We start from the raw sequence: 57,671 nt of genomic DNA on the forward strand, positions 1-57,671 counted from the left end.
CCGCGGCGGAGCGTCGTATCTTCCTGCTCCAGTTCATAAAAAGTCTTTCTCGACAACGAATATCCCTTCGGCAACGATGAAGACAGCAGGCTATCGAACACGGCACAGCCGAACGGTTGCTTGTCATAATGGCTGAACGTAGGGTTCCAGACAAACTTCTTTGGCAGACGGCACTCTATCGCAAACATCAACACCAGAAAAACAATGATACCGGCTATAAACCAATGGTTCCCCTTCATGCCACCCCTCCTTTCTCCACTTCTTTCTGCAAATCCCGCATCGTATGGAACAAAGTTTCGGTCGCTTCAAAATTTCCGTAACGTACTCGTAGAAAATGGTTGGTCATTTGGCGGAAAGCTGGCAGACGGACTTCATAGATATATTGTGTAGGCGTTTTATATAACTGCCAGTCTATACGTTTTCCATCGCTGAGCTGTTTCAGCGTCTGCAGATAGAGCAAACGCACTGCCTCCCGATAATCCGTCCGGGCAAGCGCATCGGCAATTCTTTCCGCAAAATCCACTCCATAGATGGTATCCTCCCCCACTGTATAGGGCAGGGTACTCTTGCGCGAACGCATGAACAGTTCCGGACGCTTCTTGTACACAAACCAGATGACCAATACCAGGATAAGAACGGCAATGCATATCAACACGACCTCCGAATATTCTGCCACCAACGTATTCCCGAATATCTTGTCCAGCAGCTTGCCGAACCATCTGCTGAACCACTCAAGTACATTAATTTCGGGAGCTATCAGCTCACGGCTGTAAGCAAACGCCGGGTCGGACTGCCAAACGGCAACCTGTGCAGTATCACAAACCAGTGTATCAGCCGGAGCCATATTCATAGTCCGTTATCAGAGTTTATCAAAATTGTCAATATCACTCTCCACCATCACATAATCTATCTTTTCCGAAGCATGACCGTATTGATAAGCCAGTCCCAGCAATGAGAAAATCATGGACATATAAACGCCGAATGCCTGGACCACCGCCAGCAGATAAAGCACAAAGCTATAGGCTGCCGATACAGTGGCACCGCCACCTGCATCAGTCATTGCAAAGATATATTTCACAATAGTCCCGATATACCATGGAATCATCGTCACTCCCTGCAAGATGGCGGCGATGAATCCCATAACAATGGAAATCAGTACGATACCTCCCCAGGTAGCGAAACCCAGTCGGTAGGCCTTCTTCAAGGCATCTATGATATAGATATCTTCGAACAGATAGACTGGAGTCCAAATAGCAAGTGGCACAGACACCACCACAACGAGCAGAACGAACAAGAACGCAATCGCCATGAACGGAATGACGGTGGCTATAAAACCAACAATAAGCCCTACAAACAGCACCAAAAGCACACCGACAATCATTATCAGAAATACCCTTCTGACATTACGGAACAACAAGGGCTTCAGCATCCCTAACGTCACTCCCTCCAAGCGTTCTTCCCGTTCATTGTAAGTACGGACCAATGCGTAGACCAAAGAGGTCAGCATGACAGTTCCTAGCAGATAGAGAACGGCATACAGACTGTAATAAGTCACCAGCGCCATGATGGACGCTCCGACAACAGAAGAGTCGAACGAGCCTCCAGTCATATCACCCAGAGCCATTGTACCGCTCATCAGCCCGTTCAGGCTCAGTCCCTGAAGCAGACAAAGCGGCAACATCAGATATGTGGTGAATTTCATCAACGGCTTCCAATTCTCTTTGATAAAATCAAAGGTAGCAGTTAGTTTCTCTCCAAAAGAACGTTGTACATACAGTGCGATTTTAGGTTTCTGTGCTTCCATGCTTCTTTCTGTTAGGTAAATAAATATAATAAAAAAAGATAAACGACAAAGAGAGTAGAATAAAGCCGAACCTCAAAGCATCCGGAAGTTCGGTATGGCGGGTAACGAATCCTTCTATAAATCCTGCCATGATGAATACGGGTACCGTACCCACCACTATTTTCAGTCCTTTTTTGGCTCCCCGTTTGAAAGATTCCAGCCTTGAATAGGTTCCGGGAAAGAGCCATCCGTTGCCCAGGGCAAGACCGGCGGCACCGGCTACAATAATCGCCCAGATTTCGAGTGTCCCGTGCAGCCAAATGGCAAGGAAGGACTCCCAAAGCAAGTCGTGCTGATAAAAGAAGGTTTGGAAAGCCCCTATCATGATACCATTGTTAAGGAGCATGTATCCGGTGCCAAAACTGGTCAGTAACCCCATGGCAAAGCAGTTGAAGGAGACCATGATATTGTTCTGCGTGATACTCAGAAACATGGGGAACTCGGAGGAACCGTTATATACAGCCATGGGTTCACCATTAGCGATATTGTTCAAAGTCATATCCACATAGGAGTTTCCTAAAATCAAACGCACAAAATCGGGGTCTCCGGCAGCGGATATCACTCCTATCAATGCGCTGACCACAAATATAATGAAGGAAGCCACCAGCTCACGGCGTGCATCGTGCATGGCCGAAGGCACTTCACGGGTCCAGTAGGTGATAATTCTTGACCATTTCTCGCGCTTGTTTCTATAAATGCGGTTGTGCAATGCCGAGGCAAGATTGTTCAGATAGATAGTGATGCGGGAAGCGGGGAAATGCGTTTGGGCAAAAGCCAGATCTGCCGTAAGCTCCGTATATGCGTCGGCAAGTTCATCGGGAGACAGACTTTCCACCTGCTCCACCATTGTTTCTGCTCGTTTCCATTTTTCGATGTTCCGCCGGATAAACGTCACTTCTTTCATACCCCATGACTATTTCAGAGAAGTTTTGTCTGAAATAGGTAACAAAAATAAGAGAATAATGATATATTTGCAATGAAATACTAAAAATGTTTTATCAGGAATGGCAGAATCTACAATTATCACCGGACAATTTGTCCGCATCAGTCAAACGCCTGCCAGTATCGGTGAGCGGCTCATTGCACTGGCCATAGATTATATTCTGCTCGGATTCTATGTATTTTCTACTTTGGCCTTGTTTTCACGGATTCATCTACCCTCTGATTTCACGATGCTTTTCTTTTTTGCCATTGTCTACCTGCCAGTCTTGCTTTATGCATTTCTCTGCGAAATGTTCAACCAGGGACAAAGTTTCGGCAAGCGGCTGATGAACATTCGTGTCGTAAAGGCAGACGGCTCCACGCCCGGCATAGGCTCGTACCTGCTCCGATGGCTTCTCTTCCCTATCGACGGACCGGTGACCGGTGGTCTGGGACTTCTGGTCGTCCTTTTGACCAAAAACAGCCAGCGAATGGGAGACCTTGCCGCCGGCACCATGGTAATCAAGGAAAAGAATTACCGCAAGATACACGTCAGCCTCGATGAGTTCGACTACCTGACCAAAGACTACCGACCTACCTATCCACAAGCTTCCGACTTGTCATTGGAGCAAATCAACGTCATTACCCGGACCCTGCAATCGGGTAAAAAAGACCGTACACGCCGCATTGCCTCCCTTGCGAAAAAAGTGCAGGAACTTCTCTCCATCACTCCTCATGACAGTAACCCGGAAAACTTTCTTCAGACCATTCTCCGGGATTACCAGTATTATGCCTTGGAAGAAATTTAATACGAACTTCCAACAAAACCAAAGAAGTGTTAAGTCTTACGCTTATTTAAGATTCAAGCTGCATCTTTTTGGTTTTTCATTTGTTAATCAACCAGAAGGTCTTAACTAAATAACAAAGAACAATTATGAAACGAATCATTACATTAATCACACTGGTGTTGGTAAGTGCATCGACCCTGATGTATGCACAGAGTAGCAGCGAAACACGCCAAGCAGAGCGTAAAGCCCAACGCGAAGCCCAGAAAGCACGCGAAAAAGCGGAAAATGAAAGGAACTATGCCATTGCCGTCCAGGCATTGAAAGAGGGCAAGTTTGTATTGGAAGCAGACCAGCTGGTGTTCAAGAGAGGACGGAGCGCATTTGTTTCATCGACAACAAACTTCGTTCTGATGGACGGTGAACACGCATCCGTACAAATAGCTGCCAACAATGCCCTTGCAGGCCCCAACGGAATAGGCGGCATCACAGTGGACGGCAGCAGAAAGGAAATGAAAATCACGACCGACAAAAAGGGAAACGTGAATTGCAGCTTCAGCGTACAAGGCATCGGAATATCCGCACAAGTGTATATCACACTGACCAACGGCGGCAATAATGCATCGGCAAGAATCAGCCCGAACTTCAATTCGAATACCCTGACGCTGAACGGAGTCCTGGTTCCATTGTCCCAGTCAAACGTTTACAAAGGGCGGGCTTTATAAAACACCCCTTTTGTCCGTACAAAGTATAAAGAAAAGAAGATATTCATATCGTGTTCGCAGGATACGAATATCGTGTAGACACGATATTAACAGAATGCGATACAAGGAATTAATAAACTGTTATACAGAATATTAATTCCTTGCATCGTACATAAAGGGAGCTAACAGAATGTGGACATTTATTCTTTTATCTGTTGACACGTTGGGCAATAATATACCGAACCACCCATATAAGCCTCTTTTATGATGGTACTGCCACAACGGAGACAAGGATTCTTCCATGTTTTGGCAGAAAGAATGGTTTTGTAACCTCCGGCGTTGCCATAAAGATCTGTTTGCGTATCGCGTCCACCCTCGAACGTCATATCCACCAATGTTTCTTTTAGAGCATTAAAAAGAACTTCTTTCTGATTATCCGACAGAAATAGCACTTTCTGTTTGGGATTTATCCGTGCATTGAACAGAATATCCTGCGTTACGCCGTTACCTACACCGGGAATACGCTGATTGGTTGCTAATAGAGCTTTAGCAGAGAGGGTCTTCTTTGCTTCGGCAACGAGTTTCTCAAATTCCGCTTCGGTGTATTTATCGCTCAACGGCGAAATGCTTTCCCGACTCAATTTATAGTACTTATTGTCGATATAGCTATCAGGGTAAACATTGATAAAACCATACATTGCAACCGTGAAGACAAGGAATGAATCATCATTAAACGTCAGCAACAACTGGTAATTGGCAGGAATCTCATCTCCCGCACTATAATAACGGACACTGACTCCGTCGCCTATGTTCATGATCACATTATCCGAAAGATTGAAATTGACAAACATGCCATATCCTTCGGATGAAAGGATGGTTTTGCCTACGAGCAGTTTACCATACTCCGACGGATCGCCGTTATAGAACGTAAACTTATGCGGTTTGGTGGCATTGAATACCTGCGTGATTGTTTTACCGCTCAAGGCGTTGTTCACTTGTTTGCTCAGGGTGATAACTTCGGGTAATTCCAACATATTATCTTACTTTTATTTTCGATAGGGATATATATTTCCGTTAATAACTCGTCAATAGCTAAATAATCAATATCGTTCATTATTTTAACCGGACCACTTCCCCTATAATAGGCATCAACACGTTCAAAGAGTCTTTCTCTTTCAGATTCATGGCATTCTTCAACGGTTCGTCCCAGCGGTGTCTAGCCAAAGCATATTTGGAATGATGGACAGTCAGAAGCTTTTCCGCATTCAAGTCCCTGGCCACTTGTCCCAAATATTGGGGCATGGTATGGATATATTTCCAATCTTCGTTATACTGCCCATTCTCCAATATGGCAAGGTCAATGCCGGGATATTGCTTGCCTATTTCGGCAAAATGCGTATCATATCCACTATCACCGCCCATATAAATCTTCTGCGAAGGGGTTTCGATAAGGAAAGAGGCCCATAGTGCCTGATTCGCTTTCAACGAGCGGCCCGAAAAATGCCGGGCGGGCAAGCAATGAAGCAGAAATCCCTTATCCAGTACAGTATCTTCAAACCAATCCAGCTCAACCAGGGATGATTTCTCAAATCCCCAATACTCGAAATGTTCACCTACCCCCAAAGGACAGACCACCTTATCTACCCGATTTTTCAGCTGCATCACCGTTTCATAATCCAGATGGTCCCAATGGTCATGTGATATCACCAGATAGTCAATCTCCGGCATATCGGCAGGCTTGTAGGCATTTGCCCCCTTGAACGGCTTGTTTACAAACGAAACCGGAGAAGCCCCACAAAATACGGGGTCTACCAGTATACGCTTTCCGTCTATCTGGATAAAATAGGATGAATGTCCGAACCATACCAATACATTCTCGTCCTTGCTTATCTTGCTGAGGTCCGTCTTTATAACCGGAATCTCCGTTTCAGGACGCAAATCGGTTTCTTTCTTAAATAAGAATCCCCAGAAAACTCCCAAACGTCCCTTTTGGGAAGTCATCATCACCGTACTGTGCAGATTCCGGAATTCTCCGTCTTTGTAATGAGGCGACTTCTTTATCCTCTCCAACCGTTCTCCTTGAGGAGCCCTCCCGAAACTCGGCTGATTGACAAAAACGAATCCCACTATGACCGCAACAGCCACAATACCCACTATAATGCCAACTATCATACGTACTCTTTTCGTTTTTAATGAATTCATATTCAATGAGGCTACATTTACAGCTGCAAATATAGTCGAATTGTTATTAAATCACTATCTTCGCGCCCAATTTACGGAATCAATACAATAAAGCAATAAAAAGCCAACAAAGAAATGAACACACACAGTCTATGTTGCATCGGTTATATTACCCAAGATAAAGTCGTAACCCCTAAAAATACCATATATATGCCGGGAGGCACCTCCTTCTACTTCGCACATGCCATCAAGCACTTGAATGCTAACGATTTTTTATTGGTAACAGCTTTGGCTGATACTGACATGGGCATTGTGGAAGACATTCGGAAAGAAGGTATTTCCGTCAAAGCCTTGCACAGCACACATTCCGTCTGTTTCGAGAATATTTATGGAGAAAACCAGAACGAACGTACACAACGTGTCACGGCAAAAGCAGACCCTTTCACCGTGGAAGGTTTGAAAGATACCGATGCACGGATTATCCACTTGGGCAGTCTGCTTGCCGACGACTTCTCTTTGGAGGTCATCAAGTTCTTGTCCGGCAAGGGACTCCTCTCGGTAGACGTGCAAGGATTTCTCCGCAAGGTGGAGAATGAAAAGGTGCTGGCCGTAGACTGGCCGGAAAAGAAAGAAGCATTGAAGTATATCCATATCCTGAAAGCCAACGAAGCTGAAATGGAAGTGCTGACCGGATGCAGTGAACCGCACGAAGCTGCATTGCTGATTGCAGACTGGGGCGTGAAGGAAGTGCTGCTGACCCTGGGAGATAAAGGTTCGCTGATATATGCCCAAGGAGAATTCCACGAAATACCCGCCTATCCGGCCCTTCAGATAACAGATGCAACGGGATGCGGAGACACCTATATGGTGGGGTATCTGTATATGCGCAACAAAGGCGCATCCCACCGGGAAGCGGGATGCTTTGCCGCCGCCATGTGTACCATAAAACTACAATCACACGGGCCATTCTGCGGAACGGAGGAAGCGATAAATAACGTGATAAAAGGATAGTTTCAGTACCCTTTCATCTATAACCCGAATTTCTTCAAATCATCTTCCACGCTACCGATACCTGCAATATGGAACATATCAACCAGTACCTTGACGACATTTGGAGAAAGGAAAGCGGGCAATGTAGGTCCTAAGTGAATATCCTTCACACCGAGGCTCAATAATGCCAATAATACAATAACTGCTTTCTGTTCGTACCACGCTATGTTGTAGACTATGGGAAGTTCATTAATGTCGTTCAGCTGGAATACTTCTTTCAGCTTCATGGCTATTACCGCCAGTGAATAGCTGTCATTGCACTGTCCGGCATCCAATACACGGGGAATGCCGTTGATATCTCCCAAACCAAGTTTGTTATAGCGGTATTTGGCACAACCTGCGGTCAGGATAACGGTATCTTGCGGCAAGGCCTTGGCAAATTCCGTGTAGTAGTCACGGCTCTTCATACGTCCATCACAGCCTGCCATTACGATAAAGCGGCGTATGGCCCCGGTCTTCACGGCATTTACCACCTTGTCTGCCAGTTGCAGCACCTGGTTATGAGCAAAACCGCCGATAATCTCTCCATGCTCTATCTCCACCGGGGGCTGGCATTGTTTGGCAATCTCTATGATTTCAGAAAAGTCTTTCCTACCTTCAGCATCCTTATCAATGTACTTGCAACCCGGATAGCCGGTAGAGTTGGTGGTAAACATACGTTCTTTATACACGGCATTTGCCAGAGGAGGAACGATGCAATTGGTGGTAAACAGAATCGGTCCGTTGAAGGAAGTGAATTCTTCGCGCTGTTTCCACCAGGCATTACCATAATTGCCTACAAAATGGGAATATTTCTTGAAAGCGGGGTAATAGTGGGCAGGCAGCATTTCACCATGTGTATAGACGTCTACTCCCGTGCCTTCAGTCTGTTTCAATAATTCTTCCATATCTTTCAAGTCATGGCCGCTGATCAAAATTCCCGGACGGTTCTTCACACCGATATTCACCTTTGTAATTTCAGGATTACCGTAAGTACCGGTATTGGCCGCATCCAATAGAGCCATTGTCTTTACTCCGAACTCACCGGCTTCGAGAACCAGCTTCACCCACTCCTCTGCCGATAGAGACTCAACCGCAATGGTAGCCAGTGCGCGTTGCATGAAAACATGAACCGTATCATCATTGAATCCCAGACGCATGGCATGCTCCAGATAGGCTGCCATACCTTTCAAGCCATAGACAAGCAATTCTTTCAACGAGCGGAGGTCTTCATCTTGTTCACGCAGAACACCTACTGTCTTCGCTTTTTCGGCATAGTCATCACGCGTTCCCTGCCAAGTCAGTTCATCTACTTTGGGTAGGAACACTTTGTTGTGTTCCGCTTCTTGAATCAATCCATTACGCATGATGATTCCTTTATCCACCCGCTTCAAGATGCTTTCATCGTCGAAATTTGCATTCGTAATGGTGCAGAACAGAGCATCCGTCACAAAAACATTCACTTCCTCAGAGACCGGACAATCTGCCTTACGTAATGTATCGGCAACAACAGAGATGCCCCTGACTACAAACAGTAACAAGTCCATTGCTTGAGCCGTATGGCTTTCTTTTCCACACACACCTTTCAATATACAGCCAGTTCCTTTGGCAGTCTCCTGACATTGATAACAAAACATGTTTGATTCCATATTCCTATTCATTTAAAAGTTTACATTATCTTTCCATAAAAGAAGCGGCACCTTAGCAATAAAAATAAGCAAGCTTATTTTCTATTACTTTCGGTTTGCATTATCTTTGTGCAAAGATGAGAGTTCTACAACGCGAAAACTGTCACGAATGTTACATCGAATCACAAAAAAGTAAAAAAGAAAATGGAAATCCATACATTATTGAAAATGCCTCCTTTCCAAGGCATAACAGAAGAAGAATTATTATCCCTCATTCTGGCACCCGAACATGCACGCAGGCAATACAAACCTGCTGACTTTATTGCCATACAGGGAGAAGCATACCGTTCTCTATTCATATTGTGCAGCGGCAGTGTACGTACCCAAATGGTCAGTGCAGAGGGAAAGCAACTCACCATAGAAACGCTGAAAGCCCCGCAACTACTTGCCCCGGCTTTTGTCTTTGCCTCCGAAAACCGCTTCCCGGTAAATATCGAAGCAAAAGAGAAATGTGAGATACTCATCATAAACAAGAATGTTTTCCTGGAGTTCCTGCATCGACACCCCACTGTGATGCGCAACTTTCTGCAACTGGTATCGGACAGAACTCTGTTCCTCTCCAAAAAGCTGAATGCCTTTGCCCTGCAAAGCCTGAAATCGCGCATACTGAACTATCTACGCATGCATGGCACGATACTCAACCAGCAGGAAGTGGCACAAATACTGGGAGTGGCGCGTCCCTCGCTGGCACGTGCCTTATCGGAGCTGGCAAGCGAAGGATGCATCCGGATAGAAGAGAAGGAAATGCGGATAAATGAAATCTCCGCCCAAAAGTATTTATAAAAAAACGCCCACAAAACACGCACGCCTGCGCATCTTGCGGACATCTTCATCCTTTTATAAAACTGCCTGCTTTTTCTAAGCAACTTTCTTTAATTGCATGTTCGCTTTCCTACTGCCTTTCCGCCCCAATCTGCGAATCCAAAGATAATAGCCCGTCAGCGGCAAACTTGCACCTGTCAAAGCGGCAAGGAAACTCAATATGCGAGTGGCGAGTCCTCCCCAACTGCCTACATGAACGGAGAATATCCAGCCTCGGATTTTCCCTGAAATGTCGGTATCTTTATATAAGGTAGTCCCGGTGATTTCACCGCTACGGAGATTGAACGTATAGCGGTCGGCAGCACGCTGGTTGCCCAACCGATTGAAAGATACCGTAGCAGAGCCTTTGGATACGGTTATCTGCCTATAATCAGGATTGAGTTCCTTCAGTTCTTCGTAAACCTTCTGCCAGTTTGCAAAGGGAGAGAAGGGCTTTCTTTCACGATTCTCAGTTCCCGGTCTGCCATCAGACCGACCTTGTCCCCCATCTCCTCCGTGGGCAGCAGTTTGTGCCGGAGCACCGTGTCCCCCACCTCCTTGCGCAGTTTCCACTCCGAAGACCTTGTAGAAACCGGTACGATACCAGGAGAAAGACCATGTCAGTCCCGTAAGCGCCATTGCCAGCAGAAAAATCAGCGTGTACATACCGCCTGCCACATGCAGGTCGTAGCAGAAGCGGCGCCAACCTTTATTGATAACAATCTTCAGACTGTTCTTCAAAACTTTCTTTGTACGGGGCCACCAAATGACAATGCCCGATAGCAGTACAAAGACGAACATCAGCGTGGCAGTGCCCACAATCATTTTCCCCCAGAAGATGCCTCCATCGGGCTTCATGCTGTCCAGCAACCAGCGATGCAGGCGGAACATGGTCGTGAAAAACGGCGCACGCTCATACTTGCCCTTTATCTCACCCGTATACTGGTCTACATAGACGGAAGCACGACGAGGTTTGGAAAGGTTCACCTGCCAGGCACGCTCCGGAGCAGACGAGGCTGTGACACCCGTCACAGAAACACTATCCGGCAGAGTAGCGGCCACTTTTTCGGCCACCTTGCCCATGGGAAGCGGTGCCGGCCCGACTTTCTCCACATAGTAGAGGTCGCGGTGGCAGAGCTCCATCACCTCCGTCTCGAATACCAGCATGGCTCCGGAAAAACAGATAAGGGTAATCAGTAGCCCGAAGGGGACTGAAAGCCATAAATGTATCTTACGAAAAACTTTCTTCATAGGAGCTTTATTCCAGTTTACCTACACCGTTCAGTTGGGTTGCATTGACAACCAGACCTTTGGTAGCTGTTGCATTGGCAGGGTCTACCTTATAGATGGCAGGATAGCCGGAAGAGGTAGTGACTGCCACATATGCGTTGCCATTTTCCATGTACGGGGTATTACCAAAGCCGGAGACATCGCTTGGAAGGCCGTTCACATAAGTCAAAGCTCCAGTGGAGGCATTGAAGACGGCAAGTTGGTTGGCAACCTTGTCTGATGCCGTAATTGCCTTATCATACATCAGCAGCAGGAAATAATTACCTGAAATATACCAAGTCCGCAAGAAAGAGGCGCCATTGGCTTTCTCTTCAAGATTATAGTAATAAGCGGCATCAAATTCTTCTGCTTTGGTATCGATGCGTACAACTCCAGCAGGCAATGTAGTCTGCTGACGCGAATCACTCATGGTCTTGGCATAGCTCGGAGAAAATACATATACATAGCCGTCGTCGGCAAGCCAGTTCATCTGGTAGTACTGTGAACGGTTACGTCCGGCAGCATAACTGATTTTGTCTGTAGTGATGACCTTATGAGAATTCAGTGTCTGATCACCAAAGATAGCGATATGGCATTCATTAGGATACTGGGTCCATTGCAATTCGTCCTTCTCATAGGCACCGCTACCCTGCCCGCCGGATTCTGTCTTTATTAAATCCTCATTACCGGAAAGCACCCACTTGTAGCTACCGTCTTCGTTCTTCTGCATGCAACCATACTGGCTAAGCCCCATGGGAATGGCTGCTGCATAAACCTTACTGCCCACTTGTTCTATACCGGCCAGTGTTACGTATTCACCATTTTCAAGGAAATTTTCGGCAAGAAATGGAGTATCCTTTGTTACCGAGTTCTTTGTATAAGTCTGTTTCTCGACATCCAGATAGGAAATCAAAAAAGATTGGGGAGTATATCCATTTGCATCATTCAGTTCCGTAGGGCCGTCGCCGGTAGAAGTCGTCATTATAAATTGGTCATAATAGCCGTAGGTAGTGAAACGATTGACGTTATACTCCTGGCTACGTTTTTCCAGTTCACCGTTTGTATTCATAATGAACGACTGGGTAGTGCCTGCATTTCCCTGGTGATAGTTCAAGGCATACAGATATTTGTTTCCGTAGAACACCCAGTAAGTAGCCCCATCGTTCACAAGGCCATTGCCGGCAGCAGTAATTTCACCGCTTTCCAGTGACTCGGCTGTCAGCAGGACAGGAACGGAGCTACCTGAAACTGTAGCCGTGGCAGCTATCACATAGTTACCCTTTGAACCGGAACCGGAGCCGGAACCCGGTTCGTCTGTGTCTGTACAAGAAATTAAAGCCATTCCGGTCATTGCCATTGCAAAGAGGCCGGACAAAAGATAATTCTTCTTCATTTGTTCTTCTTATTAATTACACCTATTAAAACCATTATATTTATTAATCACCAAAATGTACACGTATCTTGCCATAGAACGCACGCCCGGCTTTCTGAAGGCTGAAGTTGTCGTACAAATCCTCGTTCGTGAAGTTGCGGCATTCAAACGAGATATTGTAACGGCCATTCTTCAGACTATAGCTCAATGTCAGGTTATGGGAGAACTGGTCGGGTACCATGAAATCCTTGTTCTTGCTACCGATGGCCTGCGAATAGTAGGAGAAGCTGTGCATGTACTGGTTGTCGTAAGTCACGGACAGTATATTCCCTTTCTTCCAGAGGTCGCGCCAATAGAAGTTTACGTCAAAATCAGCAAACTGATAGGGCACATTGGGAATGCGTGCCTTGTAACCGAGATTTTCCACAGAGTTGCCGGTACTGCCGATTTGCATCTTCTCATTGTCACGCACATTCATCTGCGTGAAGTTGCCGCCCACACTCAGCCAGCGTCCGAAGCCATAGCGTGCCGATACATTGTATCCCTTCGTCAGCACCTTGCCGTAGTTGGTATAAGTGGCCCCTTCTTTTCCTCCGCTCAAGTCCTGGATATTACGCTGGATATAATCCTTCGTATTGCGGTATACCACACCGCCTTCCACGTAGACGGAATGTTTTCCAAAACTCCGGGAATAACTCAGGTTCAAGTTGATGTTGTCACTTTTCTCGGGACGGATGCCGATGTCTCCACTCTCCAGGTCTTCGTCACCAAACATCTCTTCGATAGTGGGCAGGCGGTAAGCTTTTTCATAAGAGAGCTTCGCCTGCAAGCCGGGTAGGATGAAGTAGGTTCCGGCAGCACCATATCCCCAAGAGTCTACCGTACGGCTGGTGCGTACATAATTACTACCGGTATCATCCTCGGCCATAGGTCCTGCCACATACTGGCGGTAGTATTTGCCGAATGCCGAGAAGTTCCACTTTTCGGAAGGCATCAGGCGGTATGACAAACCGGAGATATTCTTGCGGGTCTGCTTGGCAATGGCATCCGTCTGTTCTTCCACCGCCAACAGTGAAGTATTATCACGCTGGAATGCACTCAACACATGATTGAAAGTCAGCATGTGGACTCTGGCAATGCGGTAATTCAAGGTCAATGTACCGTTCCAATTGTCATTATCGGCACGGGAATACTGGCGGGACTGTTCGCCGGGACTGTTCAACGGATGTTTCTCACCAAGCCAGTTGTATTCATAGCGGGCAGTATCCACATTCGTAGTGGCATTGCGATTGTAGTTGGCTGTCAACACCATATCCAGCCCCTTGATTATCAAGTTGCGTTTGCTGTATTCCATCGAAGGCATTAGTGAATGGCCGAAGCGGTGCTTTTCTCCGAAGACTGTCTTCTGGCGTACACCGGTCTGTATGTCCTTGTACATGTGCGAATAGGTGAAACCGAACATCAGCCGGTCTGCCCAACTTTTGTCCACAATACCCGCTTTGGCCACAATGGCTTCGTTGTGGTAAGTATCATTGAAACGCTTCACGCGCACCTTCTCACTTTCGTTGAAACTGCCCGTCTCAAAATCCTTTACCGGCGCATCTACATGATAATCGTTGTCCGAGTAGTTTTGAAAGGCATTGATTTCATAGCTGAAACCGTTCTTGAAAGTCTGTCCGAAGTTAACGTATGAGCGGTGGGTATTGAACGAGCCGTAAGAATAAGAAGCATCCAGGAACCAGTTCCGGCGTTTCTTGTTGGTAACAATATTGATGACACCGCCAATGGCATCCGTACCGAAGCCCACGGGAACTACACCCTTATATACCTCTATACGGTCGGCAAAGCTCACCGGAATATTGTTCAGGCTGAAGGAGCTTCCCACACCTTCCTGCGGCACACCGTCAATGAACACCTTGACGTGCTTTCCGCTAAAACCGTCCAGCATCAACTGCATATCCGAACCTACCCCACCCGACTCACGGAGTTTCATGCCCGGAGCCTTGGTCAAGGCATCGCTCAGATTCTTCGTGGTGTTCTGGAGTTCCTTTGTATCGACTGCCACAGCATTGAATGCCGACCTCTTCACCCGGCTTACTCCGGTAGAAACGATAGTCACCTCGTCCAGCTGTTGCGTTTCGGGAGCGATGGTTATGTTCAGCTTCATCCGCTCATCATTGACCAGTTTCACCTTTTTCTCCACCTTTGTATAACCTACGGCAGACACCACCAGCGTATAGTCGCCGGCAGGCGCCTTGATGTGATAGAGGCCTTCCTGATTCGTGGTTCCTCCATAACTCGTCCCTTTCAGATAAACAGTCGCAAAATCCACCGTTTCTTTTTCCGTAGAAATGATTCTACCCGAAATCATCCCTCCTCTCCTCTGCGCATGTACAGACAGAGAAGCCAACAGAAGGAAAAACAGCAGCGAGAATTTAAGTGTATATGCTTTCAATTTTATAATAATTATAATGTTGTTAGTAAACCGGTGCAAAGGTCATTATTAACAGCCAGCTGTGCAATCGCTTATTGTAGGTAATTATATGGAGTGGATTTATCGTATATATCATATTACGCAATCACCATTGATGGGTATTATCAATAATAAATCTAAAAAAAGAGGAGCCGGGAAATGAAAAACCCCTATTTATAGGTATTGCCCAATATGCCTTTTTGTACGACCTTTGCTGCAAATTAAAACAAGACAACGGACAATAAATTATTAAAGTTTAAGTATGAAAATTGAAAAGATTGTAGCCCGTGAAATCCTTGATTCACGCGGCAATCCCACAGTAGAAGTGGACGTTATTCTGGAATGTGGTGTTATGGGACGCGCAGCAGTGCCTTCCGGTGCTTCTACCGGCGAGCACGAAGCGCTGGAACTTCGCGATGGCGACAAGCAACGCTACGGTGGTAAAGGTACACTAAAAGCAGTAGAAAACGTCAACAAGATAATCGCACCGGCACTGATTGGCTGGTCGTCACTGGAACAGCGTACCATCGACCACAAGATGCTTGAGTTGGACGGCACGCCTACCAAATCCAAGCTGGGTGCCAACGCCATTCTGGGTGTCTCACTGGCAGTAGCCAAAGCCGCTGCCAATTATCTCGATATACCTTTATACAGATATATCGGTGGAGTAAATACCTACGTAATGCCGGTCCCGATGATGAATATCATCAATGGAGGTTCACACAGCGACGCTCCTATCGCTTTCCAAGAATTTATGATTCGGCCGGTAGGCGCCTCTTCCTTCCGTGAAGGCCTGCGCATGGGAGCCGAAGTATTCCACGCCTTGAAAAAAGTGTTGCACGACCGCGGCCTCAGCACTGCCGTAGGTGACGAAGGCGGTTTTGCACCGGCACTGGCAGGAACAGAAGATGCGCTGGACTCCATCATGAGCGCCATCAAGGCTGCCGGCTACGAACCGGGCAAGGATGTGAAAATCGGTATGGACTGTGCCTCATCCGAGTTCTTTAAGAACGGTATCTATGACTACTCCATCTTTGAAGGCGAAAATGGTAAAAAACGTACTGCCGACGAACAAATAGCTTACTTGGAAGATTTGATTAATAACTACCCGATTGACTCCATCGAGGATGGCATGAGCGAAAACGACTGGGAAGGCTGGAAGAAGTTGACCGAACGCATCGGCAACCGTTGCCAGCTGGTTGGCGACGACCTGTTCGTGACTAACGTGGAATTCCTTGAAAAAGGTATTGCCATGGGCTGCGCCAATTCCATCCTTATCAAAGTCAATCAAATCGGTTCACTCAGTGAAACGCTGGATGCTATCGAAATGGCACACCGCCACGGTTATACCACAGTGACTTCTCACCGTTCCGGCGAAACCGAGGACGCCACCATTGCAGACATTGCCGTTGCCACCAACAGCGGACAAATCAAGACCGGTTCTCTGAGCCGCTCCGACCGCATGGCGAAGTACAACCAACTATTGCGCATCGAAGAAGAACTGGGTAACCTTGCTGTCTATGGCTACAAAAGAATAAAATAACCCTTTGTAGTGAATAAGTCATAAAGAGGGAATAGCGTCTTTGGGAAAAGGCGCTATTTTTATTAAAGAATCGTCTATATCTTTGCAAAAGTCATCCCCTACTATCCTCTATAGGAAAGATTCTTTCCAAGATGGTAGCAGGTTAATGTTTCATTGACTAAAGACTATTCGTCCGACAGTCGTTACATTATCGTCCGACATATGTTTAATTATCGTCCGATAGCTGTTGGACGATAATTAAACATATGTCGGACGAATAGTTTTTAGTAAGCAAGAATATAAAATATAGCGGCGCAACAATCATTTGCTCCCAAAGCCTCCCTTTATTATTTACGGAGGCCTTCAAAAACAGTCCTCATTCACGGTTCATCAAACGATGCTCTGCCATCTGCTCGAACTTCGTGCCGGGACGTCCGTAATTGGCATACGGATAAATGGAGATGCCTCCGCGCGGGGTGAAGATACCCGTCACCTCAATATACTTAGGGTTCATCAAATGAATGAGGTCTTTCATTATGATGTTCACGCAATCCTCGTGGAAAGCACCATGATTGCGGAAGCTGAACAAGTAGAGTTTCAAACTCTTGCTCTCTACCATCTTGACATCGGGGATATAGCAAATACGGATTTCCGCAAAGTCCGGTTGCCCCGTGATGGGACAGAGGCTGGTGAATTCGGGGCAGTTGAAACGCACCCAGTAGTCATTGCCGGGATGCTTGTTATCAAATGCCTCCAATACTTCGGGGGCATAGTCCTGACGGTATTCTGTCTTTCTCCCCAAAAGGGAAAGTTGGTCTTTCAATTCTGTCATAGCCATATATTTTTAGTGATACAAGTGTGCCTCATTTAGTAGAAGCCAAAAACTTTTCCAATCCTTCTCTGCGCAACGTGCATGCCGGGCAGTGTCCACAACCATCTCCCGGGATACCGTTATAACAAGTCAGCGTTTCGTGACGTATAAGTTCGAGCACTCCAAGCTCGTCTGCCAGCGCCCAGGTCTCCGCTTTGTCAATCCACATCAGTGGTGTGTGCAGTACGAATTGCTCGTCCATAGCCAGGTTCAGCGTCACGTTAAGCGACTTGATGAAAGCATCCCGGCAATCGGGATAACCGCTGAAATCGGTCTGCGACACCCCCGTCACAATATGATTAATCCCCCGCTCGCGGGCGTAGACGGCGGCTATACTCAGGAAAAACAGATTGCGTCCCGGCACAAAAGTATTCGGAAAGCTGTCTGCCGGCTTCTCCTGGTCCATCTCCATGCCGGCATCTGTCAATGAGTTATGTCCCAGCCGGCCGATAAAGGAAACATCCATTACTTCGAACTCCACACCTGCCTTACGGGCAATGGCCCTCGCCAAGTCCACTTCCTTCTGATGTTTCTGTCCATACAGAAAACTCAGCGCATACACTTTCTTAAATTCACGTTTTGCCCAAAAGAGGCAAGTGGTCGAGTCCTGCCCGCCACTGAATACCACCAAAGCAGTGTCCCTATTCATCTTGTTAAAAGCCTCTCCCCTTGCCCTCCCCCGTAGGGAGGGAAACAGAGAGGGCATTGCTAATTATTTGTTTGACATAATAACTGATTTCCCCTCACTACGGGTAAGGGGCTTTAAATATCGCCTATTTTCCATACTTTATAGGAGATGCCTTCATCATAGACATCACTACCGTCTATCCGCTTAATAGCTTTTACCACACGGATAGTCACAGGCAGTATCAATACCTCGTACATGGACTTCAGCAGAATCTGGATACACATCATCACCAGCAACTCCCGCCATGCAATGATTCCTCCGAACGCCACCGGAAAGAAAATCAACGAGTCTGCCGTCTCACCAACCACCGTCGACCAAATGGCACGTGCGGAGAAATTACGCCCGTTGCTTGCCAGTTTCATGCGGCTCATTACGTAGGCATTCAGAAAAGAGCCCACCAAGAATGCCGTCAGACTGGCTATGACAATACGGGGCGCCATTCCAAAAACAAAATTGAAATGCGCGGCACCATCCCAGAAAGGGGCGGCAGGCAACGCCACGGCTATCAGTCCCAGCATTACCACAAAAAAGTTCATGGCAAAACCGCTCCAGATAATCAGGCGGGCTTTACGAAAGCCCCAAACCTCGGCAATGCAATCGTTGATAATATAAGAAATCGGGAAGACCAGCAATCCGGCTGTTACGGTAATACCAAAAACCTGGATAACTTTAGTCTCAAGAAGATTGGCTGCAATCAGGCATACATTGAACAGAATGCCCAGCAACATAAAAGGTACAGATACTTTTTGTTTCATACTCCTGTTTTTTACGTGGTGTTCTAGAATACACGACCGCTATTCACGGCATCATACATTTTAAATCCGGTTGCAAAGGTACAACAAGTTTTGCAAATGAACAAACAACATATATTTTAACTAAAACTCAAGCAAGACAAAGCTCCTTTTTTTTATTCGAAGTAATTACAGACAGTGCATATTTAGTTAACGAGACTTAAATAAGATTTCCCAAACCAAGAATATTATTTACAATAGTTTTAAAAAACATAAACCAATAGCATAAAAATCAATATATTAACTGATTTTAGCACAAAATCAAAAACATGCAACCAAGTTTGCTCTCAAACAAGATTTCATTCACGCAAATTTCTTAAGCAAATAAAATAATGGACAACATATTTTAATACATACGATTCTATATTTTAAATAATGAAAATTAGGATTATATTTGATAACAACAATCCGGAAGCTCTGGAAAGCACATTGATATTAACCAAGAATATACCATATTATATATAGTAACCTTAGAAAAACAATGAATGCCTATGATTTACCCGAAAGCCCCAAGACACTATTAGTGTCATCTTCTATTCAACCTATTTATTTTGAGATCCATTAGCTTAAACAAAAAACATCTATTATGAATGAAAATCGTAAACGAGGAACATCGAACAACAAAATCCTCACAGCAATTGCCATCGCCTCCCTATTTATAGGAAGCAGCAAAATCATGGCAATAGAGACCTACTCGGAAAATTCATTCGGAGTGACAGAACAGATGCAGGCACAAACAGCCCGCGGTATTGTTGTCGACCAGAATGGAGAGCCTATCATCGGAGCAAGTATCTTGGAAAAAGGTACTACCAATGGAGTTACCACCGACTTATACGGTAAATTCTCGCTAAACGTAAAAAGAGGTGCCACCCTGGTCATTTCCTACATCGGTTATAAGACGCAGGAAGCCAAAGCAGATGCCAACATGAAAATCACCCTTACAGAAGATTCCGAACTACTGGATGAAGTAGTTGTTGTCGGTTACGGTGTACAGAAAAAGAAACTTGTCACCGGCGCCACTGTACAAGTGAAAGGAGAAGACATAGCCAAGCTGAACACTGTGGATGCCCTGGGCGCTTTGCAGAGCCAGTCACCGGGTGTCAACATCACGCAAAACAACGGCTTCCTGGGTTCGGGCTTTAAGGTGAATATCCGCGGTATCGGTACTACCGGAACCTTCTCCCCGCTTTATGTGGTAGATGGAGTTGCCAACGGTAGCATCGACGGGCTGAACCCGAGTGACATTGAATCTTTGGACGTCTTGAAGGATGCCGCTTCCGCCGCCATCTATGGTGCGCGTGCTGCCAACGGCGTTATCCTGATTACCACCAAACGAGGTAAAACCGGCGTTGCCGAAGTCAGTTACGATGGCTATGTCGGTGTGCAGAACCTCTACAAAATCCCTACTATCCTCAATGCCCAAGAGTACATGATGATGCAGGATGAAGGCCGTGTAATGGACGGATTGAGTCCGTACAACTGGGCGACCTATATTCCGGAAAGGGATTTGCAGGCCATACAGAACGGAACATGGAAAGGGACAAACTGGCTGAAGGAAGTGCTGAATGAAGATGCATTGGTACAGAACCACGCAGTCAACATCACCGGAGGAACAGACCGTTCCAGATATGCCATAGGTATTTCATACACCAACCAAGAAGCCACCATGGGAGTTCCCGGCGAATTTCCAGAAATGAACCGCTACAACTTCCGCGTCAACTCGGACCACGTAGTCATGAAAAAAGGCAATCTTGACTTCCTGAAAGTAGGCGAAACCATCAACTACAAATATTCGCAAACGCAAGGTTCATTCGGAACCGGCGGCATTTATTGGAACGGAGTGCACAATATGCTCATCATGAGCCCGTTGATGCACCCTTACAATTCAGACGGAGACTACTACCTCTACGCAGACCAGGAAAAGGACAACTACAAATGGGATATCTCCAACGGAGCCAATAAAAACCCGATAGCTTATCTGGACTACTATATGAACCAGAACCTAAGCAAGTCCCATTACATGCAGAGCAGCTTCTATGCAGAACTGCAACCCATCAAGAACCTGCGTATCAAGAGCCAGTTCGGTTACATCATGGGAGCCTCCAGTTATCGTTCCTATTTGCCGAGATTCGATTATCTGAGTGCGTCACTCAACAACGCAGAAGACAAGGTTACCCAATCCATGTCTATGTATAACCGTTGGTCATGGGACAATACAGCCAACTACATCTTCAATATCGATGACCATAACATCGACGTCCTGGTAGGTCAGAGTATTGAAAAATGGGGTATGGGAGAAGAAATGAGCGGTTCAGCCATAGGCTCAAACTTCTATGACTTCAAGCACGCTTATTTGTCCAATGTTCCATTGACCGCCAACAGTGTGTCCTCCTTGACTGGCAAGCCTAACGGGGAAGGTTCCATCGCCTCCTTCTTCGGACGTATCAACTACAACTATCAAGAGAAATACATGGCTTCTGTCATCATGCGTGCGGACGGTTCCTCCACTTTTGCCCGCGGACACCGCTGGGGCTACTTCCCTTCAGTATCCGCCGGATGGGTTATCAGCAACGAGTCCTTCATGTCAGGAATCAAATGGCTGGACTTCTTAAAGCTACGCGCTTCCTGGGGGCAAAACGGTAACTGTAATGTATCTACTTTCCAATATCTTTCACTGATAACTTCCAACAACGGATATGGCGGTTATACGTTCGGCGACTCCATGGACCTCATCAGTACCGGTTCATACGCCTACCGACTGACCAACCCGGACCTTACCTGGGAAACACAGGAGCAATTGAATTTCGGTATCGATGCACGCTTCTTGAACAACCGCCTGGGCTTTGAATTCGACTGGTATAACAAAAATACCAGAGACTGGCTGGTTACGGCTCCGGTACTCTCTTCCTTCGGTGCCAATGCAGTGTCCGTCAATGGCGGTAATGTAAAAAACACGGGTATTGAAGTAGGACTCCACTGGAACGACAACATCGGAAAGGATTTCCAATATGGAGCCAACCTGACCCTTGCTCACAACAAGAATGAAGTGACCAAGATTGCCAACAAAGACGGAATCATCCACGGTAGCGGCAGCGTTCTGTGGGAAGGAGCCGAAGAGTGCTTCCGTGCTGAAGTAGGCAAACCCATCGGCTACTTCTACGGCTACAAGAGTAACGGCATATTCCAGAACCAGGAACAGATAGACAACTACAAAGGTCCGAAACTGAACGGCGACAAGACACAGCCGGGTGACGTAATCTGGGCAGACACCGACAATAGCGGTACGCTCGATGCCAATGACCGTACTATGATAGGTAACCCGAATCCCGACCTGACAATGGGACTTTCCCTGAATGCCAGCTGGAAGGCCATTGACTTCTCAATCACTACTTACGGCGCATTCGGCCAGCAGATTCTGAAGTGTTATCGTGACTTCTCCTCCTCACCCTTGAATAACTATACAGCAGAGATATTCCAACGCTGGCACGGCGAAGGTACGTCCGACAAGTTCCCGAGACTGTCCAGCGCTTCCAGCTCCAACTGGAACAGAGTATCAGACATTTATATCGAAGATGGAGACTATCTCAAGATAAAGAACATCACTGTGGGGTTCGACTTCAAGAAAGCATTCAAAAAGTTACCGGTACAACAGCTGCGTCTGTATCTGACCGCACAGAACCTCTTTACCTTCACCGGCTATTCCGGTATGGACCCGGAAATCGGTTACGGCGGCGACGATTATGGTTGGGCATCAGGCATCGACCTGGGCTACTACCCCAGTGCACGTACCTATATGATAGGCTTAAATGTAAAATTCTAATTAACCGAAGAAATTATGAAAAAGATATTATTCATAGCATCAGCAATACTGATTCTTCTTTCAGGATGCGAAAACTTCCTCGATTCGGAACTTCTGACCGAAAAGACAACCGCCAACTTCCCGGAGACAGAAAAGGATGCCCAAGAGATGGTGACGGCCATATACGCCCATCTGTTGTTTGAAAGTCCTGAAACCTCTTCCCAGTATTACATTGCCCAGTTGGCAGGTGACGACTGTCTGGGAGGCAACCTCTCCTACTCCAACAACTGTGCCACCAACTTCCTTATGTACAGTGGCAATCTGAATACATTTGCCGGCATCTGGGACCGTTGCTACACCCTTATCAACCGTGCCAACAATGCCATCAACACAATGGAGAATGTGAAATCATGGTCCAGCGAGAGCGAACGTAACCGACTTTTCGGTGAGTCCTACTTCCTGCGTGCCATGGCTTATTATGAGCTGGCACAAGTTTTTGGCGGAGTTCCTTTACGCACCACACTGGAAAGTACCAACCTGCCGCGTGCATCCGTAGACGAAATCTACGCCCAGATTGCAGCCGACTTGAAAAACGCCATTGAAATGATGCCGGCAAAGATTTATCCGAAAGGCTCAGACATGACCGGACACGCTACAAAATATGCTGCCGAAGCCATGATGGCACGTGTATTCCTTTTCTATACCGGACGCTACGAAAAAAACGAGCTCCCCAACGGAACTACCAAAGAGGAAGTCATCTCTTGGATAGATGACTGTGTAAACAACTCCGGTCATAAACTGGTGTCCGACCAACGCAACATCTGGGCCTACACCAACGATGCTACCGAAGACAATACCGAAGGGTTCCGTTACCAATACGTTATCAACCATAACCTGAAATGGGAAGGAAACAGTTCCGACGAAACTTTATTCGCCAACAAGCATAACCTGAAATCCGACTGGACCTATACCTGGTTCTCCAACACATGCGCGCAATTCTATTCACCGTCTGCCGACAACTATTCCAACAAAGACAGTTATCCCTTCGGCACCGGTTGGGGAGCTGGCCCTGTATCTCCGGCTATGGTCAACGAATGGAAAGACTGGGCCGCCAAGCAGACCTATACGGACGGTTACAAGGAGGATCCCCGTCTGACCGGTTCCATATGGTCGTACAAAGCACTTGATCCGAATGTTGCCGGCAATGTACTGATGGACTGCACCATGGACGAGGGTGAACCGGAATATACCGTATCCTATCGTTACTATGAACAAACCGGCTATTTCCAGAAAAAATACATCAATATCAATTCCTACAATGAAGGCAAAATCGAACCTTTCGGCAAGCAGATGTTCCCCGGAATATCTTCGCAGACATCCCAACAGCTACTCCAAATTGCCGACTTGATTCATATCCGTTTTGCCGACGTTCTGCTCATGCAGTCCGAGCTGAAACAAGACGCTACGGGTCTGAACAAGGTACGTGCCCGCTCCCACTTGGCTCCGGTGGCCTACTCCCTGGAAGCCATCAAGCAGGAACGCCGCTGGGAACTTGCATTCGAGTCCATCCGCTGGTGGGATATCCTTCGCTGGTCGGGTCCTTCGCTTGAGGAAGCCGGTGACATACTCAACAAACAGACCGGGTTCAATATAATAAATGCCGCTACGGTGGTACCGATGGTAAAATTCGACTATAAGAAACGCCTACAAGCAACCCAAGGCTACTGGCCCATTCCGCAAGACGAAATCGACATCTCCAATGGAGTCCTTGAGCAGAATCCAGGCTGGGATGCATCTGCCCAGTTCTCGGATTGGAACAATATGTAAGAGTATTAACCTATAAATAAAGACAATATGAAAGTAACAAAAATATTGATAGCAATGCTTGCTTCAGCCTTCATCGTTACTGCATGCGATCCTATCGAAGACGAAGACTTGCGAGACAAATATGTGACTGATGCCGGTACACCCATAACCAAAGAGGCATTACAAGCCGCCATATCCATTACCCAACCCTTCCCCAACCAAGACGGAGTAGTGGAAGGCGACCAGTATATAGCCCTGAAAAACTCCCGCCCGGACATTGGCGGTTCATGGCACATAGAATGGGGGGGCGAAGGAAGTAAACAAAGTAAGACTCTGGTCACGGACAACGCTACGGTCATCATGGAGTCCAATGCGGACTATTCCATCTACTATATGGGCATTTCCGCCAATCAGATTATCAAGACAGATCCGGTTGTAGTGACTGTGACCAATGTATTCGACGATTGGTCCACTTACTTCACCGGTGCAACCGACAAGAGTGACAAATCTGCCAAGAAGACCTGGAAATTCCGTGAAGTCAGCTGGGGTTCCGTCTGCAATATGGGGGCTCATGGAGGCTGGAAATATACCAGTGCAGGCTATACTCCCGAATCAAATTTTGCCTGGTGGGCCAATGTCACTGCCGCCGAAGCGGGAGACCAGTCCATGGTATTCGAATTCGACGGAAACAAGATGAAAACCTATGATGCCAGCGGAAACCTGAAGGCAGAAGGTACTTTCTCCTTCACACACGAAAAACCGGAAGACGGAGTACTGGGTGAACTGATAACAAGTATCCCCACCATCGGAGGAAATTATGACGACAACGGACAAAGCGTAGGCAGCAACAAATTTTGGCTGCTGACACTGGATGAGAACTATATCACAATCTATCATCCCGGCAAGTATAGCGGTGGTGTGGATTGGGACGACAGCGGCTGGTATGCTTATTTCAAGACTGAAGCAGAAACCGATTCTGAATAATATGCACTCTCTATGAAAAGGAAACTGCTATTTATAATAGCTACTGTCTTTCTAGTAGCCGCATGTCACAATGACGACTACATGCCCGGACTGCCAGCTCCGGGAAATGAAGACAACGAGACCGAAATGGCCGAGCAGGTTGCAGGCCGGGTTGCATTGGGCTACGTCACTTATTATGGCACATCCATACCCGATGCCAAATACCTGACCCACATAAACTACGCTTTTGCAGAATTATATGTTAAAAACGGAATTTATGAAAAGTTTGGCCTGCAAGGTGATAAATCCCGTTTTGATAAGGTAAAGAAAATAAAGAGCCAGTATCCACATGTGAAGATATTACTCTCTTTTACCAATAGCGTTTCCAATACTGACAATTCCCAGGACGGAGGTTTCTCCGCCCTGGCGAAGAGTCCGGAAATGCGCAAGCAATTCGCACAAGACTGCAAAGCCTTTGTTTCGAGTGAGGGCATAGACGGTATTGACATTGACTGGGAATTTCCCGGTATGACCTTCGGCAGCAATGCCTATGACGAGTTGGTAGATGTGGAAAACTTCACCCTATTGATGAAAGACCTGCGTGCAGCGTTGGGGCAGTCCACCCTATTGACCTATGCAGGTTATTGCATGGACAAGCGTCCCCAAGGCGAAGGCTATAAATATATTGATGTAAAGGCCGTAGACCCGTATGTAGATTTCGTCAATATCATGGCCTATGATCTGGTTGATGCCCCCCAGCATCAATCAGCATTGAACAAGCCAAGTAATTACTGGGACTGCCAGCGTTCCGTAGACGAATACCTGAATGCAGGGGTATCTGCCGACAAATTAGTGTTGGGAATTCCGTTCTACGGAAGAGCCGATTTCAATGCCGGCGGCAGCATCAATTATCGGGATATTCTCAACCTGAGTAAGGATGACGGCTATGTCATCGAAAATTGGGATACAGAAGGCAATGTCCCCTATGTCACCAAAAACGGCAGTTTCTACTGTGGTTACGACAATCCCCGCAGTATTGCCGCAAAAGGTGAATGGATATTAAAAAATGGCATGAAAGGCATGATGTTCTGGGATTATGAAGGCGATGACACCATGGGAACTCTACGCAAAGCGCTGTGGAATGCCGTCATGAAAAAATAAGTAACTTAACACACATTCTCAGGAGGTTATTCCGGAAATTAGGGTAAGGGTAATTTTGCATACGATCTTCATTCAAGGCAAGAATACTGACGGAATAACCTCCTTTCCTCCTCCAAGACTACAAAACCTTTTTTCATTTAAGTTGTTGAAAGCACATTCATCAAAACCTAACTTAAATGAAAACAATCTTAAAAGCAATGTTTCTGTTGTGCGTAGCCGGACTTCCCTTGTCCACTATCCATGCACAAAAAAAAGAGATTATCGATGACGAAGCCCCCAACGGCATTGTCATAGTTACTATCGACAAAGCGGGCGACGAGATTATCCGCATCATGAATGAGTCACAATTGCCTTACATCCATGACCCGAAAGCTCCCCGCTTCTTATTGATGGACAAACAAGGCAAATTCGCCCTGGGTATCGGAGGGTATGTCCGTGCCATCGGCGAGTATGATTTTGGAGGTATTGTGGATGATATTGACTTTGTTCCTGCCAACATTCCAAGCAGTAGTAAAATCAAAAATCAATTTCAAATGGATGCCAGTACGGCCACTATCTTTCTGAAATTAGTCGGACACACCCGGCTATTGGGTGACTTCACAGTCTATACAGCCGGAAATTTCCGAGGAGGAGACAAAACATTCCAGCTACGGAATGCTTATATGTCATTCCGAAATATAACGGTGGGATATACTTACGGCGGTTTCATGGACTTAGGCGCCCTCCCCTCCACCATTGACTTCCAGGGGCCCAACGGTGCCACGTTCTACCGCGCTACACAATTGTCATATACTTATAAAGGGCTGAAAGACTTTCGTTTCCAAGCTTCCATCGAGGCGCCTGCCGTTGACGGCACAACAAGCAGCCAATTCGAAATTGCCCAGCAACGCATGCCGGACTTCACAGCTTCGGCACAATACAGTTGGAACAGCAGCAGTCATCTGCGTGTAGGAGGTATCATCCGCAGCATGACATATACCAGCACGGAAAGGGACAAGGCTTCCAGCGTCACCGGATACGGTGTACAAGCCTCAACGACCTTTAACCTCGGTAAAAAATGGCAGGCATTCGGACAAATCAACTATGGTAAAGGTATCGGGCAATACCTGAATGACATCAGTAATCTGAACGTCGATATTGTCCCCAATCCCGAAAAGGAAGGCAAAATGCAGGCATTGCCCATGCTGGGCTGGTATGCAGGTCTACAATATAACATTTCTCCAAAGGTATTCCTTTCAAGCACTTACAGCATGTCCCGCCTTTACTCTGAAGACGGTTATCCCAACGACCTGCCAAGTACCTACCGCTACGGACAGTATTTCGTAGCCAACGTATTCTGGAACGTAACCCCGAACATGCAGGTAGGCGCTGAATATCTGCGTGGCTGGCGCACCAACTTCGACAATTCCACCAACCATGCCAACCGTATGAACCTGCTTGTACAGTATTCTTTCTAATCCAATATAAAATAAGAAAGAAGCCGCCTCAAATCGATATTTGAGACGGCTTCTTAATATATAAAGGTAGGATTGTGAAATCAGAACTTATAGTCAACACCAAGACCAAACACTTTATTAGTACGGCTATAAACATTCTTGGTGGTTTCACTTATCTTCTTTGTATAATCATCATAGTTTGTCCAAAAATAGGCTATATTCATAGTCAAATGCTTTGTCATTTTGATGGCAGCACCAAACCCCAGTGAATAAGAGTCACATGAAAAACTTATATCACTCTGAAAATCATCAGCCAAGCCATAATCTGTACGCTGATAACCACCACTGATGGTCAGCTGTTTAGCTATATCCCATTCTGCACCAATCAAAATTTCATGTGTGCCATGCTTCAACGCTTTCTGCTTATCATTGGCCATCCCTGCCGCTTTATCAAAAAAATGGTGATATTCCAGCGTTGCACGAAGCGTAGGAAGGAATTCATAACCAACAGCTGCAGTCAATAATGCAGGGATATCACTCGGAGTATTCACACCATCCTTATAGTCAGCCAAAGGATTCCCTTCATCTCCCATAGCAGTTCCCATTGCACGCACTTCAGCTTTTTTGGTTTTATTTTCGAGATTAAGACTTGTCATAAACTCGTACTTCAACCCAATATTCCATTTGCCCAACTTCACATCAGCTCCCAAGATAGGGGTCAATCCCCAGCCGGTCTGGTCGCAGTCTAAATCGATACCAACCAATTCCATGCCACCATAAGTAGGAATATTACTGTGTGCTGTTGCAGTCAGAAATCCTTCATACCCACCGGTAAAATAATTCATACGTCCACCGGCAAACACACCTAACCAATCATTAACTTGATACGACAACCCCAATTGCACACCATAAACAAACTGGCTTCCATCCATTGCACTATTGATAGAATACATATTGGGAGTGATTTGACCACCCGAAATAGTATGGACTTGTCCCATCACCATTGAATCGAACATACCCAAACCATCATCAAACGATGCCTTACCGCCACCACCTACAACAGCAAAGCTACCGGAAATAGTCCAGTCTCCTTTTTTATATGCACCTTGAAAACTAGGAATGAAAGGAGCAGAAGCTTTTCCTTTATAATAACGTGTATTCCCATCTTCAATAAACAAGGGAAATGTCGCTTTTATGTTACGGGTCTGATAAGCACTTTGTCCATTCAAAGACAAATAGAGACCATCTTCCGGCAAAAAGGCCAAACCGGCCGGATTAGAATAGACACCGTCAATATCAATGGAAGCACCACGCGCTAACATTCTAAGAAAAGATACATGCTGATTTGTATTTGTTAGGATACCACCCGCAAAAGTTGGAATTGAAACGATTAACATCGCAATGCCAATCAACGAAAATTTTCTCATCTAAATCTTTTTTAATTGTTTTCGGGCGCAAAGGTACAATAATATTGCACATAAAAAATAGTTTTGTGCATAAAGTTATCCTAATATAATACTTTCATTGAAATACCAAATAGTTTCTGATGAAACAAATGGAAATAATTATCATTTTATGAATCCTTCCGGCCACTGAACCATATCAACTTTCCACTTGTTATCTCCCTATAATTATGTAACATTTAAAAAACAACAAATCTCATGGCATACACTATCGCATTTTTTGGCAGCAAACCTTATGATGAAGCGTCTTTCAACGAAAAAAACAAGGAATATGGTTTTGAGCTCCGCTACTATAAAGGGCATCTTAACAAGCACAACGTTATTTTAACCCAAGGAGTAGATGCAGTCTGTATTTTCGTGAACGACACGGCCGATACCGAAGTTATCCGTCTGATGGCAGACAACGGCGTGAAATTATTGGCGTTGCGCTGCGCCGGCTACAACAATGTAGATTTAAAGGCAGCTGCCGACTGTGGCATTACCGTAGTGCGTGTCCCTGCTTACTCCCCTTATGCCGTAGCAGAATATACCGTTGCCCTGATGTTATCCCTCAACCGTAAAATTCCACGTGCCACCTGGCGGACACGAGACGGAAACTTCTCGCTGCACGGACTTCTGGGCTTCGACATGTACGGAAAAACTGCAGGCATCATCGGCACGGGAAAAATAGCCAAGAAACTGATATGTATCCTGCGTGGATTCGGCATGAATATTCTTGCCTACGACCTCTATCCCGACTATAATTTCGCCCGTGAACATCAAGTGGTATATACCAGCCTGGATGAGCTATATCACAATTCGGATATCATCTCCCTGCACTGCCCGCTGACTGAACAGACCAAATATCTCATCAACGACTATTCCATCAGTAAAATGAAGGACGGAGTAATGATTATCAATACCGGACGTGGACAACTCATCCATACCAACGCCCTGATTGAAGGACTAAAAAACAAGAAAATCGGCTCTGCCGGCCTGGATGTGTACGAAGAGGAAAGCGAATACTTCTATGAAGACCAATCGGACAAAATCATTGATGACGATACCCTGGCGCGGCTACTGTCCTTCAATAATGTCATCGTCACTTCGCACCAGGCCTTTTTCACACGCGAGGCACTGGCAAACATTGCTTCGACAACCTTGCAGAACATCAAAGATTTTATGAACCATAAGCCACTGGAGAACGAGGTCAAGGCATAGTCCCCACTCATTTATAAATTCTTAGACATCGGTTTTTAAACTTTATAGCTTTCCAAAGCGTTACTAGTACATAAACCATTTTAAGAAAAGGAATAAATTATGAAAAAAGTTATAGACAAATCAGACAGCAGAGGTCATTCCCTATATGATTGGCTTGACAGCCACCACACCTTCAGTTTCGACGAGTATTACAATCCCCGCCGGATGAATTTCGGCGCCTTGCGTGTACTGAACGACGACCGTGTGGCTCCGGGAAAGGGCTTCGGCACACATCCTCATAAAAATATGGAAATCATCTCCATTCCCCTGAAAGGGAAACTGAAACATGGGGACAATCATCAGAACAGCCGCATCATCATTCCGGGAGATATACAAACCATGAGCGCCGGCACCGGCATCTACCACAGCGAAATGAACGGCAGTGACACTGAAGCGGTAGAATTCCTGCAAATCTGGGTGATGCCCGAAAAGCTGAACACACCACCCGCATACCAGGACTTCGACGTACGTCCACTCCTGCGCAAAAATGAAATGGCACTAATAGTATCCCCTGACGGCGATGCTCCTGCCAGACTGCTACAACAGACCTGGTTTTCTATCGGTGAAATAGAAGCCGGAAAGAAGATTGACTACCACATGCACCAATCGCATTCCGGTGCATACATCTTCGTAATGGAAGGTGAAGTCAAAGTGGACGGCACAATACTCTCACGTCGTGACGGAATGGGAGTATACGAAACCGGCAGTTTTGAGCTGGAAACATTGAAAGACTCTCACATTCTCTTCATAGAAGTACCGATGTAGCGTGCTTTTGCATAAAATAACAGCTTAAACCGGAAGTTTGTGTAGCGTTTTTTGTAATATTGCGCTATAATTCAATCCGTAAATGAAACTTGATTACATCTACCATAGCGGCTTCGCGATTGAAGCGGACGGAGTGACGGTCATTATCGATTACTATAAAGATTCCTCGGAAGAGGTTTTCAATAAAGGTATCGTGCACGACTATCTCTTGGAAAAGCCGGGCGTACTCTACGTACTATGCTCGCATTTCCATCCCGACCACTTCAATCGCGAAGTTCTTTCATGGAAAAAACTGCGGCCCGACATCCGCTACATATTCTCCAAAGACATCCTGAAGCACCGCCGCGCCTCAGCGGAAGATGCCACCTACATCAATAAGGGCGACACCTACGAAGACGAACATATCCGTATCCAGGCCTTCGGTTCTACCGATGTGGGTATCTCCTTCCTGATAAACCTGCAGGGCAGACGGCTGTTCCATGCCGGTGACCTGAACAACTGGCACTGGAGCGAGGAATCTACTCCGCAGGAAATACGCAAGGCCGAAGGTGACTTTCTGGCCGAAGTGAGAGAGCTGCAGCAAACTGCACCTGCCGTAGATGTAGCCATGTTTCCGGTGGACAGCCGTATCGGAAAAGATTATATGCGTGGAGCAGAACAATTCGTGGAACGAATAAAAATCACTATATTTGTACCGATGCACTTCAGCGAAGATTATCAGGGAGGCAACGCCTTCCGGCAGTTTGCCGAGAGCAAGGGATGCCGCTTTCTGAGCATTGCACACCGTGGTGAAAGTTTCGAACTCCCCAACTTGTAGCCCATAATTCGTAAATTAATAATTAAAACACATACTATTATGAAAAATTTGACACAACTTCTTTTTACACTATTTTGCCTTTGTCTGCCGGCCATGCTGCAGGCGCAGGATAGGGACGACAGTAAATATCTGGCCGGTGCTGTTCCCGAGGTGGACGGCAAAGTGGTATTCACCAAAGAATTCAGCATCCCCGGCATGTCTCAGGATGAAATCTACGAACGTCTGCTCGGCTGGATGGATGCCCGTCTGAAAGAGAATGAAAATACCAGCCGTGTAGTATTCTCAGACAAAGAGAAAGGACAAATTGTAGGTATCGGGGATGAATGGATTGTATTCAGTTCTACGGCTCTGTCATTAGACCGTACCAAAATCCTTTACCAGCTGACTGTGACCTGCCAACCCGAAAAGAGCGTGCTCGAAGTAGAGAAGATACGGTTTAACTACCGCGAAGGAAAAGAAAAATATACCGCCGAAGAGTGGATTGTAGACAAGTATGCCTTGAACAAGGCGAAGACCAAACTGGTACGCGGACTTGCCAAGTGGCGCAGAAAAACCGTAGACTTCGTTGATGACCTTTGCCTGGGAGCAGCAGAAGCATTGAGCGCCACCACTGCCAAAGCTCCGGTAGAAGAAAAGAAGGAAGAAAAGAAAGAGGTGAAAGCTGTCGTCAATTCCGGTCCGACGGTAATCACCCCGAAGAAACAAGTTACCGTGGAACCTGCCCAGGCTGCTGAAAAGGCATCCGAAGGCATCGTGAAAGATGCCCAAGTCATCGAAGTGCCCCAAGTCAAGAAACCTGCCGCACTGGTTCCTGCCCAAAAGAGCCAGCAGCAAGAATACAAGACCATAGCCCCCGAGCAATTGTCAGCCGATGCCATCCAGACCGGAGCAGGCAAATTGGTTATCGTCATCGGCCAAGAGCCTTTCAACATGACCATGATGACAGCAAACTCCGGAGGTTCTTTGGGCAAAGTCAACGGCAAACCAGTTGTATTCAGCATACTGTCGCCCGACCAGCCGTATGAACAAATGGAAAAAGCAGAAAGCTATACCATCCGTTTCTATCCTACGGGACAGACAGAGCCTACGGTCATTCTGGAATGTAAGAAACTGCCTTCACCGGCAACGATGGAAGGTATGCCACGCACGTATGTAGGCGAAATTCTGAAAGCAATGGTCAAATGACCGCACACGCAGACTGCAAATTGTAAATAATCAAATCAGAAATAAACAAATGGAAATAAAAAGTAAATTCGACCATTTTAATATCAATGTCACCAACCTGGAACGTAGCATCGCATTCTACGAAAAGGCACTGGGGCTGAAAGAACATCATAGGAAAGAGTCGTCCGACGGCTCTTTCACCCTGGTCTATCTGACCGACAGCAGTACCGGCTTCCTGCTGGAACTGACCTGCTTGAAGGAGCATCCACAAGCCTACGAATTAGGGGAGAACGAGAGTCACCTCTGCTTCCGCGTATCCGGTGATTACGACGCCATACGCCAATACCATAAGGAAAACGGATGGGTATGTTTCGAAAACACAGCAATGGGACTGTACTTTATCAATGACCCGGATGACTATTGGATTGAGGTACTGCCGGAGAAATGATATTTTACATCACTAAAACAACGAAATATATGAGTATAGAAGAAGCGATGATGGGTGGTATTGTCTTCAAAGGCAAAAAGGACAAACCTAAAGAAGAAAACAAGATAAAGACCAAAGCCAAGAAGAAAACCTACATTACCGGGCAACACGGTTCCGCCTCAGCCAAAATGAAAGCAGAAATCCGCCGCAAACGCGCTAACAGACATAAGAAATGATAAATACAGCCTTATTGCCTGCCGACAAGGACCCGATGGGCGCAGCCATAGCCGATTACTTTAAACGGCATAAAGCCGACCGCCTACGCGTGTTCTCTTCACAATTCGATGAGGACGAAATTCCCGTCGAAGAGCTATTCCGCACAGAAAAGCAAATGCCCTTGCTGGAGCGTACTGCTCTGCAAATGGCGACCGGAAAGATTCTGGATGTGGGTGCCGGTAGCGGTTGCCATAGCCTTACCCTGCAAGAAGCCGGAAAAGAGGTCCATGCCATCGACATTTCCCCGCTTTCCGTGGAAGTGATGAAGCAGCGAGGTGTGCGTAGCGTATCACAAACCAATCTGTTCAATGAACAGTTTGCCGATGAATACGACACTATCCTGATGCTGATGAACGGTTCCGGCATTATCGGAAAGTTGGAGAATCTGCCTGATTTTTTCCGGAAGATGAAGCTACTGCTCCGGCCTGGAGGCTGTGTTTTAATGGATTCCAGCAACCTGAGCTATCTGTTCGAAGAGGAAGATGGCAGTATTGTTATCAACCTTGCCGGTGATTACTACGGAGAGGTAGACTTCCAGATGCAATACAAGAATGTCAAAGGCGACTCCTTTGACTGGCTCTATATCGACTTTCAGACCCTGAGCATCTATGCTGCCGAAAATGGCTTCAAAGCAGAGCTGGTGAAAGAGGGTACACATTATGACTATCTTGCCAAACTATCCCGACAAGCATAAAAGTGAAGTGCCCCCTAAAAGTTAGACAAAAACTTTTAGGGGGCACTTCCTTTTTTATATCTTGCCTATTCCTACTATTCAGAAAGCATTCCGTCAATCTCCTTCACCAGAGAAGCAAATTCTTCAGGGTTATACAGACGTGTCAGCTTCACAATACGCCCTTCCTTATCAATCAGGACATTGCGTGTGATACCTGCCTTGCGGAGCGCATACTTCGCAAATATATCCGCTCCCGGGTCCAGACCCAAAGGATAGGTCACTCCGGTTGACTTACCAAAAGCAATCACTTTCTCCAACGGCTCGTCACGGTCGATGCCAATCAGCATAAAATCCGGATTCGACTTATGCTTCAGCCATATATCCTTCTCAATGAAAGGCATCTCCTTACGGCATACCCCACACCAACTCGCGGTAAACTGCAACATGACCACCTTCCCACGAAGTCCCGAAAGGGTAATGCTTTTCCCATCCGTCAGCTTCACTGTAAAATCTGGAGCCATCTCCCCTACCTTAACGATGTAGCCGGTACTGTCCGCCACTACATCCTGCGCCTTGCCTGCCATGCTGCACATAGCAAACAGACAGAAAATCAGAAATCCAACTTTTTTCATTTTATTCAATCTTTAATAAGTAAGCTGTAACTATTCAGCGAATGATATTTTATAGAATGGGCAAACAATTCCCTATAACAAAAAACTCCGAAACACTTTAAAAAAGCAGTTTCGGAGTTTTATTCTTCGAGGTACCTGGCAGATTCGAACTGCCGTACACGGTTTTGCAGACCGCTGACTAAGCCACTCATCCAAGGTACCGATTCTTACAAGAACTCTTTATTTCTCGTTTGCGGATGCAAAGGTAGCACTTTTTTTGAAACTACCAACTATCCGCAACAACTTTTCTTCTTTTTTTTCGTCACTCCACTGCACTCCGCACGCTTCTTATCATATAAATTCTTTAGTTCACAGCCACTTGCACAACTATCACACGGATTACCATTTTCTTTGACCCGATGAAAAAAAGAATAAATACTCATGCCAATCCGCACAGCGCAGAGCAACAACAATAAGGCTACTACCCACTCCTGCCAACTATTCATCATAAAAGCAGACCTCCTATCTGATAAATTGCAAAAGACATCAGCCAGGCCAGCGCAGTAGTATAAAGCCCCGCAAACACGGCCCACTTCCAACTGCCCGACTCCCCTTTAATGGCTGCCAACGTGGCGATGCACGGAAAATAAATCAGCACAAACACCATGTAACCGAAAGCCACCAGGGGCGTTATCGGAATGCGTTCACCCAAGCTTACGGCATCTGCCTCGGCATCGTCGGCATAAAGCACTCCGAGCGTGCTTACCACCAGTTCCTTGGCGCCCACGCCGGAAAGGATGCCGATGCCCAGCTTCCAGTCGAATCCCAACGGTTCAATGACCGGTTCCATGGCTTTACCAATCCGGCCGATGTAGGAATTCTCCTGCTGTTCCGTCACACTTTCATATTCATCGTGGTTGGGATAATATCCCAATGCCCAGATAACGATGGATGCCACCATAATGATGCCTCCCATCTTGCGGAGATACTGCGCCCCCTTCTCCCACGTATGGCGGAAGATGGCCTTGGACGTCGGCATACGATAAGGCGGCAGCTCCATGACAAACGGCGTATCGTCTCCTTTCACCAGAAAGCGGCAGAAAAGACGTGCCATGACCACTGCCAACAGAATGCCGATGGCATAGATTACTAACAGCACAAAGCTCGCATTGTTCGGGAAGAAGGCGCCTACCAGCAATAAATAGATGGGTAGACGAGCGCTGCACGACATCAGCGGATTGATGAGCATCGTCACCAGACGGCTCTTGCGGTTCTCGATGGTACGCGAAGCCATAATGGCGGGCACATTACACCCAAAGCCCATAATCAGCGGAATGAAAGACTTTCCATGCAGCCCCATTTTATGCATAATCTTATCCATAATGAAAGCGGCACGTGCCATATAGCCCGAGTCTTCCATCAAGGAAATAAAGAAATAGAGCAACAGAATATTCGGCAGGAAAACAATGACACCGCCCACACCTCCGATAATACCATCCACCAGAAGGTCCTTCAGCGGTCCTTCGGACATGTTGTTGCGTATCAGGTCGCCCAATTCGCCTACCAGCCATTCAATCCCCTGCATAGGATAGTCGCCCAGCACAAAGGTGCCTTCGAACATCAGATAAAGGAAAAGGAAGAAAATGGGATAACCCCATACACGGTGAGTAACGATTGAGTCTATGATTTGAGTAGTGCGCGACGTATCCTGATGATTGTCCACATAGGTCTCGCGCAGGGCACCGGCTATAAAACCATACTTGGCATCGGTGATGGCCTGCTCGCTCTCCTCGTTCACCACCTCGGCAATCCGTGCCTCTTCCCGGTCGCGGACAGCAAGAATCTCCTTTCCATTGGGCAACTCTTCCACAATCTTTTTCAAGTCTTCGTCGTTCTCCAGCAACTTGATGGCAAGGAAACGCGTGGAATATTTGTGGCGGATGTTCTCATTGACGCTGATGACGCGCTTCACCTCCTCAATGCTACGTTCCAGCTCGGGACCGTGATTGATATGGATATGACGGTAGAAGCCACGCGGCTGTTCTATCTCTTCTTTATGGCTGCCGAAGTCATGGTCGGGAACATACTCCTGATGCCAGCTGCGAAGGTCATTCAATATCTCGCTGCGCATCCTGCCCTTATGGTCGAGGAAGTCGCCGCCTTCGTAAATATTGATAATCACATGGAACAGCTGTTCAATGCCTTTTCCGCTACGGCTGACCGTAGGCAACATCGGAACTCCGAACAACTGGCTGAGCTTTACATAATCCAGCGTGTTTCCACTGGCTTCCAGCTCATCGTACATGTTCAGTGCAATCACCATGCGCACGTTCATGTCAATCAGCTGGGTGGTGAGATAGAGATTGCGTTCCAGGTTGGAAGAGTCCACAACATTGATAATGATATCCGGCGTTTCATTGATAATGTGCCGGCGGACATAGATTTCTTCAGGGGAGTAGGCCGAGAGGGAATAGGTTCCGGGAAGGTCGACAATACGGAAGTGGTAGCCTTGGAAATCAAAATACCCCTCCTTGGCATCTACCGTAACGCCACTGTAATTGCCCACATGCTCGTGCGAACCGGAAGCGATGTTGAAAAGAGAAGTTTTACCACAGTTGGGATTTCCCACCAAAGCTACATTTATGGTGCGGCGTTTGCCGAGGGCCAGTTGCTTCAGCTCATCTTCGCCCAGATGCATGTTTTCGCCCAACCCCTCGTGGTAATCGGGCTGCACAGCCTGCTCCTTAGCTTCCTGCTCACTGATAATCTCTATCATCTCAGCCTCCTGCCGACGAAGAGAAATCTCATATCCCATTACTTTGTATTTGATAGGGTCGCGCAGTGGGGCATTCAGCAAGACCTCCACTGTTTTACCTTTAATAAATCCCATTTCCACAATCCGTTTGCGGAAACCACCGTGTCCCAGCACTTTTACGATTACACCTTTTTCACTGGTATTCAATTCGGACAAACGCATAGTCTTTCTGCCTTTCTTTTCTATTTTGGGGGCAAAGATAATACTTATGTCCGCAAGGCACAAATAATTTAGAATGTTTTTAAATAAGAGACACTAAACAATAATGTCCAGAAGGCAGAACACTACTTCCAGAGATACTAAATCGTAATTTCACCACAGCTTTGTTCTTTTCTTACCACAGCTGTGGTAAGAAAAGAACAAAGCTGTGGTATGCATAAAACACAACTGTAGTAAGATTAACTTTTAGCAAATACGACCTTAGTCGATAGAGATTCTGAAAATAGATACTTGCAGATATGGCAATAAAAATCGTTTCACTATCTTTGCACCACTCTATAGTTGAATATGCAGAAGGTAGTACAATACATCGAGCGCCACAAGCTCTTCTCGCCGGACGACAAGATACTTGTGGCACTGAGCGGCGGGGCGGACTCCGTGGCGTTGCTGCGCCTGCTCCTCAGCCTGGGATACACATGCGAAGCCGCCCATTGCAACTTCCATCTGCGCGGAGCGGAATCCGACCGCGACGAGCACTTTGTACGCCAACTCTGCCTGGAGCACCGGGTGACGCTGCACACCGTCCACTTCAACACGGAGCAGGAAGCAAAGGAACGGCATATCTCCATCGAAATGGCTGCAAGGGAATTGCGCTACGCGTGGTTCGAAAAAACAAGGGAAGCATGCAGTGCAGCTGTCATTGCCGTCGCCCACCATCAAGATGACAGTGTAGAGACATTGCTGCTCAATCTGATTCGCGGTACCGGCATCAACGGATTGCGGGGTATACGCCCCCGAAACGGACATATAGTCCGCCCCTTGCTCTGCCTGGACAGAAAGGAAATCGTCGGTTATCTGGAAAGTATCGGGCAAGCCTACGTGACGGACAGCACCAATCTGCAGGACGAATATACCCGCAACAAAATACGCTTGAACCTGCTTCCCATGATGCAGGAGATAAACCCCTCCGTCAAGGAAAGCATCCTCAAAACGGCAGAGCATCTGGACGATGCCGCCTCTATATATAATATAGGTATAGAAGAAGCCAAACTGCGAGTCAAGACACCGGAAGGCATAAGTATCGGCGCCCTGAGGCAAGAAGCGGCACCGGAAACGGTCTTATTTGAAATTCTGCATCCGCTTGGATTCAACGCCGCACAAGTAAGGGACATCTGCCGGACATTGGACGGACAGCCCGGCAAAGTCTTTGCCACCCCCGGCTGGCGTGTCATCAAAGACCGCGGCTCGTTGTTGATAGAGCCCGTACAGGAAGCCGTAAAGCCGTTATTGGAAATGAAAGAGCATCCCTATGCACCGGATTTCATGATTCCACGCGACAAAGCTACCGCCTGCTTTGATGCCGACAAACTCCAGCATCCCCTATCACTGCGCCTTTGCAGGCAGGGAGACAGCTTCGTGCCCTTCGGCATGAAAGGCCGGAAGAAGGTAAGCGACTACCTGACCGACCGCAAGTTCTCCCTTCTGCGCAAAGAACGGCAATGGGTGCTTTGCTGCGGAGATGACATCATCTGGCTGGTGGGAGAACGGGTGGACAACCGTTTCAGAATAGACGAAAAAACCCGGAAAGTGCTGGTCGTATCAACCATCGACCAGTAGCCATCACAGAATAATTCTGTCCTCCTTCTGTTTCTTGAAGCAATCGGAAAGCAATACGGCAAACGGCGTGTCATACGTGCGCGCCTTCTGCGGACAGCCTTTCACACAAGCACAACATTTGATGCATTTCTCTGCAACCGTATTGCACTCGTCTCCTTTTATAATGGCTCCTGCAGGACAATGCTTCACGCAATATCCGCAATGCGTACAACGTTCCGCATCCACTTGCGGAGTACGGGGCATAGGCACCCCACTCTTACGCAACTTGACGACTCTGCGCAAAAAGCGGAGCAACGGGAAGAAAGGCTGGCGCGGACGCTGGATACGGGTCACATCCACCCCATACAGTTTCTCCATATCTTCGGCCGCCGCAATTTTAGCACGTATCTTTTCACCAAAAAGCTTTGCATACTCCAAGTCGTCCGCATCCGGACGTCCGGCTGCCACCGGATATTTCTCACTGCTATAAGAGTGCTCTCCTACAAACGTAGCACCTGCAATTACCTTGAAGCCCAACCTCGTGACAAAAGCATCCAATTCCACCAAAGCCTTCTCATAGGCCCGGTTGCCGTACACCACCACAACCACGGCAGGTGCACCGTCAGCATGAAGCTCCTTCATCCGCTCCAATGCCAAAGGAGCCACATGGCCGCCATATACGGGCACCGTGATGACCGCCAAAGCATGGGAAGGCACCTCCCTTTTACCCGCCGCCTCCAAGGTGAGGTCCACTTTGGAGACAGACGAAATTCCCGTTCCGTGAACAATTGCCTCTCCCACTTGTTTAGAGGTACAAGTAGGTGAAAAAGTTATCAACTGTACTTCATCTATATTCATAAACCAATCCTTCATGTTGTTGTTAATACAGCAAAGATAAAGTTTTAAATTTAAAAAAAAGATGATTTGTTTATGAAACCAAAAATATTTATTACCTTTGCACCGTTGAAACATTCTGCGACTTCTTGCTGTGGCAAGAATTGTTTATCAGATTTCCGGTTCAATAATAAATATCCCATATAAATCATATATCACAAGGTAAACTTGCCCAAGTTGCTTCCTACAACAACTGCAACTGTGCACTTATGCCTTTCAATAAAAGTAAATTTTAAACCATTCACATATATACTGTATGTATAACATCATTCAACTGAACGACAAAAATTTGTCGGAACTACAAACTATTGCCCAAGAACTGGGTATAAAAAAAACAGACTCACTCAAAAAAGAAGAACTTGTTTACAAGATACTTGACGAACAAGCTATCGCAGGCGCTACCAAGAAAGTTGCCGCCGACAAGCTGAAGGAAGAGCGTAAAGGGGAAAAGCAAAAACGCTCGCGCGTCACTGTAAAGACCGTAAAAAAGGAAGGTGCCGACAAAGTGTTCTCAGCCAATAAAAACGGAGACCTCACCAAAGCCAAAACAGAGGAAGCACCGGCTGCGAAAGAACAACCCAAAACTGTGGAAGCACCCCAAGAACCGACCATAGAAGCTGCAACGCCGGCGCCAGCCAAAGAAGCCGCCGTACCCAAACGCAAACCGGGACGCCCCCGCAAGGTAAAGGAAGAGACTGCTGCACCCCAAGCAACGGAAACCCCGAAGGTTGCCGAACCGGAATTGAACTTCGAGGCTAAAGCTCCGAAAACAGAACCTCAGGCAGAAGCCAAAGCAGAAAAGAATATCGTACCGGACGAAAGCCCTATTCTGGCCGAAACGGCAGATGACTTCATCCCCATTGAAGACCTCCCTACGGAAAAAATAGAATTGCCATCCGAACTCATCGGCAAATTCGAAGCGACCAAAGCGGAAACTCCCGCCACTCCCACTCCTGCCGCTGCCGCTGCCCCAGCCGAACCGCAACAGCCACAACGCCCGCGCCTCCGCGCCCGCGACAACAACAACCCATACAATAACAACAACAATAACAACCGCAACGGTGGCTATAACCAACAGCGCCCCGTGCAGCAGCGCCCTGCACAACCGTATAACAACGGAGAGAACTATCCCGCCGCTCCGGAACGCAAACCCGTAATAGAACGCGAGAAGACGTACGAATTCGATGACATCCTCACCGGAACCGGTGTACTGGAAATCATGCAGGATGGCTACGGCTTCCTCCGTTCCTCCGATTACAACTATTTGTCCTCACCGGACGATATTTACGTATCACAATCACAAATCAAATTGTTCGGCCTGAAAACCGGTGATGTGGTAGAAGGCGTAATCCGTCCCCCGAAAGAAGGCGAAAAGTACTTCCCGCTGGTAAAAGTATCCAAAATAAACGGACGTGACCCGGCTTTCGTACGCGACCGCGTACCGTTCGAGCACCTCACTCCCCTCTTCCCGGACGAGAAGTTCAAGCTTTGCAAAGGCGGATACTCCGACTCTATGTCGGCCCGTGTCGTAGACTTGTTTGCCCCCATCGGCAAAGGTCAGCGTGCCTTGATTGTGGCACAGCCCAAAACCGGTAAGACCATCTTGATGAAAGACATAGCCAACGCCATTGCCGCCAATCATCCGGAAGTCTACATGATTATGCTGCTCATCGACGAACGCCCGGAGGAAGTTACCGACATGGCGCGTACCGTCAATGCGGAAGTAATCGCCTCTACCTTCGACGAACCGGCAGAACGCCACGTGAAGATTGCCGGCATCGTCCTTGAAAAAGCAAAACGCATGGTGGAATGCGGACACGATGTTGTCATCTTCCTCGACTCCATCACCCGCCTGGCACGTGCCTACAACACCGTATCCCCGGCTTCCGGCAAAGTGCTTTCCGGTGGTGTGGATGCCAACGCATTGCATAAGCCCAAACGCTTCTTCGGTGCAGCACGTAACATCGAGGGCGGCGGTTCACTGACCATCCTTGCCACTGCCTTGATTGACACTGGCTCAAAGATGGACGAGGTTATCTTCGAAGAATTCAAGGGTACGGGTAATATGGAGTTGCAGCTCGACCGCAACTTGTCCAACAAGCGTATCTTCCCGGCTGTCAACATCGTTGCCTCCAGCACCCGCCGCGACGACCTGCTGCAAGACAAGCAGACACTGGACCGCATGTGGATTCTCCGCAAGTACCTTGCCGACATGAATCCGATAGAAGCCATGGACTTCGTAAAAGACCGTCTGGAGAAGACCAAAGACAACGACGAATTCCTGATGAGCATGAACAGTTAACAGCAACTGCATACAGATATTGTACAAAAGCTTCCATTTACGTTCATAAACGTAGGTGGAAGCTTTTTTTATATCCGTTTTTTCATACATTTGCCACCATACAATAACCTTGAACAAATAAAATCCAAATCTGATGAAAACGATTCACTCTTTTATGGGAATGGCATTGTGCAGCTTTCCGGTAATGGCACAGCAATCGCCCAATTTTCTTATTATCCAATGCGACCATCTGACCCAGCGGGTAGTAGGCGCATACGGTGCCGACCCCAGCTGCACTCCACCTATAGACCGAATTGCCTCCCAAGGTGTAACATTTGCCAACGCATACGTGGGATGCCCCCTCAGCCAACCGTCACGCGCTGCCTTATGGAGCGGACTGATGCCGCATCAAACCAATGTACGTTCCAACTCGGCCGAACACATCAATCCTCCGCTACCCGACAGCATTCCGACCCTGGGAAGCCTCTTCACCGCCAACGGTTATGAGGCCGTCCACTTTGGCAAAACCCATGACATGGGTTCTCTAAGGGGATTCCGCCACAAGGAACCGGTTGCCAAGCCCTTCACCGACCCCGAATTTCCCGTCAACAATGACAGCTTTCTGGATGTAGGAACCTGCGAGGATGCCGTGGCCTATCTCAGCAATCCACCGCAAGAACCTTTCATCTGCATAGCCGATTTCCAAAACCCGCACAATATCTGCGGATATGTAGGCGAAAATAAAGGGGAGCACATAGATAGCCCCATCAGTACCCCACTCCCGCTACTACCCGAAAACTTTGAAGTGGAAGACTGGGAAAAACTTCCGTTGCCCATTCAGTACATCTGCTGCAGCCACCGGAGGATGATGCAAGCCGCCCACTGGAACGAGGACAATTACCGGCACTACGTCGCCGCCTTCCAGCATTACACGCGGATAGTGGCCAGACAGATAGAGAGTGTACTGGAAGCCCTCTACTCCACTCCCGCCGGCAAAAATACAATTGTCATTGTACTGGCAGACCACGGAGACGGAATGGGGTCACACCGCATGGTAACCAAGCAGGTCAGCTTTTACGAAGAAATGACAAATGTGCCCTTCATCATAGCCGGTCCCGGCATTCATCCCCGTCAAAAACCAGTGGAAGATTTACTGACCCAACCCACTATCGACCTGCTGCCCACTCTCTGTGAACTGGCAGGCATTCCGGTGCCTTCCTCCAAGCCCGGCATCAGCCTTGCCCCTTTTCTGAAAGGCGAGAAGCAAAAGAGACAGCACCCCTATGCAGCCTCCGAATGGCACAGTGAATACGAAGTGACCGTCAGCCCGGGACGGATGATACGCAGTCCCAGATACAAATACACACACTATCTGGAAGGCAACGGGGAAGAACTGTATGATATGTTGAAGGATAAAGGAGAAAGACGAAACCTTGCCCATGACCCCAAATACTCAAAGATTCTGGCCGAGCACCGGGCACTGCTGGACGACTACATCCGCCGCACACAGGACGACTACCGAAGCCTGAAAGTTGAAGCCGACAAGAGATGGCGCAGCCACGCACCGGGATATCCCAACCACGAAGGACCCTGCGCCAGAGACATTATCAATAGAAAGTAAGCAAAAAGAACTAAAAAAACAGAATAATATAGATGATTATCAATGCCTTGACCGGCACTTCCATTCTTTTCGCCCATCCCGCTGCAAGTCTTCAATAATATTCTGCTTCAAAAGAAGGCAGTTAAAGGGATTTTTTGTACTTTTGCGCCTCAATAAGAGTAATTTGTAATTTAGTAATTGTAATTAGATACTATGTTCGATAATTTAAGCGAGAGACTTGAAAGGTCGTTTAAAATTTTGAAAGGTGAGGGCAAAATCACCGAAATCAATGTTGCGGAAACCCTGAAAGACGTACGTAAGGCACTTTTGGATGCCGACGTGAACTATAAGGTAGCCAAAAACTTCACCGATACCGTTAAGGAAAAAGCCTTGGGACAAAACGTGCTGACAGCCGTTAAGCCCAGCCAGCTGATGGTAAAAATCGTACACGATGAACTGACCCAGCTCATGGGCGGCGAGACTTCTGAAATAAACCTCGACTCCAAGCCTGCCATTATCCTAATGTCCGGTTTGCAAGGCTCCGGTAAAACAACTTTCTCCGGAAAGCTGGCCCGCATGCTGAAGAGCAAGAAGAACAAAAAGCCGTTATTGGTGGCTTGTGACGTGTACCGTCCTGCCGCTATCGAGCAGTTGCGTGTACTGGCTGAACAGATTGACGTACCGATGTACTCGGAACCGGACAGCAAAAATCCGGTAGCCATTGCCCAAAATGCCATCCAAGAAGCCAAAGCCAAAGGTTACGACCTTGTAATTGTCGATACAGCCGGTCGTCTGGCAGTGGATGAGGAGATGATGAACGAGATTGCCGCCATCAAGAAGGCCATCAATCCGGACGAGATTCTGTTCGTAGTGGATTCAATGACCGGTCAGGATGCAGTGAATACCGCTAAGGAATTCAACGAACGGCTCGACTTCAATGGTGTAGTATTGACCAAACTGGATGGTGATACCCGCGGTGGTGCCGCCCTTTCTATCCGTTCGGTGGTAAACAAGCCCATCAAGTTTGTAGGTACCGGTGAAAAGCTGGATGCCATCGACCAGTTCCATCCCTCACGTATGGCCGACCGTATTCTCGGTATGGGTGACATCGTATCTTTGGTGGAACGTGCGCAGGAACAATATGACGAGGAAGAAGCCAAACGCCTGCAAAAGAAGATTGCCAAGAACCAGTTCGACTTCAACGACTTCCTGAGCCAGATTGCACAAATCAAGAAAATGGGTAACTTGAAGGAACTTGCCTCCATGATACCGGGCGTAGGCAAAGCCATCAAGGATATAGACATTGACGACAATGCCTTCAAGAGCATTGAAGCCATCATCTACTCCATGACTCCGGAAGAACGCAGCAATCCGGCCATTCTGAACGGTTCACGCCGCCAGCGCATTGCCAAAGGTAGCGGTACGAATATTCAGGAAGTAAACCGCCTGCTGAAACAGTTTGACCAGACCCGCAAGATGATGAAGATGGTCACTGGCAGCAAGATGGGTAAGATGATGCCGAAACTTAAAAGATAAGATAACAGCCTATGACACTGATTGATGGAAAAGCAATTTCAGAGCAAGTAAAGCAAGAGATTGCAGCAGAAGTAGCCGAAATAGTGGCTCGTGGGGGTAAACGCCCGCATCTGGCCGCCATTCTTGTAGGACACGATGGAGGTAGCGAAACCTACGTTGCCGCCAAAGTAAAAGCATGCGAAGTTTGCGGATTCAAGTCCTCACTTATCCGTTACGAGGCAGACGTTACCGAAAAGGAACTGCTCGCCAAGGTACGCGAATTGAACGAGGATGCGGATGTGGACGGTTTCATCGTACAGCTTCCCTTGCCCAAGCATATCTCCGAGCAGAAAGTGATTGAAACCATCGACTACCGCAAGGATGTGGACGGCTTTCATCCCATCAACGTGGGACGGATGTCCATTGGCCTTCCCTGCTATGTATCCGCTACTCCCAACGGTATCCTCGAACTGCTGAAGCGCTATCAGATAGAGACTTCAGGCAAGAAATGCGTGGTATTGGGACGCAGTAACATTGTCGGCAAACCCATGGCTGCCCTGATGATGCAGAAGGCTTATCCCGGCGATGCCACAGTGACCGTATGCCACAGCCGCAGCAAAGACCTGGTAAAGGAATGCCAGGAAGCGGACATCATCATTGCTGCGTTGGGACAACCGAACTTTGTTAAGGCGGAAATGGTCAAGGAAGGCGCTGTCGTTATTGATGTAGGTACTACCCGTGTGCCCGATACCTCCAAGAAATCCGGATTCAAGTTGACCGGTGATGTGAAATTCGACGAAGTAGCTCCCAAATGTTCATTCATTACCCCCGTACCGGGAGGCGTAGGTCCCATGACCATCGTTTCCCTTATGAAGAATACATTGCTCGCCGGCAAGAAAGCAATCTACCAATAACAAGGCGATGAAAACGCTCGCCGTCTTCATTGTTGTCCTACTGTATAGCGTAACCCTTTCCTCGCAGGAAAGGATTACGCTATTATTTGTCGGCGACCTGATGCAGCACCAGGCACAAATAGACGCTGCACATGTATCTGAAGGAAAATATGACTACTCCTCCTGCTTCTCCCTCATAAAAGAGCAAATATCCCAGGCAGACCTCGCCATAGGAAATCTGGAAGTCACATTGGGGGGCAGGCCCTATCGGGGCTATCCTATGTTCAGCGCCCCCGATGAATATCTTCAGGCCATAAAGGACGCCGGATTCGATATTTTACTGACAGCCAACAACCACTGTCTGGACCGTGGAAAAAAGGGAATGGAGCGTACCATACAATTGCTTGACTCCTCCGGTATTCGTTACGCAGGCACCTACAAGAATCTGTCGGAGCGCAGGCAACGCTATCCCCTGTTCATCAACAGAAACGGCTTTCGCATTGCCCTACTCAACTATACTTACGGCACCAATGGTATCAAGGCTACCTCTCCCAATATCGTAAACTATATTGATAAGAATACCATCCTGCAAGATATCCAAAGTGCCAAGGCACGCCAACCGGATGCCATTATTGCCTGCATGCATTGGGGAGAGGAATATCAGTCCCTTCCCAACCGTGAGCAACGCGAACTGGCCAACTGGTTGCTCCAACAAGGCGTAACACATATTATCGGTTCACACCCTCACGTCATTCAACCGATGGAACTACGTACCAACGGTACCGAACAGCACATCATAGTCTACTCCTTGGGAAACTTCATTTCCAATATGAGCAAGGCTAACACTGACGGCGGCCTCATCTTCACTTTGCAGTTGGAGAAACATCCTCTCCCCCAACCCATCCGTCCCTCTTACACCGGTCAGAGTCAGACGCCCCTGCCAGACTCCAATCCTCTGCCTTTTCCATACTGTCGTGTTTCCTATTGTGGATATAATCTGGTCTGGACCGGCCGGCCGGAACTTACTAAAGAAAAAAATTACATTCTTTATCCTGCCAGTTTTCCTACAGAACATTTAACGCCGGAAGCTCGTAAACACCTGGAAATCTTTGTCAAAAGCTCTCGAAAGCTGCTCCAGCAGCACAATATAGGTATCTACGAGAAGAAAAAATAATGCAGAAATCTCAAAAAATTTCGTCTCATTCTTTGCAATATTAAAGATTATCCCTATCTTTGCACCGCATTTAAGAAATGCACTAACATGGTGGCTGTAGTTCAGTTGGTTAGAGCGTCAGATTGTGGTTCTGAATGTCGTGGGTTCGAGTCCCATCTGCCACCCGCAAAGAAGAGGAAATTCGAAAGAATATTCCTCTTTTTTTGTTATTGTCCAAACAATCCCCCAAAGGGAGGCAACGTGGAATCAATGTAAAAAAGGGTCAACGTAACAATCTGAGGTATTTTATATTTAAGCATATAATTTAGCAAGTCTATATAAGAAAAAAGCTCTATCTCTTACTCCTCTGAACTGTGCTCTAAATGCTTTGATTTTAGCATTGAATGACTCTGCTGCGGCATTGGTTGCCCTCCTTTCAAAAAAATTGATTATATTCAGATAATGTGTTTGTATAGAACGTGCGACCCTTCCAAAGGTGAGGAACCCTGATTTATCTACTTCATCATACCACCTTGCCAGCCTTGTCAAAGCAATATCCTTAAACTTACACTGATGATAGATTAAGCCTAACCGCATAGACAGATAATATCCTTTCTTTATATCGGGATATTCCTTGAAAAGAATTTCAGCTCGTATTCTTTGAGACTGAGTCCATAAGGATTCCTTCTTGTAAAGCAGATAAATGCTTCTCGCTAACAACTGCTTTCTTGTATCTCCATTAGCGAAAACAGGTGCATGATACATCTTTCCACAGGCCTTTGCATAAGCAATCTGAGTGGACTCTTCATCCAAAGCCTCCCAGCGAGCTTTTACACGCATCTCCTGCACCGCTTCATAAGCTAACTTCTGTACGTGAAAGCGATCGGTAACACGTTTGGCCGCAGGAAAGCAGATGCGGGCAATCTGCTCCATGTTAGGAGCCATATCCAAAGTAATCTCGCGCACTTGGTAACGGCGGAGACGGGATAGCTTAAGCAGGACAGAAGTGACCGTATGAACGTCCGTACCTTTAATGATAGCAATCATACTACCTTTACCACCGTGAGCTTCTTTATTGATCAGTACAGTATAGAGTTCTCCACGCGAGAGGGCTACCTCATCAATACAGATATAAGCACCGATATTCTTTTCGAATAGTAGCCAATCCTCTGCATGAACAAGTTGGTCCCAATGGAGATAACCACTTAGATGGTTACGGTATTGACGCTCCAATAAATCTCCGTCAACTCCATATAAAACACCTAAGAGCTTACAACTGATCGGATAGCTATCAATATAGTTCTTTTAAAAAAGACGCAAAATCTTGCGTCATACGAGTACCTTCAGCCACCATACGCCAGTTACGAGAGATATACTCATTATGCTTCTTTAAGATCCAGCGACGACGACGAATATTAAGGAAGACCTTCTTGCCACGAAGAGGAAAATCCTGAACAATAACAGGATCATAAAAGCCTTTACTCTCAGTATCCTGATCTGTATACTTCTCAGGAACGATATTTTTTTCCTCAAGGTAGATCACAACTTCATTTACGCTTTCCTTCACATCAACAAGAGCAAAGTACTCTAAAGTGCCTTCAGGAAGAAGAAGGCGATAACCGTTTAACTCCATAAGCTATGAATTTGGAGACAAAGATAATAATTTATAAATTTACCCCTCAGGTTTTTACATTGACCCGTAAAAAATTGTAGGGATACTCCTCACAGAGTATCCCTACATCATAGGAAGGAATCAATTACCTAAACCAGTCCTTGTACAAAAGAGTTTACTTTCTCAAAATGTTCAAAATAGCTGGAAACTTATTCCGATATTTTGCATTCTGTATCAATCACACTTAATAGTACTTCCTTCCTTACTTTATCAAGCCAGTGATAAGACAACCCGTTATCACCTTATAGAAATAAGAATACAAAAAGAATATTTCATCTTTCAAAAAACATTCTATACCAATAACTCTACTATTTTCGATTTCCGACATGCAAATATAACCCTTTTTGTTTATACGAAAAGCAAAATCAGTTATCTTTGCAAAGATGAAATTCAATCAAATATGAAAATTCTCTGGATAGACCTCAATAGCTCGTATGCACACTCTTCGTTGGCACTCCCTGCACTGCACGCACAAATAGCAAAAAACAATTCCGTAAAATGGGAAATCGTATCTGCCACCATCAATGAAAACGTAGGAATGATTGTCGACGAAATATACCGGCACCAACCCGACATCATTGCCGCAACAACATGGTTGTTCAACCACGAACAACTGTTGCACATAACAGCGAGATTAAAAGCATTGCTTCCCAATAGCTGCTTCATCTTGGGCGGACCTGAATTCTTAGGAAACAATGAAGACTTTCTGCATAAAAACCCTTTCATCGACTGCGTATTCAGGGGAGAGGGAGAAGAAGCATTCCCCCAATGGCTGTCTTGCTGGAACCAGCCGGAAAAATGGAACAGTATTCCGGGACTCTGCTATATGAATCCTCAAAAGCAATATATAGACAACGGCATAGCCCGTGTACTTAACTTTTCCCGGCTCGTACCACCGGAAAACAGCAGTTTCTTCAATTGGAGCAAACCATTCGTACAACTGGAGACTACCCGAGGCTGTTTCAACACATGCGCATTCTGCGTCAGCGGTGAAGAAAAACCGGTGCGCACACTGTCCATTGAAAGTATCCGTGAACGCCTTCAAATTATCCACAGTCATGGAATAAAAAACGTACGCGTCCTCGACCGGACCTTTAATTATAATCCGCGCCGTGCTAAAGAATTACTGCAACTTTTCCTGGAATTCAACCCGGACATATGCTTTCACTTAGAAATACACCCTGCACTATTATCCGAAGAGCTGAAAAATGAATTGAAAAAGCTACCTAAAGGATTGCTCCATCTCGAGGCCGGTATTCAAAGCCTGCGCGAACCGGTCCTCCAGAAAAGCCGTCGGATGGGAAGCCTGGAGGACTCACTGCAAGGTCTTCGTTTCCTATGTTCCCTACCCAATATGGAAACACACGCCGACCTCATTGCCGGCTTGCCTCTATACCGCCTATCCGAAATATTTGAAGATGTGCGTACACTTGCCGGATACAATGCCGGCGAGATACAGCTTGAATCCCTGAAGTTACTTCCCGGCACAGAAATGAGAAGAAGAGCGGAAGAACTAGGCATCCGATATTCTCCTCTCCCCCCTTATGAAGTGCTTCAAACAAATGAAATCAGTGTCAACGAGCTTCAAACAGCCCGGCAACTGTCACGTCTTCTGGATGGATTCTATAACACAACTGCTTGGCAAGCCATCACCCGCAAGCTGATTCTGGATGACAACGACTTCCTACGTCGCTTTCTGGAATTTTTAATCGATAAAAATCTTATAGACCAGCCCATGAGCCTGGAAAAGCGAGGCCTCGTACTCTATGAATTCTGCAGTATGCATTATCCGGCCTATAAAATCATGGTCACCATTGCCTGGATAGAGGCAGGCATGTCATTAAAGAAAAAACCAGCAGAGAAAGTCAAGACCAAGCGCCAGATGCCACCGGAATATTGGGAAGTCATCTATGGAAACTACAAAGAAAGCCTCCGCTTATGTTTTCTACCCATTGACGACAATACCCAAAATGGTTATTGGTTCGGCTTCGAATCGGAAATACAAAAAGCAGAACCAGTATTCAAAGCCAAAGAAATAATGGAGAGGTGTCAAAATACACAATCACCGCAGATTAACACAGATAAAAGTTCTTGATTATCAGAAATTCTATAGCAATCTGTGTAACCTGCGGTGAGTTATGCCCTCATTTCTTCTCCTATCCGCAGTGGAAATACTTCTCGACCAGTTTCAGCATCTCCTCCGGACTGTCTTGTATCTCTGCACGCAAGGTTCTATCCTCGTAAGAACGCAGTTTGGAAATAACCCCATCAACCATTGCAGGACTGAACACATGATATTGCTCAAAGACAGCACGCTGTCTTTCCAAACAATCGGCAGAAGCGGCACAACTATCAGGAAGCTGTTCCAGTTGTTTCAACTTATCTTCATTTTCTTTCTTGTGGATATTTACATTGACATATGTTTTTTCTGCAATTCCTAAAGCATCGTCTATCTCAAATCCATAACGGCAAGCTACAGCAAGTCCGGCAATCAATTGATACAAATCGGCCGAACCGTCAGGCGAACGCATTTCCACCGTCTGTTTCTGTGTAGTATCATAATGACTTGGGGTCTCCAACGGATTTGCCAACATGCACATATCCGTTTTTGCCGACCAGCCCAACGGAACGCGTACCAATACCGAACGGTTGCGGTCGCCCCAGCAAATGTTGGTCGGTGCTTCCTGATGAGGAACCAGACGAAAATAGGAAGTAGGATTTGTATTACCGAAAGCCGTAATGGAAGAAGCCAGCTTCATCATGCCCGCAATGGCCTTACGGGCTGTTTCAGAAAGTGCCCCATCTTTCAGCATCTGGTTCTGCCCGTCCTTCATGATACGCATATGTATATGTAATCCGGAACCGGCTTTTCCTGCCGTGATTTTCGGTGCAAAAGTAATGTTATATCCATACTGGCTAGCCAGATTACGAATAACCCATTTTGCTATCACCAGTTGGTCAGCAGCCTCCTCGGCACGCACCGGCAGGAACTCTATTTCATTCTGCTCATAAATCTTATCGTCCAGCGTAAAATTACCGACTTCAGAATGCCCATACTTTATCTGTCCGCCTGCCTGCGCAATATATGACATACATTCCGTACGGAAATCATTGAACTTGGCATAAGGGGCCGATTCGTGATAACCACGCTGGTCGGTAGCCGGGAACAATCCGTCATTTTCAGAAATGACATAATATTCCAATTCTCCCATAGCCTGAAATTCCATCCCCGTAACCGTAGTGAATGCCTGACATGCCTTACGCAGGGTATATTCCGGAGAACTTTCCAGCGGTTCACCATCCTTATTGAAATAAGAACAGAGCATTGACAGTGTGGGCAATTCAGAAAAAGGGTCTATAAAAGCGGTCCGGAAACGCGGCACTACATACAAATCACTGCTACCGGCCTCTATAAACGGAAACAAGCTGGAACCATCTACGCGTTCACCACATGTAAGTATGGCATCAAGGTATGCTTCATTATTGATGACAAAGTTCAGTGTCTTCAGTCGCCCGTCTGCCGCAGGATACATGAAGTTCACCATACGAATGTCATTCTCCTTTATATAGGAAACAATGTCTGCTTTCGTAAATTCGGAAGCCGGTTTTTGAAGGGCAGCCACCAATAAATTGGGGCTCATGGATAATTCCTGGTTCATAATACGCTGGTTGTTTTTAGTTTTCTATATGGTTAACAAAACACATGCAATTTTTTGTCACAATAAAAAACTGCTGTTTCGCAAAGATACTAAAAGTTGTATCAGAAAAGAAACAAACAACCTAAATCTTATCAGAGAGCCTCAACCTTTTCCGTCGTATCCCCACTTCACGTAAATAGCCCCCCAAGCAAATCCTGCTCCGAATGCTGTAAAAATCAGTTTATCCCCCTTTTTCAGCTTATCCTCGAAATCCCATACACACAATGGAAGCGTGCCGGCACTTGTATTTCCATACCGTTCTATATTGACCATTACCTTTTCGGGAGATACTCCCAAACGTTGCGAAACTGCAGTAATTATACGCATGTTTGCCTGATGGGGAATCACCCAGTCAATGTCCTCCTTCGCCAAGTGATTCCTCTCCATGACCGCCTCACAAGCATCTGCCATATTGGCCACAGCATATTTAAAGACTGTACGTCCTTCCTGATAAATATAATGCATCCGATTGTCCAGTGTATAGTAAGATGGAGCACATACGGAGCCTCCCGCTTTGATATGTAAAAAGGGCAGACCTTTCCCGTCTGTTCTCAATACGGCATCCATTACTCCCATATCCTCCCGGGTGGGTTCCAGCATGAAAGCGGCAGCACCGTCACCAAAAATCGGACAAGTGGCACGATCGGTATAATCAATCACCGACGACATTTTATCAGCCCCTACTACAATGACCTTCTTGTATTTTCCCGAACGGATAAAATTGGCTCCAGTTTCCAATGCATACAAAAAGCCACTACAAACAGCCTGCATATCAAAAGCAAAAGCATTCTTAAGCTTTACTCTCTCACATAATATGGATGCTGTTGAAGGAAAATGATAATCGGCCGTTGTAGTGGCCACAATCACCAAATCAATATCATCAGGATTAGATTTTGTACGTTGCATTAATTGTTTTACAGCTTTACGGGCCATAAACGAAGTCCCCAATCCTTCTTCGTGCAAGATACGTCTTTCCTTTATACCGATACGCCCCATTATCCACTCATCTGTCGTATCTACCATTTTGGATATTTCTTCATTGGTCAGAATATAGTCAGGAACATACCCTCCCACTCCCGTAATTACTGCATTTATTTTCTCCATTAATTCTATCTAGTTTAGTATTGGAATCGGCTCAAAGATAATATTCTTAAAACGCCGAGCGCAAATATACTGAAAAGAGGGTAAAATCCAATAAAGGAAGAACAAAAAGACACTCCCGACAAACTATCACATGGATATACAAAAAAAATCAACTGTCCTTTTTCTATCATTCTTTTGTCAATTTTGTATCAATGAGTTTGAGCAATACAGACTAAATTTGCATAATAAAATGTATCGGGTATTTAAAGAGCAAGTAACTAATCAAAAATACATACAAATAAAATTAACATAACATTTTTATATCTTATGAAACAAAACCGCTTAATTAGCATTGGGGCTTTCATTTTAGTGCTTGCACTTTCAGGCCTTATGACAGGTTGTATGGAGAAAGACGTATACGACCCGAATCGTGAAAAAGAACCTCTTCCTGACCCGGATAAATATTTCGGCTTTGAGATGCGCAGTGATGTCCGGCTTTCTGTCAACTATGACATTTACGGGTTTACTCCTTTGATAGAAATTTACGGTGAAAATCCGATGGAAACAGTGGAAGGTACGCCGATAAAGAAAGAGGGTATAGAAGCCTTGTTCAAAACCTATACCGACAACAGCGGTAAGTATGAGGGAAAAATGCAGCTTCCTACCTATCTTAATAAAGTTTATTTATATACTGCGACATGGGGATTGCCGGGATGCATAGAACTTGAAATTAAAGACAATGCTGTCATTTTTGACATGTCGGCAAAATCAAATCCTAAAACAAAGTCTGTCACTCGCGCTTCGTCTGATGTACCTTATTTAGTAAACAAATCCCAAAATCTATACTCACTGTGCTATTGGGGAGAAGGAGGTCAGCTGAACAGCCAATATATGACAAAGGAAAAAAATATTGGTAATGAAAGTATTTTGGATTTGACAGACCGGATGAAAACATTCTTCAATAAAGGAGGACAAGACAATTCAAAATTACTTGGTAATGGAAAAACTATCAATATTTCGATAAAGGAGGACAACACCGCATTGAATCTCATTTTTCTCAATCGAAGTGCAAGTTATAACAATACTTTCGGATATTATTTTTATAAAACCGGAACGTCCGTCGATGTAGACCAAGTGAGGAAATACATTATATTCCCCAATGTGTCTTTTGACTGGTATGGCGGCCAAATATTGATTTTAGAATCCGGGAATAAAGTTCGTCTGCTTTACTTCGATGAAGACGGCCAAGCCCATGATACATTCCCAGCAGGATATACAGTAGGCTGGTTTCTTTATGCCGACGGTTTTAAGAACGGTTATGGAAATAATTTAGAAGATTATCTTAAATTGCCTGATTTATATAATCCATACAATTCAAATCTTCGCACTTCCAATCCCCAAAACAACATGTCGGCCTTTGTCTCTGTTAAAGACCAAAAAAGCGGCAAGACGATTCTTGGAGCAGAAGATGGTGTAAATCAAAGCTACTGTGACCTTTTATTTTATGTAGATGCTACTCCGGGAAGTTCTATTGACGATCCTGAAAGGCCGTCTATTCCCGATGAAGGTGATAAAGAAGAACCCAAACCCGATGAAGATGAAAATGTTACCGGCACACTGGCATTCGAAGATATTTGGCCTTCCGGTGGCGATTATGACATGAATGACGTAATTGTAGAATACGAACGCAAAGTCTATTTCGACAAAAAGAATATAGTAACGAAGATCGTTGACGAATTCACTCCGGTACATGATGGCGCTACATATGTTAACGCATTTGCCTATCAGATAGATGCAGCACAAATTGGCGATAAAATCACTTTGCCGGAAGGTGCAATATTGGAAAAAGAGACTTCGTCCATTATCGTAATGTCCAATGCCAAACAGAATATAGGCAATAAATATGTAGTCACCAGAGAATTCAACGGTTCTTTCCTAAAGAATCAGCTATTGTCCTATAATCCATACATCATCGTAAAATATTCACAAGGAGAACAGAATCGCACAGAGGTTCATCTGCCCAAACACAAAGCTACAGCTTATGCCAATCAGTCATTGATTGGCAGCAATGATGATGCTTACTATATCGACCGTAAAGGAGCATATCCATTTGCTATCGATATACCGATGCTAGGGTTTACCCCGGTAACAGAAAGGAACAGAATTGACAGCCAATATCCCGGTTTTGCTACATGGGCAAAATCAATGGGAAATGACTGTAAGGATTGGTATAAAAAATAACAGAACAAAAGACAATGAATCATGTGTGGAGTGCCCCCTTATTCGGACGCTCCACCTGTTTTTTTTTGAATTATTGCATATTGACTTGGAGAAATATTATATTCTGCCATGAAACACCTGGAAAAATAAGAAGGATTGGAATAGCCTACCATATACATTACTTCCGATACAGTGAATCTGCCTTGTAATAAAAGTGTAGCGGCTCTTATCATCCTAACACGCCGAATAAGGCTTACTGGAGTAACCCCCGTCAACTGTTTAATCTTTCGATACAACAGTTTTCGATTCATTCCCAACAGTTGACAGAGCATAGCAACATTAAACTCTGTATTTTCCATATGCTCTTCCAACACTGAAACAAGCTTGTTAAGCCAAATTCGTTTCAATTCCAGTTGTCTGTTTTCCAATGGTTTGCATGAATCCATTTTCTCCAATTTTAATATTCCTTCTAAGATCTGTTTGGCTTGTAGTGAGTCCATACCAACTTGATTTTGCAAAGCCTGCAGTTCATTTTTATCTGGTAAAGACACAAT

Annotated in this window: 48 protein-coding genes and 2 tRNA genes (2 of these 50 cut by a window edge); 26 read left to right on the plus strand and 24 right to left on the minus strand. The window is 46.3% G+C overall.

Features of this window, described 5'->3' with window-relative positions; genetic code table 11:
• The 4 genes in view from DWX62_RS13545 to DWX62_RS13560 are tightly spaced (at most 9 nt apart) and all read right to left on the minus strand, a layout consistent with a single transcriptional unit that may run on beyond the window.
• Positions 1 to 239, minus strand: partial view of a DUF4350 domain-containing protein gene (locus tag DWX62_RS13545; RefSeq protein WP_117887656.1) — the start only. It extends 985 nt beyond the left edge of the window; 239 of the gene's 1,224 nt are visible here — the first part of the coding sequence; its start codon is at positions 237 to 239; its stop codon lies beyond the left edge, outside the window.
• Entirely contained in the window at positions 236 to 850 is a 615-nt protein-coding gene (locus DWX62_RS13550) for a DUF4129 domain-containing protein (protein ID WP_117887657.1), read from the minus strand. Before DWX62_RS13550 ends, DWX62_RS13545 begins: the two co-directional genes overlap by 4 nt.
• Positions 851 to 859: 9 nt before the next feature.
• Positions 860 to 1,804 carry a hypothetical protein gene (locus tag DWX62_RS13555; RefSeq protein ID WP_117588507.1) on the minus strand — a complete coding sequence of 315 codons (945 nt, stop codon included), beginning with the start codon at positions 1,802 to 1,804 and terminating at the stop codon, positions 860 to 862.
• The gene (locus DWX62_RS13560) at positions 1,785 to 2,747 is read right to left on the minus strand and encodes a stage II sporulation protein M (RefSeq protein ID WP_117887658.1); all 963 of its coding nucleotides are present in this window, start codon (positions 2,745 to 2,747) and stop codon (positions 1,785 to 1,787) included. The genes DWX62_RS13555 and DWX62_RS13560 overlap by 20 nt, the downstream gene beginning before the upstream one ends.
• Before the next feature lie 100 nt (positions 2,748 to 2,847).
• On the opposite strand from DWX62_RS13560, the gene DWX62_RS13565 reads away from it, so the two are divergent.
• Positions 2,848 to 3,573 (plus strand): RDD family protein, encoded by a 726-nt coding sequence (locus DWX62_RS13565; protein ID WP_009038196.1) that lies wholly within the window; start codon positions 2,848 to 2,850, stop codon positions 3,571 to 3,573.
• 125 nt (positions 3,574 to 3,698) lie between these two features.
• Positions 3,699 to 4,274 (plus strand): DUF4251 domain-containing protein, encoded by a 576-nt coding sequence (locus tag DWX62_RS13570; RefSeq protein WP_008664890.1) that lies wholly within the window; start codon positions 3,699 to 3,701, stop codon positions 4,272 to 4,274.
• Between the two features lie 179 nt (positions 4,275 to 4,453).
• On the opposite strand, the gene DWX62_RS13575 is transcribed toward DWX62_RS13570, so the two are convergent.
• Together DWX62_RS13575 and DWX62_RS13580 are read right to left on the minus strand one after the other, a co-directional pair.
• Positions 4,454 to 5,287 (minus strand): DNA-formamidopyrimidine glycosylase family protein, encoded by an 834-nt coding sequence (locus DWX62_RS13575; RefSeq protein ID WP_120172948.1) that lies wholly within the window; start codon positions 5,285 to 5,287, stop codon positions 4,454 to 4,456.
• 79 nt (positions 5,288 to 5,366) lie between these two features.
• Positions 5,367 to 6,455, minus strand: coding sequence for an MBL fold metallo-hydrolase (locus tag DWX62_RS13580; protein ID WP_317125005.1), 1,089 nt, complete (start codon positions 6,453 to 6,455; stop codon positions 5,367 to 5,369).
• Positions 6,456 to 6,569: 114 nt separating this feature from the next.
• On the opposite strand from DWX62_RS13580, the gene DWX62_RS13585 reads away from it, so the two are divergent.
• Positions 6,570 to 7,445, plus strand: a complete 876-nt coding sequence (locus tag DWX62_RS13585; RefSeq protein WP_008664898.1) for a PfkB family carbohydrate kinase — start codon at positions 6,570 to 6,572, stop codon at positions 7,443 to 7,445.
• Between the two features lie 17 nt (positions 7,446 to 7,462).
• Here the strand turns inward: DWX62_RS13585 and hcp are convergent, their stop codons facing one another.
• Complete coding sequence (gene hcp / locus DWX62_RS13590) at positions 7,463 to 9,112, minus strand: hydroxylamine reductase (protein ID WP_120172949.1); 1,650 nt, start codon at positions 9,110 to 9,112, stop codon at positions 7,463 to 7,465.
• Between the two features lie 183 nt (positions 9,113 to 9,295).
• Between hcp and DWX62_RS13595 the strand changes: the two genes are divergently transcribed.
• The gene (locus tag DWX62_RS13595; protein ID WP_008664904.1) at positions 9,296 to 9,934 is read left to right on the plus strand and encodes a Crp/Fnr family transcriptional regulator; all 639 of its coding nucleotides are present in this window, start codon (positions 9,296 to 9,298) and stop codon (positions 9,932 to 9,934) included.
• Positions 9,935 to 10,009: 75 nt separating this feature from the next.
• On the opposite strand, the gene DWX62_RS13600 is transcribed toward DWX62_RS13595, so the two are convergent.
• The 3 genes from DWX62_RS13600 to DWX62_RS13610 are packed head-to-tail and all read right to left on the minus strand — an operon-like array spanning position 10,010 to position 14,964.
• The gene (locus DWX62_RS13600) at positions 10,010 to 11,203 is read right to left on the minus strand and encodes a PepSY-associated TM helix domain-containing protein (RefSeq protein ID WP_120172950.1); all 1,194 of its coding nucleotides are present in this window, start codon (positions 11,201 to 11,203) and stop codon (positions 10,010 to 10,012) included.
• Between the two features lie 7 nt (positions 11,204 to 11,210).
• A complete protein-coding gene (locus DWX62_RS13605) occupies positions 11,211 to 12,614 on the minus strand; it encodes a DUF4374 domain-containing protein (RefSeq protein ID WP_005832438.1) in 1,404 nt (467 codons plus the stop codon).
• A gap of 43 nt (positions 12,615 to 12,657) precedes the next feature.
• Positions 12,658 to 14,964 (minus strand): TonB-dependent receptor, encoded by a 2,307-nt coding sequence (locus tag DWX62_RS13610; RefSeq protein ID WP_227186626.1) that lies wholly within the window; start codon positions 14,962 to 14,964, stop codon positions 12,658 to 12,660.
• A 364-nt stretch (positions 14,965 to 15,328) separates the two neighbouring features.
• On the opposite strand from DWX62_RS13610, the gene eno reads away from it, so the two are divergent.
• Positions 15,329 to 16,609, plus strand: a complete 1,281-nt coding sequence (eno, locus tag DWX62_RS13615) for a phosphopyruvate hydratase (protein WP_005831501.1) — start codon at positions 15,329 to 15,331, stop codon at positions 16,607 to 16,609.
• 355 nt (positions 16,610 to 16,964) lie between these two features.
• Here eno and queF read toward each other — a convergent pair whose 3' ends face one another.
• The 3 genes from queF to DWX62_RS13630 all read right to left on the minus strand — a co-directional run bounded on the left by queF (position 16,965) and on the right by DWX62_RS13630 (position 18,902).
• Positions 16,965 to 17,420, minus strand: a complete 456-nt coding sequence (gene queF, locus DWX62_RS13620; protein WP_008664917.1) for a preQ(1) synthase — start codon at positions 17,418 to 17,420, stop codon at positions 16,965 to 16,967.
• 31 nt (positions 17,421 to 17,451) lie between these two features.
• Complete coding sequence (gene queC / locus DWX62_RS13625; protein ID WP_005831503.1) at positions 17,452 to 18,108, minus strand: 7-cyano-7-deazaguanine synthase QueC; 657 nt, start codon at positions 18,106 to 18,108, stop codon at positions 17,452 to 17,454.
• Between the two features lie 113 nt (positions 18,109 to 18,221).
• Entirely contained in the window at positions 18,222 to 18,902 is a 681-nt protein-coding gene (locus DWX62_RS13630; protein ID WP_005831504.1) for a queuosine precursor transporter, read from the minus strand.
• A 622-nt stretch (positions 18,903 to 19,524) separates the two neighbouring features.
• Between DWX62_RS13630 and DWX62_RS13635 the strand changes: the two genes are divergently transcribed.
• From DWX62_RS13635 to DWX62_RS13655, 5 genes are all read left to right on the plus strand, one after another.
• Positions 19,525 to 22,758: a TonB-dependent receptor gene (locus tag DWX62_RS13635; protein WP_119979733.1), complete on the plus strand. Its 3,234-nt coding sequence runs from the start codon at positions 19,525 to 19,527 to the stop codon at positions 22,756 to 22,758.
• A 15-nt stretch (positions 22,759 to 22,773) separates the two neighbouring features.
• A complete protein-coding gene (locus DWX62_RS13640; RefSeq protein WP_005831509.1) occupies positions 22,774 to 24,564 on the plus strand; it encodes a RagB/SusD family nutrient uptake outer membrane protein in 1,791 nt (596 codons plus the stop codon).
• Between the two features lie 27 nt (positions 24,565 to 24,591).
• Complete coding sequence (locus tag DWX62_RS13645) at positions 24,592 to 25,527, plus strand: hypothetical protein (protein ID WP_016274291.1); 936 nt, start codon at positions 24,592 to 24,594, stop codon at positions 25,525 to 25,527.
• Positions 25,528 to 25,539: 12 nt separating this feature from the next.
• Positions 25,540 to 26,667 carry a glycosyl hydrolase family 18 protein gene (locus tag DWX62_RS13650; RefSeq protein WP_016274290.1) on the plus strand — a complete coding sequence of 376 codons (1,128 nt, stop codon included), beginning with the start codon at positions 25,540 to 25,542 and terminating at the stop codon, positions 26,665 to 26,667.
• A gap of 176 nt (positions 26,668 to 26,843) precedes the next feature.
• A complete protein-coding gene (locus DWX62_RS13655; protein WP_120172951.1) occupies positions 26,844 to 28,124 on the plus strand; it encodes a hypothetical protein in 1,281 nt (426 codons plus the stop codon).
• 80 nt (positions 28,125 to 28,204) lie between these two features.
• Here DWX62_RS13655 and DWX62_RS13660 read toward each other — a convergent pair whose 3' ends face one another.
• Positions 28,205 to 29,530, minus strand: a complete 1,326-nt coding sequence (locus DWX62_RS13660) for a hypothetical protein (RefSeq protein WP_120172952.1) — start codon at positions 29,528 to 29,530, stop codon at positions 28,205 to 28,207.
• A gap of 234 nt (positions 29,531 to 29,764) precedes the next feature.
• Here DWX62_RS13660 and DWX62_RS13665 point away from each other — a divergent pair, with 234 nt between their 5' ends.
• From DWX62_RS13665 to DWX62_RS13695, 7 genes are all read left to right on the plus strand, one after another.
• On the plus strand, positions 29,765 to 30,766 hold the full coding sequence (locus DWX62_RS13665) for a 2-hydroxyacid dehydrogenase (RefSeq protein ID WP_005832453.1): 1,002 nt from the start codon (positions 29,765 to 29,767) through the stop codon (positions 30,764 to 30,766).
• 99 nt (positions 30,767 to 30,865) lie between these two features.
• Positions 30,866 to 31,570 carry a pirin family protein gene (locus DWX62_RS13670; RefSeq protein ID WP_120129886.1) on the plus strand — a complete coding sequence of 235 codons (705 nt, stop codon included), beginning with the start codon at positions 30,866 to 30,868 and terminating at the stop codon, positions 31,568 to 31,570.
• An 82-nt stretch (positions 31,571 to 31,652) separates the two neighbouring features.
• The gene (locus DWX62_RS13675) at positions 31,653 to 32,387 is read left to right on the plus strand and encodes an MBL fold metallo-hydrolase (protein WP_061412169.1); all 735 of its coding nucleotides are present in this window, start codon (positions 31,653 to 31,655) and stop codon (positions 32,385 to 32,387) included.
• 39 nt (positions 32,388 to 32,426) lie between these two features.
• A complete protein-coding gene (locus DWX62_RS13680; protein ID WP_035448863.1) occupies positions 32,427 to 33,572 on the plus strand; it encodes a DUF4468 domain-containing protein in 1,146 nt (381 codons plus the stop codon).
• Between the two features lie 49 nt (positions 33,573 to 33,621).
• Positions 33,622 to 33,999 carry a VOC family protein gene (locus tag DWX62_RS13685; RefSeq protein WP_005831529.1) on the plus strand — a complete coding sequence of 126 codons (378 nt, stop codon included), beginning with the start codon at positions 33,622 to 33,624 and terminating at the stop codon, positions 33,997 to 33,999.
• Between the two features lie 29 nt (positions 34,000 to 34,028).
• Positions 34,029 to 34,214: a hypothetical protein gene (locus DWX62_RS13690; RefSeq protein WP_008664928.1), complete on the plus strand. Its 186-nt coding sequence runs from the start codon at positions 34,029 to 34,031 to the stop codon at positions 34,212 to 34,214.
• Positions 34,211 to 34,948, plus strand: coding sequence for a class I SAM-dependent methyltransferase (locus DWX62_RS13695; RefSeq protein ID WP_005831533.1), 738 nt, complete (start codon positions 34,211 to 34,213; stop codon positions 34,946 to 34,948). Before DWX62_RS13690 ends, DWX62_RS13695 begins: the two co-directional genes overlap by 4 nt.
• Before the next feature lie 74 nt (positions 34,949 to 35,022).
• Here the strand turns inward: DWX62_RS13695 and DWX62_RS13700 are convergent, their stop codons facing one another.
• The 4 genes from DWX62_RS13700 to feoB form a co-directional block, all read right to left on the minus strand.
• Complete coding sequence (locus DWX62_RS13700) at positions 35,023 to 35,559, minus strand: TlpA disulfide reductase family protein (RefSeq protein WP_005831535.1); 537 nt, start codon at positions 35,557 to 35,559, stop codon at positions 35,023 to 35,025.
• Positions 35,560 to 35,688: 129 nt separating this feature from the next.
• Positions 35,689 to 35,760 (minus strand) — tRNA-Cys (locus DWX62_RS13705).
• A gap of 68 nt (positions 35,761 to 35,828) precedes the next feature.
• Positions 35,829 to 36,047: a hypothetical protein gene (locus DWX62_RS22310; RefSeq protein WP_016274282.1), complete on the minus strand. Its 219-nt coding sequence runs from the start codon at positions 36,045 to 36,047 to the stop codon at positions 35,829 to 35,831.
• The gene (gene feoB, locus DWX62_RS13715; RefSeq protein ID WP_120172960.1) at positions 36,044 to 38,515 is read right to left on the minus strand and encodes a ferrous iron transport protein B; all 2,472 of its coding nucleotides are present in this window, start codon (positions 38,513 to 38,515) and stop codon (positions 36,044 to 36,046) included. Before feoB ends, DWX62_RS22310 begins: the two co-directional genes overlap by 4 nt.
• Positions 38,516 to 38,860: 345 nt before the next feature.
• On the opposite strand from feoB, the gene tilS reads away from it, so the two are divergent.
• Positions 38,861 to 40,129: a tRNA lysidine(34) synthetase TilS gene (tilS, locus tag DWX62_RS13720; RefSeq protein ID WP_120172961.1), complete on the plus strand. Its 1,269-nt coding sequence runs from the start codon at positions 38,861 to 38,863 to the stop codon at positions 40,127 to 40,129.
• A 3-nt stretch (positions 40,130 to 40,132) separates the two neighbouring features.
• Here tilS and DWX62_RS13725 read toward each other — a convergent pair whose 3' ends face one another.
• Complete coding sequence (locus DWX62_RS13725) at positions 40,133 to 40,966, minus strand: 4Fe-4S binding protein (protein WP_034526131.1); 834 nt, start codon at positions 40,964 to 40,966, stop codon at positions 40,133 to 40,135.
• Positions 40,967 to 41,258: 292 nt separating this feature from the next.
• Here DWX62_RS13725 and rho point away from each other — a divergent pair, with 292 nt between their 5' ends.
• The 6 genes from rho (at position 41,259) to DWX62_RS13755 (ending at position 48,629) form a co-directional block, all read left to right on the plus strand.
• On the plus strand, positions 41,259 to 43,304 hold the full coding sequence (gene rho / locus DWX62_RS13730) for a transcription termination factor Rho (RefSeq protein WP_120172953.1): 2,046 nt from the start codon (positions 41,259 to 41,261) through the stop codon (positions 43,302 to 43,304).
• A 133-nt stretch (positions 43,305 to 43,437) separates the two neighbouring features.
• Entirely contained in the window at positions 43,438 to 44,904 is a 1,467-nt protein-coding gene (locus DWX62_RS13735; RefSeq protein WP_005831557.1) for a sulfatase-like hydrolase/transferase, read from the plus strand.
• Positions 44,905 to 45,096: 192 nt separating this feature from the next.
• Entirely contained in the window at positions 45,097 to 46,419 is a 1,323-nt protein-coding gene (gene ffh / locus DWX62_RS13740) for a signal recognition particle protein (protein WP_005831559.1), read from the plus strand.
• 11 nt (positions 46,420 to 46,430) lie between these two features.
• Positions 46,431 to 47,312 (plus strand): bifunctional methylenetetrahydrofolate dehydrogenase/methenyltetrahydrofolate cyclohydrolase FolD, encoded by an 882-nt coding sequence (gene folD, locus DWX62_RS13745; RefSeq protein WP_005831560.1) that lies wholly within the window; start codon positions 46,431 to 46,433, stop codon positions 47,310 to 47,312.
• Positions 47,313 to 47,319: 7 nt separating this feature from the next.
• On the plus strand, positions 47,320 to 48,465 hold the full coding sequence (locus tag DWX62_RS13750; RefSeq protein ID WP_005831561.1) for a CapA family protein: 1,146 nt from the start codon (positions 47,320 to 47,322) through the stop codon (positions 48,463 to 48,465).
• A 90-nt stretch (positions 48,466 to 48,555) separates the two neighbouring features.
• Positions 48,556 to 48,629: transfer RNA gene (locus tag DWX62_RS13755), tRNA-His, on the plus strand.
• 127 nt (positions 48,630 to 48,756) lie between these two features.
• On the opposite strand, the gene DWX62_RS13760 is transcribed toward DWX62_RS13755, so the two are convergent.
• Positions 48,757 to 49,677, minus strand: coding sequence for a transposase (locus DWX62_RS13760; protein WP_005837189.1), 921 nt, complete (start codon positions 49,675 to 49,677; stop codon positions 48,757 to 48,759).
• Positions 49,678 to 49,735: 58 nt separating this feature from the next.
• Positions 49,736 to 50,077 carry a hypothetical protein gene (locus DWX62_RS13765; RefSeq protein ID WP_008666166.1) on the minus strand — a complete coding sequence of 114 codons (342 nt, stop codon included), beginning with the start codon at positions 50,075 to 50,077 and terminating at the stop codon, positions 49,736 to 49,738.
• A gap of 439 nt (positions 50,078 to 50,516) precedes the next feature.
• Between DWX62_RS13765 and DWX62_RS13770 the strand changes: the two genes are divergently transcribed.
• A complete protein-coding gene (locus DWX62_RS13770; RefSeq protein ID WP_008664938.1) occupies positions 50,517 to 52,211 on the plus strand; it encodes a B12-binding domain-containing radical SAM protein in 1,695 nt (564 codons plus the stop codon).
• Between the two features lie 61 nt (positions 52,212 to 52,272).
• Here DWX62_RS13770 and DWX62_RS13775 read toward each other — a convergent pair whose 3' ends face one another.
• Together DWX62_RS13775 and DWX62_RS13780 are read right to left on the minus strand one after the other, a co-directional pair.
• Positions 52,273 to 53,775, minus strand: coding sequence for a glutamine synthetase family protein (locus DWX62_RS13775; protein ID WP_005832480.1), 1,503 nt, complete (start codon positions 53,773 to 53,775; stop codon positions 52,273 to 52,275).
• 141 nt (positions 53,776 to 53,916) lie between these two features.
• Positions 53,917 to 54,918: a beta-ketoacyl-ACP synthase III gene (locus DWX62_RS13780; protein ID WP_008664940.1), complete on the minus strand. Its 1,002-nt coding sequence runs from the start codon at positions 54,916 to 54,918 to the stop codon at positions 53,917 to 53,919.
• Positions 54,919 to 55,224: 306 nt separating this feature from the next.
• Between DWX62_RS13780 and DWX62_RS13785 the strand changes: the two genes are divergently transcribed.
• Entirely contained in the window at positions 55,225 to 57,138 is a 1,914-nt protein-coding gene (locus tag DWX62_RS13785) for an LruC domain-containing protein (protein ID WP_005831574.1), read from the plus strand.
• A 38-nt stretch (positions 57,139 to 57,176) separates the two neighbouring features.
• Here DWX62_RS13785 and DWX62_RS13790 read toward each other — a convergent pair whose 3' ends face one another.
• A protein-coding gene (locus DWX62_RS13790; protein ID WP_005831576.1) for an AraC family transcriptional regulator crosses the window boundary here: on the minus strand, positions 57,177 to 57,671 show its 3' portion. The gene runs 138 nt beyond the window's last position; the window shows 495 of its 633 coding nt (coding positions 139-633); the start codon falls outside the window, past its right edge; the stop codon is at positions 57,177 to 57,179.

It is taken from the genome of Bacteroides sp. AF20-13LB, assembly GCF_003603065.1.
Classification (GTDB): Bacteria; Bacteroidota; Bacteroidia; order Bacteroidales; family Bacteroidaceae; genus Bacteroides; species Bacteroides uniformis.

Bases quoted from the DNA above. Each gene is read 5' to 3' on its own strand.
- DWX62_RS13550 (WP_117887657.1), bottom strand. From the start codon at position 850: ATGAATATGGCTCCGGCTGATACACTGGTTTGTGATACTGCACAGGTT.
- DWX62_RS13555 (WP_117588507.1), bottom strand. From the start codon at position 1,804: ATGGAAGCACAGAAACCTAAAATCGCACTGTATGTACAACGTTCTTTT.
- DWX62_RS13560 (WP_117887658.1), bottom strand. From the start codon at position 2,747: ATGAAAGAAGTGACGTTTATCCGGCGGAACATCGAAAAATGGAAACGA.
- DWX62_RS13565 (WP_009038196.1), top strand. From the start codon at position 2,848: ATGGCAGAATCTACAATTATCACCGGACAATTTGTCCGCATCAGTCAA.
- DWX62_RS13570 (WP_008664890.1), top strand. From the start codon at position 3,699: ATGAAACGAATCATTACATTAATCACACTGGTGTTGGTAAGTGCATCG.
- DWX62_RS13575 (WP_120172948.1), bottom strand. From the start codon at position 5,287: ATGTTGGAATTACCCGAAGTTATCACCCTGAGCAAACAAGTGAACAAC.
- DWX62_RS13580 (WP_317125005.1), bottom strand. From the start codon at position 6,455: ATGAATTCATTAAAAACGAAAAGAGTACGTATGATAGTTGGCATTATA.
- DWX62_RS13585 (WP_008664898.1), top strand. From the start codon at position 6,570: ATGAACACACACAGTCTATGTTGCATCGGTTATATTACCCAAGATAAA.
- hcp (WP_120172949.1), bottom strand. From the start codon at position 9,112: ATGGAATCAAACATGTTTTGTTATCAATGTCAGGAGACTGCCAAAGGA.
- DWX62_RS13595 (WP_008664904.1), top strand. From the start codon at position 9,296: ATGGAAATCCATACATTATTGAAAATGCCTCCTTTCCAAGGCATAACA.
- DWX62_RS13600 (WP_120172950.1), bottom strand. From the start codon at position 11,203: ATGAAGAAAGTTTTTCGTAAGATACATTTATGGCTTTCAGTCCCCTTC.
- DWX62_RS13605 (WP_005832438.1), bottom strand. From the start codon at position 12,614: ATGAAGAAGAATTATCTTTTGTCCGGCCTCTTTGCAATGGCAATGACC.
- DWX62_RS13610 (WP_227186626.1), bottom strand. From the start codon at position 14,964: ATGATTTCGGGTAGAATCATTTCTACGGAAAAAGAAACGGTGGATTTT.
- eno (WP_005831501.1), top strand. From the start codon at position 15,329: ATGAAAATTGAAAAGATTGTAGCCCGTGAAATCCTTGATTCACGCGGC.
- queF (WP_008664917.1), bottom strand. From the start codon at position 17,420: ATGACAGAATTGAAAGACCAACTTTCCCTTTTGGGGAGAAAGACAGAA.
- queC (WP_005831503.1), bottom strand. From the start codon at position 18,108: ATGAATAGGGACACTGCTTTGGTGGTATTCAGTGGCGGGCAGGACTCG.
- DWX62_RS13630 (WP_005831504.1), bottom strand. From the start codon at position 18,902: ATGAAACAAAAAGTATCTGTACCTTTTATGTTGCTGGGCATTCTGTTC.
- DWX62_RS13635 (WP_119979733.1), top strand. From the start codon at position 19,525: ATGAATGAAAATCGTAAACGAGGAACATCGAACAACAAAATCCTCACA.
- DWX62_RS13640 (WP_005831509.1), top strand. From the start codon at position 22,774: ATGAAAAAGATATTATTCATAGCATCAGCAATACTGATTCTTCTTTCA.
- DWX62_RS13645 (WP_016274291.1), top strand. From the start codon at position 24,592: ATGAAAGTAACAAAAATATTGATAGCAATGCTTGCTTCAGCCTTCATC.
- DWX62_RS13650 (WP_016274290.1), top strand. From the start codon at position 25,540: ATGAAAAGGAAACTGCTATTTATAATAGCTACTGTCTTTCTAGTAGCC.
- DWX62_RS13655 (WP_120172951.1), top strand. From the start codon at position 26,844: ATGAAAACAATCTTAAAAGCAATGTTTCTGTTGTGCGTAGCCGGACTT.
- DWX62_RS13660 (WP_120172952.1), bottom strand. From the start codon at position 29,530: ATGAGAAAATTTTCGTTGATTGGCATTGCGATGTTAATCGTTTCAATT.
- DWX62_RS13665 (WP_005832453.1), top strand. From the start codon at position 29,765: ATGGCATACACTATCGCATTTTTTGGCAGCAAACCTTATGATGAAGCG.
- DWX62_RS13670 (WP_120129886.1), top strand. From the start codon at position 30,866: ATGAAAAAAGTTATAGACAAATCAGACAGCAGAGGTCATTCCCTATAT.
- DWX62_RS13675 (WP_061412169.1), top strand. From the start codon at position 31,653: ATGAAACTTGATTACATCTACCATAGCGGCTTCGCGATTGAAGCGGAC.
- DWX62_RS13680 (WP_035448863.1), top strand. From the start codon at position 32,427: ATGAAAAATTTGACACAACTTCTTTTTACACTATTTTGCCTTTGTCTG.
- DWX62_RS13685 (WP_005831529.1), top strand. From the start codon at position 33,622: ATGGAAATAAAAAGTAAATTCGACCATTTTAATATCAATGTCACCAAC.
- DWX62_RS13690 (WP_008664928.1), top strand. From the start codon at position 34,029: ATGAGTATAGAAGAAGCGATGATGGGTGGTATTGTCTTCAAAGGCAAA.
- DWX62_RS13695 (WP_005831533.1), top strand. From the start codon at position 34,211: ATGATAAATACAGCCTTATTGCCTGCCGACAAGGACCCGATGGGCGCA.
- DWX62_RS13700 (WP_005831535.1), bottom strand. From the start codon at position 35,559: ATGAAAAAAGTTGGATTTCTGATTTTCTGTCTGTTTGCTATGTGCAGC.
- DWX62_RS22310 (WP_016274282.1), bottom strand. From the start codon at position 36,047: ATGATGAATAGTTGGCAGGAGTGGGTAGTAGCCTTATTGTTGTTGCTC.
- feoB (WP_120172960.1), bottom strand. From the start codon at position 38,515: ATGCGTTTGTCCGAATTGAATACCAGTGAAAAAGGTGTAATCGTAAAA.
- tilS (WP_120172961.1), top strand. From the start codon at position 38,861: ATGCAGAAGGTAGTACAATACATCGAGCGCCACAAGCTCTTCTCGCCG.
- DWX62_RS13725 (WP_034526131.1), bottom strand. From the start codon at position 40,966: ATGAATATAGATGAAGTACAGTTGATAACTTTTTCACCTACTTGTACC.
- rho (WP_120172953.1), top strand. From the start codon at position 41,259: ATGTATAACATCATTCAACTGAACGACAAAAATTTGTCGGAACTACAA.
- DWX62_RS13735 (WP_005831557.1), top strand. From the start codon at position 43,438: ATGAAAACGATTCACTCTTTTATGGGAATGGCATTGTGCAGCTTTCCG.
- ffh (WP_005831559.1), top strand. From the start codon at position 45,097: ATGTTCGATAATTTAAGCGAGAGACTTGAAAGGTCGTTTAAAATTTTG.
- folD (WP_005831560.1), top strand. From the start codon at position 46,431: ATGACACTGATTGATGGAAAAGCAATTTCAGAGCAAGTAAAGCAAGAG.
- DWX62_RS13750 (WP_005831561.1), top strand. From the start codon at position 47,320: ATGAAAACGCTCGCCGTCTTCATTGTTGTCCTACTGTATAGCGTAACC.
- DWX62_RS13765 (WP_008666166.1), bottom strand. From the start codon at position 50,077: ATGGAGTTAAACGGTTATCGCCTTCTTCTTCCTGAAGGCACTTTAGAG.
- DWX62_RS13770 (WP_008664938.1), top strand. From the start codon at position 50,517: ATGAAAATTCTCTGGATAGACCTCAATAGCTCGTATGCACACTCTTCG.
- DWX62_RS13775 (WP_005832480.1), bottom strand. From the start codon at position 53,775: ATGAACCAGGAATTATCCATGAGCCCCAATTTATTGGTGGCTGCCCTT.
- DWX62_RS13780 (WP_008664940.1), bottom strand. From the start codon at position 54,918: ATGGAGAAAATAAATGCAGTAATTACGGGAGTGGGAGGGTATGTTCCT.
- DWX62_RS13785 (WP_005831574.1), top strand. From the start codon at position 55,225: ATGAAACAAAACCGCTTAATTAGCATTGGGGCTTTCATTTTAGTGCTT.